The sequence below is a fragment of the Microbispora sp. NPDC046973 genome, from assembly GCF_040644495.1.
Taxonomy (GTDB): Bacteria; Actinomycetota; Actinomycetes; order Streptosporangiales; family Streptosporangiaceae; genus Microbispora.
The window spans coordinates 11217-66861 of sequence record NZ_JBEYWQ010000032.1 but is presented as its reverse complement, the minus strand read 5'-3'; the positions used below and the strand labels follow the sequence as shown (position 1 = coordinate 66861).

At 72.1% G+C, this 55645-nt stretch carries 54 protein-coding genes and 1 tRNA gene (1 of these 55 running past the window's edge); 26 read left to right on the top strand and 29 right to left on the bottom strand.

The genetic code is table 11. The annotated features are described in order from the left end of the window. The 4 genes in view from ABZ860_RS36140 to ABZ860_RS36125 are tightly spaced (at most 51 nt apart) and all read right to left on the bottom strand, a layout consistent with a single transcriptional unit that may run on beyond the window. Positions 1–1132, bottom strand: partial view of an ABC transporter permease gene (locus ABZ860_RS36140; protein WP_357229299.1) — the 5' portion only. 116 nt of this gene lie to the left of the window's left edge; the window shows 1132 of its 1248 coding nt (coding positions 1–1132); its start codon is at positions 1130–1132; its stop codon lies beyond the left edge, outside the window. Continuing rightward, on the bottom strand, positions 1129–1794 hold the full coding sequence (locus ABZ860_RS36135) for an ABC transporter ATP-binding protein (protein ID WP_357229297.1): 666 nt from the start codon (positions 1792–1794) through the stop codon (positions 1129–1131). The genes ABZ860_RS36140 and ABZ860_RS36135 overlap by 4 nt, the downstream gene beginning before the upstream one ends. Continuing rightward, complete coding sequence (locus ABZ860_RS36130) at positions 1781–2926, bottom strand: peptidoglycan-binding domain-containing protein (protein WP_357229294.1); 1146 nt, start codon at positions 2924–2926, stop codon at positions 1781–1783. Before ABZ860_RS36130 ends, ABZ860_RS36135 begins: the two co-directional genes overlap by 14 nt. 51 nt (positions 2927–2977) lie before the next feature. Continuing rightward, entirely contained in the window at positions 2978–3475 is a 498-nt protein-coding gene (locus ABZ860_RS36125; protein ID WP_357229291.1) for a hypothetical protein, read from the bottom strand. Between the two features lie 221 nt (positions 3476–3696). Between ABZ860_RS36125 and ABZ860_RS36120 the strand changes: the two genes are divergently transcribed. Next, on the top strand, positions 3697–5157 hold the full coding sequence (locus tag ABZ860_RS36120; RefSeq protein ID WP_357229288.1) for an ATP-binding protein: 1461 nt from the start codon (positions 3697–3699) through the stop codon (positions 5155–5157). Further along, positions 5154–5831, top strand: a complete 678-nt coding sequence (locus ABZ860_RS36115; RefSeq protein ID WP_357229285.1) for a response regulator transcription factor — start codon at positions 5154–5156, stop codon at positions 5829–5831. Before ABZ860_RS36120 ends, ABZ860_RS36115 begins: the two co-directional genes overlap by 4 nt. 441 nt (positions 5832–6272) lie before the next feature. Here the strand turns inward: ABZ860_RS36115 and ABZ860_RS36110 are convergent, their stop codons facing one another. Beyond that, positions 6273–6665 (bottom strand): hypothetical protein, encoded by a 393-nt coding sequence (locus tag ABZ860_RS36110; protein WP_357229282.1) that lies wholly within the window; start codon positions 6663–6665, stop codon positions 6273–6275. 516 nt (positions 6666–7181) lie between these two features. On the opposite strand from ABZ860_RS36110, the gene ABZ860_RS36105 reads away from it, so the two are divergent. Further along, a complete protein-coding gene (locus tag ABZ860_RS36105; protein WP_357229280.1) occupies positions 7182–7847 on the top strand; it encodes a bifunctional DNA primase/polymerase in 666 nt (221 codons plus the stop codon). A 104-nt stretch (positions 7848–7951) separates the two neighbouring features. On the opposite strand, the gene ABZ860_RS36100 is transcribed toward ABZ860_RS36105, so the two are convergent. Beyond that, a tRNA-Arg gene (locus ABZ860_RS36100) sits at positions 7952–8026 on the bottom strand. 149 nt (positions 8027–8175) lie between these two features. On the opposite strand from ABZ860_RS36100, the gene ABZ860_RS36095 reads away from it, so the two are divergent. Continuing rightward, the gene (locus tag ABZ860_RS36095) at positions 8176–8544 is read left to right on the top strand and encodes a response regulator (RefSeq protein WP_357229327.1); all 369 of its coding nucleotides are present in this window, start codon (positions 8176–8178) and stop codon (positions 8542–8544) included. Positions 8545–8618: 74 nt separating this feature from the next. Then, positions 8619–9239, top strand: a complete 621-nt coding sequence (locus ABZ860_RS36090; protein WP_357229277.1) for a LysE family translocator — start codon at positions 8619–8621, stop codon at positions 9237–9239. Here the strand turns inward: ABZ860_RS36090 and ABZ860_RS36085 are convergent, their stop codons facing one another. Then, the gene (locus ABZ860_RS36085; protein WP_357229275.1) at positions 9240–9947 is read right to left on the bottom strand and encodes an alpha/beta hydrolase; all 708 of its coding nucleotides are present in this window, start codon (positions 9945–9947) and stop codon (positions 9240–9242) included. An 83-nt stretch (positions 9948–10030) separates the two neighbouring features. Here ABZ860_RS36085 and ABZ860_RS36080 point away from each other — a divergent pair, with 83 nt between their 5' ends. Together ABZ860_RS36080 and ABZ860_RS36075 are read left to right on the top strand one after the other, a co-directional pair. Next, the gene (locus ABZ860_RS36080) at positions 10031–10624 is read left to right on the top strand and encodes a TetR/AcrR family transcriptional regulator (protein ID WP_357229272.1); all 594 of its coding nucleotides are present in this window, start codon (positions 10031–10033) and stop codon (positions 10622–10624) included. A gap of 283 nt (positions 10625–10907) precedes the next feature. Beyond that, complete coding sequence (locus ABZ860_RS36075; protein WP_357229270.1) at positions 10908–11489, top strand: DUF5666 domain-containing protein; 582 nt, start codon at positions 10908–10910, stop codon at positions 11487–11489. A 56-nt stretch (positions 11490–11545) separates the two neighbouring features. Here ABZ860_RS36075 and ABZ860_RS36070 read toward each other — a convergent pair whose 3' ends face one another. From ABZ860_RS36070 to ABZ860_RS36060, 3 genes are all read right to left on the bottom strand, one after another. Then, the gene (locus tag ABZ860_RS36070) at positions 11546–12934 is read right to left on the bottom strand and encodes a glycoside hydrolase family 16 protein (protein WP_357229268.1); all 1389 of its coding nucleotides are present in this window, start codon (positions 12932–12934) and stop codon (positions 11546–11548) included. 307 nt (positions 12935–13241) lie between these two features. Continuing rightward, positions 13242–14276: an MFS transporter gene (locus tag ABZ860_RS36065; protein WP_357229265.1), complete on the bottom strand. Its 1035-nt coding sequence runs from the start codon at positions 14274–14276 to the stop codon at positions 13242–13244. A gap of 213 nt (positions 14277–14489) precedes the next feature. Next, positions 14490–14996: an anthrone oxygenase family protein gene (locus tag ABZ860_RS36060; protein ID WP_357229262.1), complete on the bottom strand. Its 507-nt coding sequence runs from the start codon at positions 14994–14996 to the stop codon at positions 14490–14492. A 140-nt stretch (positions 14997–15136) separates the two neighbouring features. On the opposite strand from ABZ860_RS36060, the gene ABZ860_RS36055 reads away from it, so the two are divergent. From ABZ860_RS36055 to ABZ860_RS36030, 6 genes are all read left to right on the top strand, one after another. After that, positions 15137–16084 carry an AraC family transcriptional regulator gene (locus ABZ860_RS36055; protein ID WP_357229259.1) on the top strand — a complete coding sequence of 316 codons (948 nt, stop codon included), beginning with the start codon at positions 15137–15139 and terminating at the stop codon, positions 16082–16084. A gap of 310 nt (positions 16085–16394) precedes the next feature. Beyond that, positions 16395–17696: an extracellular solute-binding protein gene (locus ABZ860_RS36050; protein ID WP_357229256.1), complete on the top strand. Its 1302-nt coding sequence runs from the start codon at positions 16395–16397 to the stop codon at positions 17694–17696. Between the two features lie 72 nt (positions 17697–17768). After that, positions 17769–18791 (top strand): sugar ABC transporter permease, encoded by a 1023-nt coding sequence (locus ABZ860_RS36045; protein ID WP_357229253.1) that lies wholly within the window; start codon positions 17769–17771, stop codon positions 18789–18791. Continuing rightward, positions 18784–19605 carry a carbohydrate ABC transporter permease gene (locus tag ABZ860_RS36040; RefSeq protein ID WP_357229250.1) on the top strand — a complete coding sequence of 274 codons (822 nt, stop codon included), beginning with the start codon at positions 18784–18786 and terminating at the stop codon, positions 19603–19605. Before ABZ860_RS36045 ends, ABZ860_RS36040 begins: the two co-directional genes overlap by 8 nt. Continuing rightward, positions 19602–20993 carry a GH1 family beta-glucosidase gene (locus ABZ860_RS36035; protein WP_357229247.1) on the top strand — a complete coding sequence of 464 codons (1392 nt, stop codon included), beginning with the start codon at positions 19602–19604 and terminating at the stop codon, positions 20991–20993. The genes ABZ860_RS36040 and ABZ860_RS36035 overlap by 4 nt, the downstream gene beginning before the upstream one ends. After that, positions 20994–21989 carry a LacI family DNA-binding transcriptional regulator gene (locus tag ABZ860_RS36030; protein WP_357229244.1) on the top strand — a complete coding sequence of 332 codons (996 nt, stop codon included), beginning with the start codon at positions 20994–20996 and terminating at the stop codon, positions 21987–21989. Positions 21990–22002: 13 nt separating this feature from the next. Here the strand turns inward: ABZ860_RS36030 and ABZ860_RS36025 are convergent, their stop codons facing one another. Further along, a complete protein-coding gene (locus tag ABZ860_RS36025; RefSeq protein WP_357229241.1) occupies positions 22003–22341 on the bottom strand; it encodes a rhodanese-like domain-containing protein in 339 nt (112 codons plus the stop codon). Between the two features lie 36 nt (positions 22342–22377). On the opposite strand from ABZ860_RS36025, the gene ABZ860_RS36020 reads away from it, so the two are divergent. Beyond that, entirely contained in the window at positions 22378–23016 is a 639-nt protein-coding gene (locus tag ABZ860_RS36020) for a helix-turn-helix domain-containing protein (protein ID WP_357229239.1), read from the top strand. A gap of 136 nt (positions 23017–23152) precedes the next feature. On the opposite strand, the gene ABZ860_RS36015 is transcribed toward ABZ860_RS36020, so the two are convergent. From ABZ860_RS36015 to ABZ860_RS36005, 3 genes are read right to left on the bottom strand one after another with little or no spacing between them, the layout of a single operon-like run. Further along, a complete protein-coding gene (locus ABZ860_RS36015; protein WP_357229236.1) occupies positions 23153–24349 on the bottom strand; it encodes a hypothetical protein in 1197 nt (398 codons plus the stop codon). Positions 24350–24351: 2 nt separating this feature from the next. Next, positions 24352–24738 (bottom strand): Rid family detoxifying hydrolase, encoded by a 387-nt coding sequence (locus ABZ860_RS36010; RefSeq protein WP_357229233.1) that lies wholly within the window; start codon positions 24736–24738, stop codon positions 24352–24354. A gap of 13 nt (positions 24739–24751) precedes the next feature. Beyond that, a complete protein-coding gene (locus ABZ860_RS36005) occupies positions 24752–26002 on the bottom strand; it encodes an alanine racemase (protein WP_357229230.1) in 1251 nt (416 codons plus the stop codon). A 109-nt stretch (positions 26003–26111) separates the two neighbouring features. Between ABZ860_RS36005 and ABZ860_RS36000 the strand changes: the two genes are divergently transcribed. Both ABZ860_RS36000 and ABZ860_RS35995 read left to right on the top strand, forming a co-directional pair. After that, on the top strand, positions 26112–26801 hold the full coding sequence (locus ABZ860_RS36000) for a hypothetical protein (RefSeq protein ID WP_357229228.1): 690 nt from the start codon (positions 26112–26114) through the stop codon (positions 26799–26801). Positions 26802–26962: 161 nt separating this feature from the next. Beyond that, on the top strand, positions 26963–27829 hold the full coding sequence (locus ABZ860_RS35995; protein ID WP_357229226.1) for an alpha/beta hydrolase: 867 nt from the start codon (positions 26963–26965) through the stop codon (positions 27827–27829). A 58-nt stretch (positions 27830–27887) separates the two neighbouring features. On the opposite strand, the gene ABZ860_RS35990 is transcribed toward ABZ860_RS35995, so the two are convergent. The 3 genes from ABZ860_RS35990 to ABZ860_RS35980 are packed head-to-tail and all read right to left on the bottom strand — an operon-like array spanning position 27888 to position 33710. Beyond that, the gene (locus tag ABZ860_RS35990) at positions 27888–29444 is read right to left on the bottom strand and encodes an amidohydrolase family protein (RefSeq protein WP_357229223.1); all 1557 of its coding nucleotides are present in this window, start codon (positions 29442–29444) and stop codon (positions 27888–27890) included. A 12-nt stretch (positions 29445–29456) separates the two neighbouring features. After that, positions 29457–32996, bottom strand: a complete 3540-nt coding sequence (locus tag ABZ860_RS35985) for a DUF4153 domain-containing protein (RefSeq protein WP_357229221.1) — start codon at positions 32994–32996, stop codon at positions 29457–29459. Positions 32997–33020: 24 nt separating this feature from the next. After that, positions 33021–33710 carry a response regulator transcription factor gene (locus ABZ860_RS35980; protein WP_357229219.1) on the bottom strand — a complete coding sequence of 230 codons (690 nt, stop codon included), beginning with the start codon at positions 33708–33710 and terminating at the stop codon, positions 33021–33023. Positions 33711–33908: 198 nt separating this feature from the next. Here ABZ860_RS35980 and ABZ860_RS35975 point away from each other — a divergent pair, with 198 nt between their 5' ends. Together ABZ860_RS35975 and ABZ860_RS35970 are read left to right on the top strand one after the other, a co-directional pair. After that, positions 33909–34502, top strand: coding sequence for a hemerythrin domain-containing protein (locus tag ABZ860_RS35975; protein ID WP_357229217.1), 594 nt, complete (start codon positions 33909–33911; stop codon positions 34500–34502). A 274-nt stretch (positions 34503–34776) separates the two neighbouring features. Then, entirely contained in the window at positions 34777–34971 is a 195-nt protein-coding gene (locus ABZ860_RS35970) for a hypothetical protein (protein WP_357229214.1), read from the top strand. An 83-nt stretch (positions 34972–35054) separates the two neighbouring features. Here the strand turns inward: ABZ860_RS35970 and ABZ860_RS35965 are convergent, their stop codons facing one another. Both ABZ860_RS35965 and ABZ860_RS35960 read right to left on the bottom strand, forming a co-directional pair. Continuing rightward, on the bottom strand, positions 35055–35375 hold the full coding sequence (locus tag ABZ860_RS35965) for a DUF3817 domain-containing protein (RefSeq protein WP_357229211.1): 321 nt from the start codon (positions 35373–35375) through the stop codon (positions 35055–35057). Between the two features lie 67 nt (positions 35376–35442). Further along, positions 35443–36243 carry an SURF1 family protein gene (locus ABZ860_RS35960; RefSeq protein ID WP_357229208.1) on the bottom strand — a complete coding sequence of 267 codons (801 nt, stop codon included), beginning with the start codon at positions 36241–36243 and terminating at the stop codon, positions 35443–35445. A 138-nt stretch (positions 36244–36381) separates the two neighbouring features. Here ABZ860_RS35960 and ABZ860_RS35955 point away from each other — a divergent pair, with 138 nt between their 5' ends. Next, positions 36382–36555, top strand: coding sequence for a hypothetical protein (locus ABZ860_RS35955; RefSeq protein WP_185949583.1), 174 nt, complete (start codon positions 36382–36384; stop codon positions 36553–36555). A gap of 200 nt (positions 36556–36755) precedes the next feature. Next, complete coding sequence (locus ABZ860_RS35950) at positions 36756–38219, top strand: NAD(P)/FAD-dependent oxidoreductase (protein WP_357229205.1); 1464 nt, start codon at positions 36756–36758, stop codon at positions 38217–38219. Positions 38220–38237: 18 nt separating this feature from the next. Here the strand turns inward: ABZ860_RS35950 and ggt are convergent, their stop codons facing one another. Further along, positions 38238–40019: a gamma-glutamyltransferase gene (gene ggt, locus ABZ860_RS35945; protein ID WP_357229202.1), complete on the bottom strand. Its 1782-nt coding sequence runs from the start codon at positions 40017–40019 to the stop codon at positions 38238–38240. Between the two features lie 208 nt (positions 40020–40227). On the opposite strand from ggt, the gene ABZ860_RS35940 reads away from it, so the two are divergent. Both ABZ860_RS35940 and ABZ860_RS35935 read left to right on the top strand, forming a co-directional pair. Then, entirely contained in the window at positions 40228–41385 is a 1158-nt protein-coding gene (locus tag ABZ860_RS35940) for a histidine kinase (protein ID WP_357229199.1), read from the top strand. Continuing rightward, on the top strand, positions 41382–42044 hold the full coding sequence (locus ABZ860_RS35935; RefSeq protein ID WP_357229196.1) for a response regulator transcription factor: 663 nt from the start codon (positions 41382–41384) through the stop codon (positions 42042–42044). The genes ABZ860_RS35940 and ABZ860_RS35935 overlap by 4 nt, the downstream gene beginning before the upstream one ends. 21 nt (positions 42045–42065) lie before the next feature. On the opposite strand, the gene ABZ860_RS35930 is transcribed toward ABZ860_RS35935, so the two are convergent. Continuing rightward, entirely contained in the window at positions 42066–42698 is a 633-nt protein-coding gene (locus ABZ860_RS35930) for a TetR/AcrR family transcriptional regulator (RefSeq protein ID WP_357229194.1), read from the bottom strand. An 89-nt stretch (positions 42699–42787) separates the two neighbouring features. On the opposite strand from ABZ860_RS35930, the gene ABZ860_RS35925 reads away from it, so the two are divergent. Then, complete coding sequence (locus ABZ860_RS35925; protein ID WP_357229192.1) at positions 42788–44260, top strand: MDR family MFS transporter; 1473 nt, start codon at positions 42788–42790, stop codon at positions 44258–44260. A gap of 40 nt (positions 44261–44300) precedes the next feature. Here ABZ860_RS35925 and ABZ860_RS35920 read toward each other — a convergent pair whose 3' ends face one another. From ABZ860_RS35920 to ABZ860_RS35910, 3 genes are read right to left on the bottom strand one after another with little or no spacing between them, the layout of a single operon-like run. Beyond that, complete coding sequence (locus tag ABZ860_RS35920) at positions 44301–45119, bottom strand: MerR family transcriptional regulator (RefSeq protein ID WP_357229189.1); 819 nt, start codon at positions 45117–45119, stop codon at positions 44301–44303. 20 nt (positions 45120–45139) lie between these two features. Then, complete coding sequence (locus ABZ860_RS35915) at positions 45140–46300, bottom strand: anhydro-N-acetylmuramic acid kinase (RefSeq protein WP_357229186.1); 1161 nt, start codon at positions 46298–46300, stop codon at positions 45140–45142. A 20-nt stretch (positions 46301–46320) separates the two neighbouring features. Beyond that, complete coding sequence (locus ABZ860_RS35910; protein WP_357229183.1) at positions 46321–46965, bottom strand: TetR/AcrR family transcriptional regulator; 645 nt, start codon at positions 46963–46965, stop codon at positions 46321–46323. A gap of 75 nt (positions 46966–47040) precedes the next feature. Here ABZ860_RS35910 and ABZ860_RS35905 point away from each other — a divergent pair, with 75 nt between their 5' ends. Further along, a complete protein-coding gene (locus ABZ860_RS35905) occupies positions 47041–47760 on the top strand; it encodes a carboxymuconolactone decarboxylase family protein (protein WP_357229180.1) in 720 nt (239 codons plus the stop codon). 130 nt (positions 47761–47890) lie between these two features. Then, positions 47891–48682, top strand: a complete 792-nt coding sequence (locus ABZ860_RS35900) for an isocitrate lyase/phosphoenolpyruvate mutase family protein (protein WP_357229178.1) — start codon at positions 47891–47893, stop codon at positions 48680–48682. Between the two features lie 99 nt (positions 48683–48781). On the opposite strand, the gene ABZ860_RS35895 is transcribed toward ABZ860_RS35900, so the two are convergent. Beyond that, on the bottom strand, positions 48782–50347 hold the full coding sequence (locus ABZ860_RS35895) for a family 10 glycosylhydrolase (protein WP_357229175.1): 1566 nt from the start codon (positions 50345–50347) through the stop codon (positions 48782–48784). Positions 50348–50591: 244 nt separating this feature from the next. Between ABZ860_RS35895 and ABZ860_RS35890 the strand changes: the two genes are divergently transcribed. Next, complete coding sequence (locus ABZ860_RS35890; RefSeq protein WP_357229172.1) at positions 50592–51491, top strand: MurR/RpiR family transcriptional regulator; 900 nt, start codon at positions 50592–50594, stop codon at positions 51489–51491. A gap of 10 nt (positions 51492–51501) precedes the next feature. Here the strand turns inward: ABZ860_RS35890 and murQ are convergent, their stop codons facing one another. The 4 genes from murQ to ABZ860_RS35870 all read right to left on the bottom strand — a co-directional run bounded on the left by murQ (position 51502) and on the right by ABZ860_RS35870 (position 55477). Beyond that, on the bottom strand, positions 51502–52467 hold the full coding sequence (gene murQ / locus ABZ860_RS35885; RefSeq protein WP_357229169.1) for an N-acetylmuramic acid 6-phosphate etherase: 966 nt from the start codon (positions 52465–52467) through the stop codon (positions 51502–51504). 66 nt (positions 52468–52533) lie between these two features. Next, a complete protein-coding gene (locus ABZ860_RS35880) occupies positions 52534–53538 on the bottom strand; it encodes an ABC transporter ATP-binding protein (RefSeq protein ID WP_357229166.1) in 1005 nt (334 codons plus the stop codon). Further along, positions 53535–54566 carry an ABC transporter ATP-binding protein gene (locus ABZ860_RS35875; protein ID WP_357229163.1) on the bottom strand — a complete coding sequence of 344 codons (1032 nt, stop codon included), beginning with the start codon at positions 54564–54566 and terminating at the stop codon, positions 53535–53537. Before ABZ860_RS35875 ends, ABZ860_RS35880 begins: the two co-directional genes overlap by 4 nt. A 2-nt stretch (positions 54567–54568) precedes the next feature. After that, positions 54569–55477: an ABC transporter permease gene (locus ABZ860_RS35870; RefSeq protein ID WP_357229161.1), complete on the bottom strand. Its 909-nt coding sequence runs from the start codon at positions 55475–55477 to the stop codon at positions 54569–54571. Positions 55478–55645 lie beyond the last annotated feature (168 nt).

Here is a 55645-nt window from a genome sequence, read left to right as displayed (position 1 = left end):
CGGCCGGTATGGTGACCTGCCAGCCCTGGCTGTAGGACAGGCCGGCGGTGACGGCGGAGCCGATCACCACGCCTCCAAAACCCCCGAGTGCCGACAGGATCAGTGATTCGGTGAGGAACTGCGTGGCGATGTGGAGACGGGTGGCCCCGAGCGTGCGCCGCAAGCCGATCTCCGCACGCCGCTCCAACACCGAGATCACCATCACGTTTGCGATGCCGATGGTGCCGACGAGCAGGGCGATGGCGCCGAGACCCAGGAACAGCGTTCCGGCGGCCTCTCGGACGGCGACCTGCGCGGTCAGGACGTCGGAGGGCCTGCTCGCCTTCACCGAGTAGGGGTTGGCCGGGTTGGCGGCGGAGGTGAGCAGCGCCGACACCTGCGTGACCTTGTCGGGATCGGTCCGGATGTAGATGCGGCTGGGGTCCCCCTTGTAGTCGAGCAGATGCCGGGCGACGGGGAAGGAGATGAGGGCGGACCGGTCGATCTCCGGTTCCAGCGGGAAGGGGTTGAGTATCCCCACCACGTGGAACCAGTGCCCGCCCAGCCACACGCGGGTGTCGCCCGTCAGGTGGGCGATCCCGAGCACGGTGGCGACCTCGTGCCCGAGGACGGTCACGGGGGCGTCGCCGCCGTTGAGGAACTGACCGTCCAGCACCGAGCCCTGCAAGGTGTCCAGCAGCGCCGCGTCGGCGGCCCGTACGGCGAGCCCTCCGGTGTGGCCGACGGGGATCTGGTCGTTGCGGTAGACGTTCGCCGTGCTGATCTGCGCCGTCGGCGCCACCGCGAGCACGCCGGGCAGCCGCCTGATCATGGGTGCGGCGGTCGCGGGCAGGGCCACCTCGGTGTTGGCCAGACTCGTTCCGCTTGCCACGGTCAGCAGGTTGGTGCCGAGCCGGTTGAGCTGGGCCAGCAGGGCGGACTGGCTGGACCGGGTGACACCCAGCACCGCGACCATCGAAGCGATGCCGATCGCGATGCCCAGCGCCGACAGCGCCGCCCGCATTCGCCGGGAGCGCAGCCCGAGCGTCCCGACCGGCAGCAGGTCGGCCGCCCGCAGGCGGCTGCGCCTGACCTCCTGTGGCCTGTTGCTGCGGCTGCCGGGCTCCGCCTCCGTCTCGAGGACGCCGCTCACGACACCACCGTCCCATCCCGGATCTCGATGCGGCGCCGGCAGGCCGCCGCGACTCGTTCCTCATGCGTGACGATGACCAACGTGGTCCCCGCCTGGTTCAGCTCTTTCAGGATCGCCAGCACCTCCGCGCCGTTCGCCGAGTCCAGGTTGCCCGTCGGCTCGTCGGCGAAGACGATCGCCGGTCGGCCCACGATCGCACGGGCGATCGCGACGCGCTGGCGTTCCCCGCCGGACAACTTGGTCACCCGGTGGTGGACTCGGTGGGCGAGCCCGACCCGGTTGAGCGCCTCACGGGCCGCCTCCCGGCGTTGCCGTGCCGGCACTCCCCGGTAGAGCAGGCCGGAGGCGACGTTCTCCAGCGCTGTCAGCGCTCCCAGCAGGAAGAACTGCTGGAAGACCACACCCACCCGCCACGCGCGCAACGCCGCCAGCTGCAGGTCGGTGAGCTGCTCGACCCGGTGCCCGTCGAGCCGCACCGACCCGCTGCTGGGCCGGTCGAGCGCCGCCATAAGGTGCAGCAGGGTGGACTTGCCCGAGCCGGAGGCACCGATGACCGCGATCATCTCCCCCGGTTCCACCGACAGGCTCACTCCGCGGACCGACTGCACCGGCGGGTCGCCCGGATAGGTCTTGCGCACGTCGAGCAGCTCAAGCACTCTCATCGGGCACCTCCACCAGCATGCCCTCGCGCAGGTCGCCGGTGACCTCGGCCAGGCCGGACGACTCGTCGAACAGTCCGGTCCGCACCGGGACGCTCCGCCGTACGCCGCCCTCGACGACGACGACCTCGTACTGCCCCAGCGCGTGGGCCAGCAGCGCCGAAACGGGCACCGCCAGGACGTTCTTGTGCTGCTCGGAGACGATCGCGACCTGCACCACCGCCTGGTCCAGGAATCCGCGGACCCTGCTCTTGAGCGCGATCGTCACCGGTGCCACCGAGGACGTGCCATCCGCCGCTCCGCCGCCGGACGCCGCGGTGGTGCCGCCCGTGACCGCGACCTGCGAGACCGAAGTGACCTTCGCCTTGCGGGTCTTGCCGTCAGGCAGCGTCACCACGACCGGGTCGCCCACCCGGATCCGTGGCAGCTCGGCGGGGTTCAGGCGGACCAGCACGGCCGGCTGCGTGCCGGTGCCGTGCACGACGAGCTGGCCCGCGCCCACCCGGCCTCCGATCACGACCTCGCGGGTGCCGACCCGGACGGCTTTCGGAGCGAAGGCGACCTGCCCCAGCGGGACCGACCCGGTGACCGGCAGCTTGGCCGCCTTCTGCCAGCGCCGGACGGCGTAGTAGGTCGCGAGGGAGAAGTGCCGGTCCACCGTCACGCCCTTGCCGTATCCCATCGCGGCGAGGTTGCGCTCGAGTTGCTGGATGTCGACGCCGTTCCGGACGCCGAGGCCCATGTCCCGCCATGCCGGGCGCTCGCCGTACAACAGGGGGACCCGCACCCCGTCGATCTCGAATATCCGCTCGCCGCGGCGGACCATCGCCCCGACCTTCGGCACCCAGGTCGCCACGCCGCCGCGGCCGGCCGCCACGGCGGTCGAGCCCGCGTAGCCCAGGGTGCCGTTCACCACCCTCCGGTTGGCCACGTCGGCGCGGACCACCGGCGCGGTCGACACCGGCACGGACGGCTTGGTCTCCTTGGTGGCCTCGGAGTTGCCGGACCGGGCCTGGACCACCGCCCAGCCGCCGGCCGCCAGCGCCGCGACGACGACCACTCCGGCCACGATGCGACCGCGTCCGCCGTTCCTGACCGGCGTCGTCTCCGCCGGCTGCACTTCCGCTTCTGTCATCACCTGGACGACCCTCCTGGCGCCTTTTCTCCCGGTTTCGCCATCACGTATTCATTTCGCGGGCCGCATGTTCAGCCCGCCCGGCGGCAGGTTGCTCTTGCAGGTGTTGAACTGCGCGTCGAACAACGTGTGATTCTTCGGATCGGAGAGCCGGGCCGGCAGCGAGAACACACCGTCAGCGTCCGGGTCCGGCCAGTCGGCGATTCCGTTCTGCCGCATGCACCCGGTGAATTTGCGCAATGCGGCGATGGTGCTGGCAGAGGCAGGCTTGTTCTGCGTTTCCTGCTGCACCTGGTCGATAATCGACTTACAAGCGTTCTGCACTTCCTGAGGGGGAGCCGACGCCCCTTCGGGAAGGCCCCACCGCCCATCGCCGTCCTGCACCGGGTCGGGGAAGTCCGGTACGCCGTGGTCTCGGACGCACTTCGCCAATTGCCGGTAAAGTGCCGCCTGGTCGGGACCGCTCTTGGAGTTGACTTCATAAGTGTCGCCGCACCCGGCGAGAACCAGGAGGACAGCGGCACCGGCAAGAACTCTGGAAAGAACCATGTCCTCAGTGTGGCCGTCGGCGGGGCGGCGGCGCGTCCCCCATATGTGGCCTTCTCGCCACCCATATCGGGGGTGTCCTCGCGGGAGAGCGCACCGGACGATCCGGACAGCAGGGACGATCCGCAAAATAAAGGTTCCGGTCCGGATTCCCGCCTTGCGGCGGCCGGGAAAATAGCAGAGGGTGGAAACCCGTTCCGGACAAACCCCTGACGGGAGGCAGCGTGTCGCGCCGCAGTCTGCGGTTCCGGATGGCTGTGTCGTACGTGCTCATCTCGGCCGTCGCCGTCTTGCTCGCCGAAACTCTGGCGGGAGGGTTGATCGTCACACTGGCCGCCAAGGACATCGTGCTGACGCAGCCCGGCTTCAGCAGCCTGGCCCAGAAACGGGCCGAGGCGATCGCGGAGGCGGACGCCGCCGCGATGGGCGTGGTGGCCGCCACGCAGAAGGGCGCCCTCACCGACCGCGCCCTGCTCACCGACGTGGGAGGGCAGTGGCTCCGCCAGATGTCCCAGTCGGACGGGCGGGCGGGCGCGGCCGTGCTGGCGGTGGCCGGCGCCGACGGCCGCCTGCTTCTGGCGTCGCATCCGGCGACGTACGCCGCCGGGACCGTGCCGCCGGGATTCACCCCTGGTGTCCAGACCAGCAGCGGAATGATCATCGCACCTGGCCCGAGCGTCGGATGGGCGACCCGCCCCGTGCTCCTGAACGGGCGGCCGATCGGCCTCGTCTACGTACAGGCGCGCGACGAGTCCGGCGCCGCTCCGTCCGCCTCCAGCAGCGTGGATTGGAACATCACCACCAGTGGGTGGCTGGTCTCCGGCGTGCTGACGTTCACCTTGCTGGTTCCGGTGTGCGTGATGTCGGGGCTGCTGAGCACCCGGCGCCTGGTGTCCCGGATCCAGCGGCTGGCGGTGGGGGTGGCCGCGATGGCGGAGGGCGACCTGAAGATTCGCGTCCCCGTGTCCGGCGGCGACGAGGTGGGCAGGCTGGAAGAGGGGTTCAACGCGATGGCCGAACGGGTAGAGGCCGCCAGCCGGGCCGAGCGGCTCGCGGCGGGCGCCCAGGCACAGCGCGCGGAGCGGACGAGGATCGCCCGCGAGTTGCACGACTCCGTCTCCCAGGACCTCTTCTCGCTCGGCCTCGTGGCCGCGAGCCTCCGGCGCAAGCTGCCCGAGGGATCCCGCTTCAAGGAGCAGGCCCAGATTATGGAGCAGACCATCGCCCACACCGCTCGGGAGATGCGCACGATGCTGCTGCAGCTACGGCCGGTCGCGCTCGAGGAGATGGGCCTCGTCCTGGCACTACGCGAACTGTGCCAGGCTTACCAGGCACGCCTGGGCATCGCCGTGCAGACCGACCTCGACGACGTCGCGCTGGCGCCGGACGCCGAGCACACTGTGCTGCGCGTCGTGCAGGAGGCGCTGGGAAACGCGATCAGGCACGGGGGCGCGCAGGCGATCGAGCTGTCCCTGGGCGAGGTCGACGGGCTCATCGAGGTGCTGATCCGCGACGACGGCCGGGGGTTCGACCCCGGCCACACCGAGGATCGGCACGGCATGGGCCTGACGGTGATGTCGGAACGCATCAGCGAACTGGGCGGCACTCTCAGCGTGACTAGCGCGCCGGATCGGGGGACAATGATCAGGGCGCGGATTCCGGTGGGCGCGGGGAGTGCGGAATGATCCGGGTGCTGATCGTCGACGACCACCAGGTCGTGCGCCAGGGCCTGCGGTACGTCCTGGAGGACGAACCCGGCATCGAGGTCACCGGAGAGTGCGGCGACGGGCACGCCGCGCTGGAGGCGATCGCCCGGCTCGAACCCGACGTGGTGCTGCTGGACATGCTGATGCCCGGGCTCGACGGCATCGGCGTGCTGGAACGCCTCAAGGAGAGCCCGGTCAGGCCCGCCGTCATCGTGCTCACGTCGTACGCGGAGGACGAGCAGGCGCTGCGGGCGGTTCGCGCCGGCGCCCTGTCGTACCTACCGAAGACCACCGCCGTCGACCGGGTGGTGGAGGCGGTCCATGCCGCCGCCCAGGGCGCCAGCGTCCTCGATCCGGCCGTGGCCGCGCTCCTGGTGCGGCGGGTGTGGAGCGGCCAGAGCGACGCGGATCCGCTACGGGTGCTGTCACAGCGGGAGCGCGAGGTCCTCGCGGCGCTTTCCCGCGGCCAGTCCAACCGTGAGATCGCCCGGACCCTCTCCCTCAGCGAGGAGACCGCGAAGTCGCATGTCTCGCGCATCCTGACCAAGCTGGGGCTCAAGGACCGCACCCAGGCTGCCATCTTCGGCCTGCAGCACGGTCTGGTTCCTCTTCAGGACGCGCTGTCCGACCCCGCCGACCCGCCCAGGAGCTGAGCCGGATCTTCCGAAGAGTCAGAGCGGGATGTTGCCGTGCGCGCCGCGCCGGGGCGGCTCGGCTATGACCCCGGCTTTCCGGCCTCTCTGTGGCAGGCACGGGCCCGCGGTCGTCGAGGGAAGTCGTCGTCGCACCCTCGCAATGGACACGCCGAATTCCAATGTGCGCCTTTCGTGGCCCACAATCGCCGACAGCCTTTCGCCATGGTGCCGACGAGCGGAAGGGACGGCAAGCGCGAAAAGACAATCCGCGTCCGCCTGGTGCTGCAGCGGCTCCGGCGGCAACGGCGAACCGCTGCTCGACATGGCCGCCGTGCGGCTCGCACGGCACTGGACGGCATATCGCCGAACGTGACCAGACCCCTTGGTATCAATCATCCAGCACCGACGGGCGCGGCCACCGGATGTCCTCCGGCAGCCGCGTCTCGGTTCGTTCCCACCTCAGCGGTGTCGCGGCTCCGGGGCCGGCGGGGCATCCGGACGGATTCCGGACGAGGGCCGCTCCCGCTCACCCAGCGCGAAGACAAGATTGACCACTCCGATGCCGATCCAGATCACCAGCACCCCCAGGTCCGCCTCGGCCGCGAGTGCTCCCACCGTGCCCAGCACGCCGAGCACGACGGAGATGATCGCCAGCGCGAACCGCTGTCCCGAACCGTTGCTCGAACGCTGGACATATGCCGGTCCTTGCTTCGCGAGGCGTTCGTCTACGCGCCTGTCGATTTCCCGGTCTATCTTTTCGAGGAACGACTCGACGAGAGCATCCTCGTATTCGCGCCCGAGTTCCTTGCGCGCTTGTACAGCGGCATGCAATTCGTCGCCGGAAGCAGTCATGTATTGAGACCTACCGTGTTCCTCCCCGCCCCGCAAGGGATACGCCTACTTCGGAGGGCGGGCGGCCCGTACGCGCTCCAGGCCCCCGATTCGTGGCAGGCGGTATCAGGCGGCCGAGAGGTTCCGCCGGACGACGCCGCCCGTCCGGGCCCGCGGTGGCGTGCACTTGATCTCATCGGAGGTGTGGGCGGCCACGACGGTTGAGGGAGACCTCGGTCGAGGCCCGGGCCATCGCGTGGTGCCAGGGGAACGGCGCCCACATGCGCGTCCGCTGCTGCTGAGGGTGGAACTGTGCTGACCGGCCGGTACCAGGCTGGCGCAAATGTCACATATTCGTGTGATGCCGCGGGTCGCCGGCTCCGGGAGGGTTGACCACGGCCGCACAACCGTCGATCCGGGCGGCTCGCCGAGACCGTCACCAGAGGGAGGCAGGTGCCCCGCCCAGTGGAGCGTCCTCACGGGAATCCGACCGTCCTGCCGGGAGAACCGATGTCCTTCACGCGAAAGGAGCACTCTGTGAGCCGTGACCTGATCGCCGCGGCGCTCGGCTGCGCCGCCCGCGGCTGGCACGTCTTCCCCATCACCCCCCGCGGCAAGTACCCGCTGCGCGGCTTCACCGCCTGGGAACAGCACGCCACCACCGACCCCTATGTGATCGCCCGGTTCTGGGAGCGGCGGCCCTGCAACATCGGCGTAGCCTGCGGCCCCTCCCACCTGGTGGTGATCGACCTCGATCAGCCCAAACCCGGCGAGCACCCGCCCGCCGACCACGCCGACCGTGGCCTGACCACCGGAGAGGACGTGTTCCGCCATCTGTGCGAACGGCACGGCCAGCCCTACCCCGCCGGCACCTTCACCGTGACCACCCGCCGCGGCGGAACGCACCTGTGCTTCACCGCCCCGCCCGGCATCACTCTGGGCAACACCAGCGGAGACAAGGGCAACGGCCTCAGCCGGCTGATCGACACCCGCGGGTGCGGCGGATACGTCGTCGGCCCCGGCAGCTTCGTCGCCCTGCCGGACGGCCCGGGCACCTACACCATCACCAACCCGATCCCGCCCGCGCCGCTGCCCGCTTGGCTCGCCGAACGACTCGCCACGCCACCGACCGCGGCCCCTTCGAGCACGCGCCCGCGCTTGGCCTACCCGTCCGCGTGGTCAACGCCACCACCGGAGAGCTGATCCGCGAGCTGATCATCGATCCCACCCGCGACTACCAACCCCAGTACACAAAGAAACCCCCGAACCCGTAGGTTCGGGGGTTTCCGATGTCTTGCGACATCACATGGTGCCCCCTGCAGGATTCGAACCTGCGCACCCGGCTCCGGAGGCCGGTGCTCTATCCCCTGAGCTAAGGGGGCTCAACCGCTGATAAGGCTACCAGCACTTGAAGGCCGCTCGTGACATCAATAAGGCCGCCGGGAGGCACGGGAATGTGGATCAGTGAAAACCGCGCGCCCGCCCCGTCTCATTGGCTAGCTTTGCCGCCGTGGGCGAGCTTCTGGGACGCGTGCTGGTGGTGGATGACGACGAGGTCATCCGGCAGCTCATAGCGGTCAACCTGACCCTGGAGGGGTTCGAGGTCGAGACCGCGTACGACGGGCAGGACTGCTTGGACCGCGTCCATGACGTGGATCCCGATGTGATCACGCTCGACGTGATGATGCCGCGTCTCGACGGCTGGGAGACGGCCACGCGGCTGCGGGAGGACCCGAGCACCCGGCACATCAAGGTCATGCTCATCACCGCCCGGGCCCAGGAGGACGACCGCAGGCGGGGAGACGACATCGGCGTCGACGCCTATCTCACCAAGCCGTTCGACCCGGCCGAGCTGATCCAGATCGTACGGGACCTCGCCAAGGGCCCCGAGGCGCTCTGAGCCGCATTGGTCCACGGACGCGGACGCCGATTGGCCCGGGTGTGCGGGCCGTTCCGCTTCTAGCCTCGGCAAGCGTGATCGATGCCTCGACGTTGCTGGTGTACGCGGCCGCCTCGGCGGCGGTGGTGGCCGTGCCGGGCCCCAACCATCTCTATATCGCCGCCCGCGGTGTGGCCCAGGGCCGTCGCGCCGGGGTCGCCTCGGCCCTCGGTGTGGAGACGGGCACACTGCTCCACATCGCCGCGGCGGCGGCCGGCCTCTCCTATCTGCTCGCGAGGTCCGCGGAACTGTTCGCGGCGGTGAAATGGGCCGGCGTCGCCTATCTCGTCTATCTCGGCGTCCGCGCCCTGACTCGCCGGGGCTCCGACGGCGACGCGCCGAGGCCGCAGCCGCTGCGCCGGGTCTTCCTCGAAGGCGTCGTGGTCAACGTGCTGAACCCCAAGACCGTGCTGTTCTTCCTGGCGTTCCTGCCGCAGTTCGTGGACCCCTCCGGCGACGTACCCGCGCAGGTCCTCCTTCTCGGACTGGTCGTCGCCGTGATCGGGCTGACCTCGGACCTCGCGTACGCGCTCACCGCGGGGTCGCTCGGCCGCCGCCTGCGCGCGAGCACGCTCAGGTACGCCTCGGGGCTGGTCTACCTGGCACTGGCCCTCGTCGCCGCGCTGAGCGGGGCCGGTCGTGCGGCGCGGGGCTGATCAAACCGGGCAGGCGGATACGGCCTCGGCCGCCTCGTCGATGAAGCGGGCCAGCCGGGCGGGATCGGCGAGCACGGTCAGATGGCCGCGGCCCGGCACGTGCGTGAGGCTGCCGTCGGCGCAGGCCCGCAGGAACGCCCGCTCGTCGGCCCGGAAGGGATCGCGGGTGCCGTTCAGCAGCCAGACCCGGCCGGGGTAGGCCGCGAGGGAGGCGAGAGGGTCCTCCGCCGTGACCGCCGCGACGACGGACGCCACGACCTCGCTGCTCAGCCCGCCCTCGATCATGGCTTCTCCGGCGGCCCCGGGCAGCATCCGGCGCAGCGCGAAGCGGCTCACCCGGTCGGCCAGCGCGGGGTTGCGGGCGGCCAGGCGCCCGGCGAGCCGGTAGGCGTGCGCCCTGGGCCGGTCCGGCCGCACCGTGCAGCCCATCGCGACCAGGCCGGCGACGAGGCCGGGATGCCGCGCGGCGGCGGCGATGCCCACGTAGCCGCCGAGGGACAGCCCCACGACGAGGGCCCGTCCGCCCAGGTCCGCGATCGACTCCGCGACGACGTCGCAGGCCGCCTCCGTGTCGTACGGCAGGCCGCGGCGGCGGCCGTGGCCGGGCAGGTCGGGCGCGGCGGACGGGGCTCGCAGCAGCGCCCGGACCGGGGACCACATCGTGCCGCTCAGCCGGGTGCCGTGGACGAGGACCACCGGCATGCTCATGGTGCACCTCTCATGAAAAGCAACGCAACGTTGCGTTGTATACGCCATTAAAGCACAACGGTGCGTTGCAGTAGGCTCCCGCCATGGCCCCACGCAAGAAGGACGACATCCTGAACGCCGCGCTGCGCCTGCTGGCGGAGAAGGGCTACGAGGGCCTGACCATCGAGGGCGTGGCCGAACGGTCCGGGGTCAACAAGACGACGATCTACCGGTGGTGGCCGTCGAAGGCCGCCCTGCTCGGCACCGCGCTGGTCGAAGCGCGGGCGCTCGACTTCGACGTGCCCGACACCGGGAGCCTTCGGGGCGACCTGCACGCGCTGCTGGACGGCCTGGCCCGGCTGCTCACCACTCCCCCGGCGGCGGACATCGCCGTCGCGGCGCTCGGGGCCGCCGCCAACAGCCCCGAGCTCGCGGAGGCGGCCAGGGGCTTGTTCGCCGACCGCTTCGCCCGCGAGCGGCCGATCTTCGAACGAGCCCGGGAGCGCGGCGAGATCGGCGATTCCGCCGACCCAATGATGATTATGGATTTGCTCGCCGGCGCGGTCTGGCTGCGGGTGGTATTCCGGCAACTGCCTCTGGACGATGGCTTTACCGAGCGGGCGGTGAACGCCGTACTCGATGGGGTAGGGCGGCCAGGGGATCCGGAGGCGGGCCGACCGGCGCGGGCCGGCGGCTGACCATCCGGATCGACCGGACGGCCCGGCCGGCAGGAAACGGCCAGAGGCGCCGCTGGCGGGCCATCCGCGACGGGCTCGCGGCGCCGCGCGCTCCATGCGCGGCCGCGTACGCCCGGCGCGTCGTTCCCGCGGACGTTCCATGACCCGCCACGGTCACGTTCGCTCACGTCGTTCGCGCACATCCCAGCCGCGCCGGCCACGTCAGGCCGCATCGTGTCATGTCGCACCTGTCATGTCGCACGTGTCGTGTCGTGCCCCCGCGCGGAGTGGAGGGAGCACACCGATGACCATGTCCAGCAAGCCGCCGAAACGTCACGGCAAGCGGCCCCGGCTTCTTCTCGGAGTCGCCGCGGCGCTCACCCTCGCCACCGGCGCCGGCCTCGCCGCCGCGGGCGCGCCGGGCCAGGACCAGCCCCGGTACGCCCAAGGGGGGCAGCTCCGGCCCGGTCCTGAGCAGTTCGGCATGAGCGAGCTCGCCCTGCTCCAGCTCGGACCGGCCTCCCGGCCGCAGGCACAGCCCAGCCCGTCCGGCAACTACCAGACCTTCACCAGCCAGACGGGCGCGGTCGACTCGGTGCGGAGCGGCGCCCTCACCGTGGGCGGCCGCACCTACACCGTCGACGAGTCGACCAGGATCGTCGCGGACTACAAGGGCCTGCAGGGGATCCAGCAGGGCGACCAGGTGTGGGTCGTGGGCACGACCGGCGGCAGCCCGAGGGCGATCATCATCGCGGACGCCAGCCGGCCGGCCCTGCCGGGGCACGGCGGAGGCGGCGCGCCCCCGGCGCAGACCCCGCAGACCCCGTCCGCGCCCGCCACACCCGGCGAATCGCCGTCGCCGGAGACCGTCTCACCCACCGGGTGACGTACGTCCGGCCGTGGGCGGGGCCCAGGGAAAGGTCCCCGCCCACGGCGTGACGGTCAAGACGTGGCGAACGTGAACCAGTTGAGGTTGACGAAGTCGGCCGGCTGACCGCTGCTGAAGGTGATGTAGACGGTGTGGGTGCCGGTCGTCGGCGCGATGTTGGCCGGGACGGTCGTCCAGCTCTGCCAGCCGCCGGTGTTGCCGACGGCGAAGTCGCCGATCGGGGTCGCCGTCGGGCTGTCGAGCCTGACCTGCACGAGGCCGCTCACGCCGGCCGCCGCGCCGGAGGCCACCCTGGCCTTGAACTGCCGCGCCGCCGTCGAACCGAAGTTGACGCCGTCGTAGCGCAGCCAGTCGCCGTTGGAGATGTAGCCGACGTTCTGACCGCCGCCGCTGTCCTGGGTCGTCTCCACCTGCGTGCCGCTCTGCGCCTGGTAGTTCTCCGCCTGGATGGTGGAGCGGGCGTCCACGCCGCCCGGCGGGGGTGAGCTCGGCGGCGGGCTGCTGGTCGCGCCGCTCTGCCAGACGGCCACGTAGTCGACCACCATCGGCCGGCCGGACACGGTGGCGGCGGTGGGGGTGGAGAACCCGGCCACACCGTTGGGGAAGCCGCCGCCGATCGCAACGTTGAGCAGGATGAAGTATCCGGCGTGGGACGTCATGTTCGACCACGTCGTGGCGTCGAATCGGCTCTGGCTGATGCTGTGGAACTGCTGGCCGTCCACGTACCACCGGAGCTGGTTGGGGGTGACGCTGCGGTCCCACTCGAACCGGTAGGTGTGGAAGGCCGACTGGCACGTCGAGCCGGGGCACGCCCGGCTGCCGCTCAGGCCGTTGGTCTCGTCGCACGGCCCGCCGGGGTTCACCCCGCAGTGCAGGGTGCCCCAGACCGTGTTGAGCCCGTTCACGTTCTCCATGAAGTCGAACTCACCGATCGAGGGCCAGTTCTGGTAGTTGCCCCGGTAGGGGGCGCCGAGCGCCCAGAAGGCCGGCCAGTAGCCGAGGGCGGCGTCGCCCGTCACGTTCGGCATCTGGATGCGGCCCTCGATGCGCAGGATGCGGCCGTCGGCCGGCTTGAAGTCGGCGCGGCGGGTCTCGATCCGCGCGGAGGTCCAGTTCTGGCCGCTGCCGATCGGGGTGATCCGCAGGTTGCCGCTGCCGTCGAGGCTCAGGTTGGAGGCGTTGGACGTGTAGTTCTGGATCTCGCCGGTGCCCCAGTTGCCCGGGCCTCCAGGATAGGAGTGACCGGTGTCGATGATCCAGTCGGTGGACGACGGGAGCGACCCGGCCGCGCCGTTGAAGTCGTCCGACCAGACGAGCGACCAGCCGGACGGCGTCGAGGGCACCGACGCGTCGGCGGGCCGTACGGTGAGGGCCATGACCGCGGCGGCCACGGCGAGCAGCGCCGGCAACGAGCGGCGCCATGGGGAGTGGAGCACACGCATGAGTACCTCTCTCCTCGGCCCGGTCGTCGCGGCGGGGGGATTGGAGGGTGCGGGTGGCCTCACGGAGCGAAGACGGGGGACGTCTGCGAGGCCGGACGGCGGTGTCCGGAGAGGGTCGTGAGGGCCCGCGCACCGCGATCGAGGACCGCTTGAGCGACACTGTCCCCTCTGGATCTCACTCGCGTCAAGAGGATCTGTGAAATCCCAGAGAGCGTTCTCACCAAAGCCACCCCGGTGAGAGCATTGATGAGAGAGCGCTCTCCAATCGACTGTCGCAGGCCCGGGTCTCGACGTCCCGTCGGTGGAGTCAGGCGGAGTCCGGTCGCACCCGGCCTTCCGCCGCCCGGGTCAGGCGGAGCATGGCCGCGCCCAGCGTTCCGAGCAGCGCCGTCGCCGCCAGGACCAGGGCGGTCTCCCGGAAGCCCGTGAGCGGCGAGCCGGTCGCCGCACCGCGGGTGGTGAAGAACGTGACGAGCAGCGCGATCCCGAACGACCCCGCGAGCCGCTGCGCCACGCTGAACAGCGTGTTGGCGTCCGGGACGCGTTCCGGCGCTAGGCCGCCCAGCAGCGAGACCACCAGCGGCTGGCTCGTGAACCCGATGGCCAGGCCGCGTCCGCACAGGACGAGCGTGGTGAGCCACACGGGCGTGTCCGGCGTGAACAGCGCCATCAGGCCGGTCATCGCCGTCAGGAGCACCATCCCGAGCACCACCGCGAACCGCGCCGACCGGCGTTCGGCCACCCTGTCGCCCAGCGGGGCGGACAGTCCCATGGTGAGGCCCTGCGGCAGGAGCGCGAGCCCGGTGACGACGCTGGAGTGGTGCTGGATCGTCTGGAGGTAGAGCGGCGCCAGGAACAGCACGGCGAACAACACGACGAGGTCCGGCCGTACGGCCCGGTCGCCCCGGACGCCCAGGCCGGCCCGATGCGCCGCGAACGCGCCGGGCAGGGCGAGCAGCCCGATCGGCAGGTTGATCAGGAAGATGGAGCGCCAGCCGTACGCGCCGATCAGCAGGCCGCCCAGGGAGACGCCGAGCGCGGGCGCCGCGAAGAACGCGAGGCCCGCGGCGAGCGGCACCCCGCGGCCCGATCCCGTCACGGCGCCGCCCTCCCCGATGAGCAGGCCGATCGCCAGCGGGACGAGCGGCGCGCCGCCCAGGCCCTGCAGGGCTCTGCAGCAGATCAGCGCGCCGGCGTCGGGGCTCAGCGCGCACGCGGCGGAGGCGAGCGCGAACAGGGCCAGGCTGCCGATGTACGTCGGGACGAGCCCGAACCTCCTGGCCAGGAAGGACGTGAGGGCCAGGCCGACCGCCAGCGCGAGCAGGTAGCCCTCACGGCCCACTGCACGACGTCCAGGGGCCGGCCGAGTTCGCGTGTCAGGTCGGGCACCGCGAGGTTGACCACCGACGAGTCGACCATCGACAGGATCGGGCCCGCGACGAGCCCGAGGGACATGAGACGGGTGGGCCTGGCGGCCTCGGCGCCCGTCATGTGGACTCTCCTGACGCGGGCCGCGGGAGCGCCGCCTCCAGTTCGTCCAGCCAGGCGAGAGAGATCAGGAGCCCCGGCCCCAGCGGTGGACGCCGTAGCCCATCAGCAGCAGGCTCACCGCGCCTGCCACGGCCCGCCAGGTGTTCCACGTGGTCCACCGGGCCGAGTAGTCCGACCAGATCCGGGCGGCGGCCTCGGCCGGGCCGCCGTGGGCCGCCACCGCGGCCAGGGCGTCGTTCATCGGCACGTTCACCGCGGCCGTGATCAGGACCACGCCGACGGCGTACACCGCGGCCGCCGCGAAGAACGGCCAGGCCGCGCCCGAGCCGGGGGTGGCCAGCAGCAGGGCGCCCGCCCCGGCGGCGGCGACCGGGGCGAGGACGAACGCCGCCAGGAACACCGGGTTCTGGATCTTGACGTTGACGGCGTTCATCGCGTCGATCGCCGAGGACGCCGACGCCGCGTTCAGGCCCGGCATGACCCCGACAGAGAACCCGAAGAACGTGCCCGCCATCCCGGCGGTCATGAGCATGGACAGGGCTGCCGCGACGGCGGCCAGGAGGTACGTCATGACGCCCTCGCCGCGGCGCGGGCGCCGATGGTGACCAGGATCTGCGCTGTCGTCGTCATGGCGATCAGTCAACCGGCGGACGGCTTCGGGCGACATCGCCGAGACGCTCGACCGCATATCCGGCCGTCTACGATCTGGGCATGGACGCGCTGGCCGATCTCCTGGACGGACCCCGGGCGCGAGGGGCCTTCCTGCTGCGGGCGACCCTGAGCCCGCCCTGGTCGGTGCGGATCCAGGACGAGGCGCCGCTGTGCCTGGTCGCGATGGTGCGTGACGAGGCGTGGGTCACCCCGGACGAGGACCGGGCCGTACGGGTGGGGCCCGGCGACGTGACGGTCGTGCGCGGTCCCGCTCACTACACGGTCGCCGACGACCCGGCGACCGCGCCGCAGGTCGTGATCCATCCCGGGCAGGTCTGCACCACGCCGGACGGCCGTGCTCTGTCGGCCGAGATGGACCTGGGCACGCGCAACTGGGGCAACGACCCGGACGGCTCGGCCGTGATGCTCATCGGCACCTACCAGATGCGCGGGGCGGTCACCCAGCGGCTGCTGGCGGCGCTGCCCACGCTGCTGGTGCTGCGCGGCGACTCCTGGGACGGCTCGCTCGTCACGCTGCTCGGCCGGGAGATCGTCAAGGACGAACCGGGCCAGGAGGTGGTGCTCGACCGCCTGCTGGACCTGCTGCTGATCGCCGTGCTGCGGACGTGGTTCTCCCGTCCGGACGCGCACGCCCCGGGCTGGTATCGGGCGCACGGCGACCCGGTGGTCGGGCCGGCGCTGCGGATGCTGCACGCCGATCCGGCCCACCCGTGGACGGTCGCCGAGCTGGCGGGCCGGGCCGGGGTCTCCCGCGCCGCCCTGGCACAGCGCTTCGCGAAACTGGTCGGCGAGCCGCCGATGGCCTACCTGACCGGGCTGCGGCTGGCGCAGGCGGCCGACCTGCTGCGCGAGACGGACGCGACGCTGGAGGCCGTGGCCCGGCGGGTCGGCTACGGCACCGCGTTCGCGCTGAGCTCGGCCTTCAAGCGGGAACGCGGCATGAGTCCGCAGCGGTACCGGGAGGGCCTGAGCCGCCCCGCCGGCTGAGGTCCGCCCGAGCGCACGTGTCCCCGGGCCGCCGGACGGTGTACCTGTCGCCGGTGAGGCGCACCCGCGTACGGAAGATCGAGAGAACGCTCTCTCTCGACCACGAGCCGACACCTCCGCCCGCCGGACGGGCGACGCCCCTCACCCTGCGCTTATGACCGTGGGAGCGCTCTCACCAGCGGTTACGTCGCGTCGAGATAACGAGAATCGTTACCGATCCGGCCCTTGACGGCCTCACGACCGCCTCCCACTCTTGTGCGAGAGCGCTCTCTTCATGATCAATTTCAGCTGCGGAACCCAAGGAGGGTTCATGGGCACTCCCCACGTGGGCCGCCGGATCGTCCGGTTCGCCGCCCCCATGCTCGCCGCCTGCCTGCTCACGCTCACGGCGTGCGGCGGGGGCGGGTCCGGCACCGAGGCCGGCGGCGGCCGGTCCACCGAGAAGATCAAGCTCAGCGTCGGGCTCTTCGGCGACTTCGGCTTCAAGCCGCTCTACGAGGAGTTCAAGAAGACGCACCCGAACATCGAGATCGAGGAGCGTCAGGCGGCGTACGCCGACCACCACACCAACCTCGCCGCGCACCTCGCCACGGGGGCGGGCGCCGCGGACGTCGAGGCGATCGAGGTGGGCTACATCAGCCAGTTCACCTCGCAGCCCGGCAAGTTCCACGACCTGAAGCAGTACGGCCTCGACAAGCGCCAGGGTGAGTACCTCGACTGGAAGTGGCAGCAGGGCCTCGCCCCCGACGGCGCCCTCATCGGCCTCGGCACCGACGTCGGCGGCCTGGCCATGTGCTACCGCACCGACCTGTTCGAGAAGGCCGGCCTGCCAAGCGGGCGCGACGAGGTGTCGGCCCTGTGGCCCACCTGGGAGCGGTACATCGAGACCGGCAGGAAGTTCGCCGCCAAGGCGCCCAAGGACGCGAAGTTCTTCGACAGCCCCGGCGAGATCTTCCGGGCCATCATCGCCCAGGCCCCGGTCGGCGTGTACGACGCGCAGGACAGCATCGTCGTCGCCACCAACCCCGACGTGAAGAAGGCGTGGGACCTGTCGGTCCAGATGATCGACGCCGGCCTGTCGGCCAAGATCGGCGCGTTCACACCGGAATGGAACACCGGCTTCGCCAAGGGTTCGTTCGCGACCGTGATCTGCCCCGCGTGGATGACCGCCTACATCCAGGACCAGGCCAAGAACGCGGCCGGCAAGTGGGACATCGCCACCGTCCCCGGCGGCGCGGGCAACTCCGGCGGCTCCCACCTCACGGTGCCCAAGCAGAGCAAGCACCCCAAGGAGGCCGCCGAGCTGATCGACTTCCTGACCTCGGCGCAGAACCAGGCCGCGGTGTTCAAGGCGATCGGCAACTTCCCGTCGATCCCGTCGCTGTACGACCAGCCGGACATCCAGAACTTCACGAAGGACTTCTTCAACGACGCCCCCGTCGGCAAGATCTACTCCGACGCCGCGAAGAACCTCAAGCCGCAGCACCTCGGCCCCCGCGAGGGCGACGTGCGCACAGCCGTCGGCAACGGCATCGGCCGGGTCGAGCAGGGCAAGCAGTCGCCCGACGAGGCGTGGGCCCAGGTCCTCAAGGACGTGGAAGGCATCAAGTAGTCCGTCGCAGGCAGGGCCACCCGGACGATCCGGGCGATCCGTTCGGGGGCCCCGCCCAGAGGAGGATCTCCCATGGCATCACCCCCGGGCGGGTCCCTGCGGACCACGGCGCCCTCCCCCGGCGGCCCTCCGGCCGCCTTCCGCCCGCCGGCACGCGCGCAGACGGCGTCGGGCCGGCGCTCCCGCCTGCACCGGCTGGACCTGCAGGCCTCGCCGTACGCGTACGTCGCGCCGTTCTTCCTGCTCTTCGCGGCCTTCGGCGTCTTCCCGCTCGTCTACACGGCCTGGGTGTCGCTGCACGACTGGAACCTGCTGAGCAGCGACAACCCGTTCATCGGCCTGGACAACTACAAGGCGCTGTTCGCCGACGGCTACTTCTGGAACGCCGCGTTCAACACCCTGTCGATCGGCGTCCTTTCCGCGGTGCCGCAACTGCTGCTCGCACTCGTGCTCGCCCACCTGCTGAACCGGCCGTTGCGGGCGCAGACGCTGTTTCGCATCACGCTCCTGCTGCCCAACGTGACCAGCGTCGTGGCCGTGGTGGTCATCTTCAGCCAGCTCTTCGGGCGCGACTTCGGGCTGATCAACATGGTGCTCGACTGGCTCGGGTTCGGCCGGGTCAACTGGCAGGCGGGCGTGGCCACCTCGCACGTCGCCATCGCCGTGATGATCATGTGGCGGTGGACCGGCTACAACGCGCTCATCTACCTCGCCGCCATGCAGGCCGTGCCCAAGGAGGTCTACGAGGCGGCGACCCTCGACGGCGCGTCCAGCCTCAGGCAACTGTGGGGCATCACGCTGCCGATGATCCGCCCGACCGTCGTCTTCACGGTCATCGTCACCACGATCGGGTCGATGCAGATCATCGCCGAGCCGCTGCTGTTCGGCGCGCAGGTCAGCAACGGCGCGGCGGCCACGGGCGGCACCGACCGGCAGTTCCAGACCCTGGCCCTCTATCTGTACGAGAAGGGCTTCCGCAGCTTCGAGTTCGGCTACGCCTCGGCGGCGGCGTGGATGATGTTCCTGCTCGTGGTCGTGGTCGTGGCGTTCAACTACCTCGTCGTACGGCGCATGCGGGGAGGTCTCGATGTCTAGAGTGCGCAAGCACCCGCTCACCTACCTCACCCTCGTGGCGGTGGCGTTCTTCTCGGCGTTCCCGGTCTATTGGAGTGTGATCGTCGCCTCGCACGACAACGCGGCGCTGGCCGAGGTGCCGCCGCCGCTACTGCCCGGCGGCAACTTCCTCGCCAACGTGCAGCGGGTCTTCGACACCGCGCCGTTCGCGCTGGCGCTGCTCAACTCGTTCGTCGTCGCCGGGGCGATCACCGTGTCGGTGATGTTCTTCTCCACCCTGGCCGGCTTCGCGTTCGCCAAGCTGCGCTTCCGCGGCCGCAACGTGCTCCTGCTGATGACCGTCGTGACGATGATGGTCCCCACGCAGCTCGGCATCATCCCGCTCTACATGCTGATGATCAAGCTGGAGTGGACCGGCACGATGTACGCCGTGATCGTCCCGGCGCTGGTCAACGCGTTCGGCGTGTTCTTCATGACGCAGTACCTGAGCCGCGCGCTGCCCACCGAGCTGCTGGAGGCGGGCCGGATCGACGGGTGCAGCACGGCCCGGCTGTTCTGGCACGTCGTGATCCCGGCCGCCCGGCCGGCGGCGGCGGTGCTCGGCATGCTCACGTTCATGACGGCGTGGAACGACTACTTCTGGCCATTGGTGGTCCTCACCCCGGACAATCCCACTGTGCAGGTCGCGCTGTCGCAGCTCGCCAGCGGCTATGTGCGAGACTTCACGCTCGGCCTCACGGGCACGGCGGTGGCGACCCTTCCGCTGGTGCTCATCTTCGTCCTGCTCGGCAAACAGATCATCGGAGGAATCATGCAGGGGGCGGTCAAGGGATGACGACGACGACCATGGGATCTCGGGGGACCGGATCGTCGAAGATGGTCTTCCCTGACGGCTTCGTCTGGGGCGCCGCCACGGCGGCCTACCAGATCGAGGGCGCCGCCGCCGAGGACGGCCGGGGTCCCTCGATCTGGGACACCTTCTCCAAGGCGCCGGGCAACGTGGCCGACGGCCACACCGGCGACGTCGCCTGCGACCACTACCACCGCTATGCCGAGGACGTGCGGCTCATGGCCGGCCTCGGCCTGGCGGCCTACCGGTTCTCCGTGGCCTGGCCGCGGATCCTGCCCGCCGGGGCGGGGCAGGTCAACGCCGCGGGCCTCGACTTCTACGACCGCCTGGTCGACGAGCTGCTCGCCCACGGCATCACGCCCTACCCGACGCTGTACCACTGGGACCTGCCGCAGGCGCTCGAGGACGCCGGCGGCTGGGCCGTGCGGGACACCGCCGCGCGCTTCGCCGATTTCGCCGGCGTCGTGCACGAGCGGCTCGGCGACCGGGTCCGCACGTGGACGACGCTGAACGAGCCGTGGGTGGCCGCCTTCCTCGGCTACTGCTCCGGCGTCCACGCCCCGGGCAGGCGCGACCCCGCCGCCGCCTTCCGCGCCGCCCACCACCTGCTGCTCGGCCACGGGCTGGCGGCGCGGGCCCTGCGCGCGGCCGGGGCCGCCGAGGTCGCGCTCACCCTCAACCTCTCGCCGGTCGTCCAAAGCGACGGCGACCGCGAGGCGAGGCTCGTGGACGCGCTGATGAACCGGCAGTTCCTCGACCCGGCGCTGCGGGGCCGCTATCCCGAGGAGGTGCTGGAGATCGCCGCCCGCCATGGCGGCCTCGGCCACATCAGGGACGGCGACCTGGCGGACATCCACCAGCCGATCGACCTGCTCGGCATCAACTACTACAACCCGTCCTTCGTGTCGGCCGCGCCCGGCGAACCGGCCAACCCCGCCTTCCCCGGCACGGAGGGCGTCAGGTTCGAGCCGCCGACCGGCCCCACGACCGCGATGGACTGGCCCATCGAGCCGTCCGGCCTGGAGACCCTGCTCGTACGGCTGTCGCGCGACTACCCCGAGGTCGGGCTGCTCGTCACGGAGAACGGAGCCGCCTTCGACGACCACCTCGTCGATCACGAGGTGCACGACGGCGACCGGATCGGCTACCTCGACGGCCACCTGCGGGCGGCGCACGCCGCGATCTCCGCCGGTGCGGACCTGAGGGGTTATCTCGTATGGTCGCTCCTGGACAATTTCGAGTGGGCCTACGGCTACCACAAGAGGTTCGGCATCGTGTACGTCGACTTCGAGACCCAGCGCCGCGTTCCCAAGGACAGCGCGCTGTGGTATCGAGACGTCATCAAACGCAATGGGCTTCTACGGGGGGAATGAATGAAACGACCCACTCTGGAGGCGGTGGCGGCGCGGGCAGGGGTGTCCCGCGCCACCGTCTCCCGGGTCGTCAACGGGCAGATGACGGTGACACCGCAGATCCGGGATGCCGTGATGCGCGCCGTGGACGAGCTGGGATACGTCCCCAACTCGGCGGCGCGCAGCCTCGTCACCCAGCGGACCGACTCGATCGCGCTGGTCGTGTCGGAGCCGCCGACCAGGGTCTTCTCCGAGGACCCGATGTTCTCCACGGTCATCCGCTCGGCCAGCCTGGAACTCGAGGCCGCCGACAAGCAGGTCGTGCTCATGCTCGGCGGCTCGGCCCAGAGCCACGCGAGGATCGAGCGCTACATCGCCAGCGGGCACGTCGACGGCGTCATGCTGATCTCGATGCACGGCGCCGACCCGCTGCCCTCCGCCATCGCGCGGATGGGCGTCCCCGTCGTCTCGTACGGCAGGCCGGCCGTGCCGGTGCCCCTGCCGTACGTGGACAACGACAACGTGGGCGGCGCGGAGAAGGCGGTGCGCCACCTGCTGGACAGCGGGCGGCGGCGCATCGCCACGATCGCCGGGCCGCAGGACATGATCGGCGGCCAGGACCGGCTCAAGGGCTACCGCGACGCGCTGCGCGCGTCCGACCGGCGGTCGATCGTCGCCGTCGGGGACTTCACCCGTGAGTCCGGCGCGGTCGCCATGCGCCACCTGCTGCAGGACGACCCGGACCTGGACGCCGTCTTCGTCGCCAACGACCTCATGGCCATCGGGGCGCTGCAGACCCTGCGGCAGGCGGGCCGCCGCGTGCCGGACGACGTGGCCGTCGTCGGGTTCGACGACATCGAGGCGGCCCGCTACACCGAGCCCCCGCTTACCACGATCCGGCACCCGGTCATCGAACAGGCCGCCGCGATGGTCCGGCTGCTGCTGGGCCTGTTCAAGGACGGCCCGGCCGACCCGGTGATCCTCCCCACCGAGCTGGTCGTCCGGGACTCCGCCTGAATGGTCGGGACGATCAGGACGCGGCGGTCAGCGACTCGACCGGCAGGCCTGCCTCGACCCAGTCCTGGATGCCCTCCCGGTACTTGCGTACGTCGGTGTAGCCGAGCGCGGTCAGCCGGTTGGCCACAGCCTGGCTGTTGGCGCAGGCCGGATTCGAGCAGTAGGTGACGATCGAGGCGTTCTTGTCGGGCAGCAGTTCGGCGGCCCGATCGGCGACCTCGTCCTCCGTCAGCGGGATCGCTCCCGGAAGATGCTGCTGCGCGTAGTAGTCGCCGCCCAGCGCGTCGACGACGGTGACGGTGCCGGCCTCGATGGCGGTCTTGAGCTCGTCCCTGCCGATGAGTGCGGTCATTGCGTCCTCCAAGTAACTGGACTACAGTCCGTTTGTGTGAGCAGTTCGGAATTTAGCGGACCACAGTCCGGATCGTCAAGGGATCTCGTCTCCCTGCTGGCAGACCCGCCCCGTGAACGCGCGGACGCCGCCCGCAACCGGCGGCGCGTGCTGGAGGCGGCGGCGAAGCTGTTCCGGGAGCACGGGGTCGAAGCCGTCTCGATGGACGCGCTGGCGGCGGAGGCCGGGGTGGGCAAGGGCACGCTCTTCCGCCGCTTCGGGGACAAGTCGGGGCTGGTGGCGGCCCTGCTCGACGACAAGGAACGGCAACTGCAGGAGCGGATCCTGTCGGGGCCGCCGCCGCTGGGGCCCGGCGCCTTACCCGCCGATCGGGTGCGGGCGTTCGTCGCGGCCTACGCCGGCTACATGTTCGAACACCTCGATCTGCTGCGCGTCTCGGAGACCGCGAGCCCCGGAGCCCGGTATCGGATCGGCTCCTATCGTTTCTGGCACCGCCACCTGGCGATCCTGCTGGCCGAGGCGCGCCCCGGCGCCGACGCCGACTACCTCGCCCACGCGCTGCTCGCCTCGCTGTCCGCCGAGCACGTCACCGCCGTGCTGCGCGAGTGCGACACCGCACGGGTCGCCGCGGGTCTGGCCGTCCTCGTGGACTCCCTGGTCGCAAGCCGGCCGTGACCTCGGGCGTGGCCACAGCCCATGACCACAGGCCGTGACCACAGGCCGTGGCGGCGGCACACGACGGGCACTCCGGCCATGGTCAGGTCCGGAAGCAGGCGCCCGCGCTCAGGTGCCCGTGGTCAGATGCCCGTGCTCAGGCGAGCGCCTCGGTGATGCGGCCGAGCGCCTCGAAGGGCGCCAGGCCGTACGCGTAGAAGTCGGCGGCCCCGGCTCCCGCCGTACGGGCCGCGCGCACCTTGGCGGCCAGCCGGTCGGCGGAGTCGGTGTCCGGGACGCCCGGACGCAGCACGACCCTCAGCTCCGGGTTCTTGCCCACGGAGCGCCGGTAGGCCGCCACGTCGTCGGCCACCCGGGCGGGGTCCCTGGCATACCCGAGGACCGCGAACGACGGGACCAGGTCGCCGAGCGCCACCAGGTCGATCCCGAGCTGCCAGGAGTCGTGCGCGGCCAGACCGGCCGAGGGCAGCCCGTGGGTGTAGCCCTTGGCCGCGCCCGTCGCGTCCATGAACGTCAGCCGCGCGCCTTCGGCCCGCACCGCCGCCGCCACCTCGCCCACCAGCGACGTGACGCTCTCGGAGCGGGCGCGCGCGTACGCCACCGCTTCGGGGCCGGCGTAGGCCGTCAGCGCCGCCCGCGTGACCTCGCCCTCCGCGGGGGGATCGCCGTCGAGCACGCCCCCGACGATCCTGGCGCACTCCTGCCTGGCCACCTCGGCGTTCACCCCGAGGTCGGCGGCCCTGCGCATGCAGTGGGCGCAGAAGCACAGGCCGAACAGGAAGGCGTCCATCGGGCCGAGCGCCACCAGGCACCGCTCGTACGCGAAGGCCCCGAAGTGCAGCGACTCGGCGACGACCGTGTCCACCCCCTGCCGGGCGACGGCCCGGGCCAGCGCCACCGCGTACGCCCGCACGTCGGGATGCGAGGGGCACAGGTCGGCCGGGGAGCCGTGGTCGCCGAAGCAGTTCTCCACCGTCACGTCGGGGTGGGCCAGGCCGAGGGTGGCGTTGTGCAGGAACACGGTCCAGCCGTGCAGCCGCATCCCCCGGTCGGCGCACGCCCGGCGGAGCTCGTCGATCGGCCGGTCCTGCGCCCCCGGCTGCACGGGCGGGGTCAGGCGCAGCCCGTCGAACAGGTCGTCCGGCGGCGGGAAGTGGACGCCGTCGCGGCGCAGCGTCAGCCGCGACGCGCCGTGCGGGGTCACGTCCCTGCCCTGGTGGTAGGCCGCGGCCACCGCGACGCCTCGCACGCCGTACGCCGAGGCCCGGTCGAGCAGCCCCCGCACGCCCTCGGCGCGCAGGTCCTCGACGAAGACGTACAGGGCGCTGTCCATCGTCAGCGGCCCGCGTACGCCACGAAGTCGATCTCGACGAGGATGTCCATGAGATCGGAGCCCACGGTGGTACGCACCGGGTAGGGCCGGGTGAAGTAGGACTGGTAGACCTCGTTGAACGCGGCGAAGTCCTCCTTCAGGTTCTGCAGGTGGACCGTCGCCTTCACCACGTCGTCGAACGTCAGGCCGTGGGCCTCCAGCACCGCACCGAGGTTGCGCATGGTCCGGTGCGTCTGGGCGGCCACGTCGTCGCCCACGACCTCGCCGGTCCCGGGGTCGAGCGGCCCCATGCCGGAGGTGTAGAGGAAGTCGCCCACCACGAGCCCCTGCGAGTACGCGCCGATCGGCGGGGCCCCGGCGGTCGTACGGATCTCCTGCTTGCCAGCCATTGTCACCGCTCCATCAGAAACACGTAGTGATCACGTCAATAACGATGTCGTCGTCGTCCACCACGGGGATGACGCGCCATTTGTCGAAGGCCGTACACGGATGGGACAGCCCGAACGACACCAGGTCTCCCGGACGCAGCCCGGCATCGCCGTCGAGATAGGCGTGCTGGTCCTGCACCTTGACGACCGTCACCCCGGCCAGCGGCTCGGCCGGGCCCCGGCCGCCGCGCCGTACGGCCCTGGGGAACGGCAGGTGGATGTCGTGGGGAACGTCCCGCTTGCCCATGCCGACCAGCACGAGGCCGGGCTCCGGCACGGACAGCACCTGGGCCCAGACCTCCAGCGCCGGCCGCAGCTCGCCCTCCAGCCGGTTGTACGGCGTGTGCTCCCGGTAGTAGCCGTCGTCGTGGGCGATGTAGGCGCCGCTGCGCAGCACCACGGTGGCGCCCGGGTCGACGGTCAGCGGCGCGAGCTCCTCGGCCACCAGGTCGAACCACGAGCTGCCGCCCGCGGAGACCACCATGGGGCCGGCCACCTGCGGCGCGAGCGTCCGGGCCGCGCGGGCCAGGTCGCGCAGGAACCCGCGCACCTCGGCGGCCTCGTGGTGGGTCCCCTCGTATCCGGCGACCCCGGCCAGCTCGGTCCCCCGGGCCTCCCGCGCCGCGCGGGCCACCTCGAGCAGCTCGTCCTGGCCGCGGCAGCCGGTCCGGCCGCCCGGGTGGCCCAGCTCGACCAGCACGCGGAACGGCACGTCGCCGGCCGCCTCGTCGAGCACGCGCACGCCCTCGGCGGAGTCGGCGAAGCAGAGGAAGTCGAAGCGCCCGATCTCGCCGGCCAGCCAGCGCAGCGCGCCGCGGTCGAAGATCTCGTTGGCCAGCAGCACGCGGGGGACGCCGAAGGAGCGGTGGACGAGCACCTGGGCCGGCGTGGCGGCGGTGACCCCCCACGCCCCGGCGTCGAGCTGGGCCCGCACGAGCTGCGGCGACATCGTGGTCTTGGCATGCGGCGCGAAGGCCAGCCCGTGCCGGTCGGCGAAGGCCGCCAGCGTCGCGATGTTGTGGTCGAGGGCCGAGCGGCGTGCCGTCATCACCGGCCAGGTGAACGCGCCGTCGAACAGGGAGTGCCGGGCCTCGGCGAACTCACGTCCGCCGATCGGCTCGCCCGGCCACAGGAAACCGCGCGTACGCGCGTCCACGACGAGTTCCGGAAGCCCCCGCCGCGCGCGCTCTGTGGGCCGGCTCGAGGGGCCGTCCGCGAAACCCACGCCGCCCCCTCGTTGTCCCGGTTCAGACCACCTCGTGGATCGTACTGGACCACCATCCCGGAGGTAGACTCGCGACCCGGCACCGGGGTGATCATGGAGGGGGATCGGGATGAGCGTCGACGTACGGCTCGAACGGGCCGAGACCCTCTACGAGCAGGCGGTCTTCGGCGGCGACGCGTCGGCGCTCGCCGAGGCCGACCGGGAGCTGGACGCGGTGGAGGCCGACCTGGCCACCGTGGGAACGGGACGGGACATCGGCGCGGTCGAGGCCGGTCTCGCGCTGGCCCGCGGCCGGGTCGTCCACGCGCGGTTCCTCGAACATCACGAGGAGGACCCCCGCGAGCTCGAGTTGTTCGAGCGGGCCTGCGATCTGTTCCATCGGCTGGGCGACACACGCGGCGAGGGCGAGGCGCTCTTCTGGATCGGCTGTTTCCACCAGGTCGTACGGCACGACGACGAGGCGGCCGGGCCCGCGTTGCGGCGGTCGTACGAGCTGGCGGCGAGGGCCGGCGACAGGCTGACGATGTCCTACGCGCTCAGGCACCTGGGCATCGCCGAGCACAGGGCCGGACGGCTGGAGGCGGCGCGGGAACGGCTGGAGGAGTCGGTCCGGCTGCGCCGGGAGCTCGGTTTCGATCCGGGTGTCGCCGCCAACCTGGTCGGGCTGGCCTACATCGCCGCCGCCGAGGACCGCCGGGACGACGCCCTGCGGCTGCTCGACGAGGCGGCCGCCCTCGCGGAGGCGAGCGGGGCCCTGGGCATCGCGCGGCACGTCGACCAGGCGCGTACGGCTCTGTGACCGCGGCCGGGCGGCGGCGGGTCGCCTCGCGCGTCCACCGGTTCCGCGGGTCGGTCTGCATTCGATGACACGTTCGAGATAGGGTGTGACCGCCTTCACAGGCTCTCCCGTGGTCCCGCGTAGTGCAGACATCCGCGCAGTCCAGACAGAGGAGCGACCCCATGACCGAGCCCAGGACCCACACCCTCGAGGTGCCCGGCTGCGTTCTCCACTACGACGTACGCGAGGCCGAGGGAACCACCGAGCCGATCCTGCTGCTGATCGGATCGCCGATGGGCGCGGCCGGATTCGCCGCCCTGGCGCGGCATTTCCAGGACCGCACGGTGGTCACCTACGACCCGCGCGGAAGCGACCGGAGCACGCGGACCGACGGCGTCGCCGAGTCGACCCCCGACCTGCACGCCGACGACCTGCACCGGCTGATCGACGCGCTCGGAGGTGGGCCGGTGGACGTCTTCGCCAGCAGCGGAGGGGCGGTCAACGGCCTCGCGCTCGTCGCCCGGCATCCCGGACAGGTGCGCACGCTCGTGGCGCACGAGCCGCCCGCCGCCCAGGTTCTGCCGGACCGGGAGCAGGCGCTAGCCGCCGTGGCCGGCATCAGGCGGACCTACGAACGGGAGGGTTTCGGCCCGGCGATGGTGAAGTTCATCACGATCGTCGGCCACCAGGGCGAGATTCCGGCGGACTTCGCCGACCAGCCCATGCCGAGCCCGGCCGAGTTCGGCCTGCCGGCGGAGGACGACGGTGCGCGCGGCGACGTGATGTTCGAGCAGAACCTCATGACCTGCACACACTACGAGCCCGACTTCGACGCGCTCCGCGCGGCCCCCACCCGCATCGTCGTCGGCGTGGGCGTCGAGTCGGAGGGGCAGCTGGCCCGCCGCGCGGGCGAGGCGATCGCCGAGCGGCTCGGCACCAAGCCCGTGATCTTCCCCAGCAACCACGGCGGGTTCCTCGACGACACGTTCGGCACGCCGGGGGACCCGGACAACTTCGCCGTCACGCTGCGCCAGGTCCTGGCCGAGTAGGCCCGGGACCGCCGTCAGGCAGGGCCCGGATCGCCGTCAGGCGGGGCCCGGATCGCCGTCAGGCAGGGCGCAGCGCGCGGCCGGGGGTGGCGCCGGTGAGTTCGCCGTCGCGCAGCACCGGCACGCCGCCGACGAGCACGTCGTCCACGCCCACGGCGAGCGACCGGGGCTTCTCGTAGGTCGCCGTGTCCGCCACGGTGGCCGGGTCGACGACGACCAGGTCCGCGACCTGGCCGCGCCGTACGAGGCCGCGGTCGGGCAGCCGGAAGCGGCGCGCCGGGTGCGAGGCCAGGTGCACGGCGGCCTGTTCCCAGGTGAGGTCGCCGAGTTCGCGCACGTGCCGGCCGAGATAACGGGCGAACGCGCCGAAGCCGCGCGGATGGGGATGGCCGCCCACGTAGATGCCGTCGGAGCCGCCGGTGTGGCCGGGGTCGCGCATGACGGCGCGCACCGACTCCTCCCCCGCCGGGCCCTCGTCGGGGCGGGCCTGCACGCAGCCCGCCTGGAGCCGGGTCTTCACCAGCAGCACCCGGCAGAACTCCGCGGGGGCGGCGCCGTACTCGGCCGCGGCGGCGGGCAGGGTCATCCCCTCGGCCCACTCGAACCCGGGGGCGTGCGAGAGGGTGATCCGCGGCCACAGGTCGTCGCGTCCCGCCCACTCCGCGTCGAGACGTTCACGCTCGGGTGACATCTCGGCGGACAGCATCGCCACGGCGAGGCCGGGGTCGGCGGCGGGCACCCACGGCGGCAGCGTCACCATCGCCAGGATCGTGCTGGCCCGCAGGTAGGGGTAGGTGTCGAAGGTCAGGTCGACGTCCTGCCGCCGGGCGTCCTCGACCAGGGGCAGCAGGGTGGAGGCCGGGCCGTGGAGGTGCGAGACGTGCACGGCCGCGCCGGACCGGCGGGCGATCTCGACGACCTCCGCCATCCCCACCGGCGCGGACGCCCCGTAGGCGCGCATGTGGGTCACGTACGGCCGACCGCCCAGCGGCGCGCACAACGCCGCCAGTTCGGCGGCGTCGGCGTACCGGCCGGGGGCGTACTCGAGGCCCGACGACAGTCCGGCCGCCCCTTCGGCCAGGCCCGTCTCGACCGCGCGCAGCATGGCCCGCAGTTCGTCCCCGTCCGCGGCCCGCTCCGCGGGTCCCATCACGTCGAACCGGATCGTCGCGTGCGGCAGCAGGTAGACGGTGTTGAGCGCGGTCCTGCCGTCGTATCCGGCGAGCAGGCCGGCGACGCTCACCGGCCCGTCCACGTGCGGGTGCGGGCCGTTGACCGCCGCGAAGTAGCGGCTCGCGTACGCGAAGGCGGCCGGGGAGGTGGCCGGCGCGAACGACAGCCCGTCCTGGCCCAGCACGAACGTCGTGACCCCCTGCCGCAGCGCGGCGTGCTGCACGAAAGGGTCGAACACGGCCGCGTCGCCGTGCGCGTGGCAGTCGACCAGGCCCGGCAGCACGAACCTGCCCGCCGCGTCGATCCGCGTCGCCGCCTCGGCCGCGCCGAGGCGGCCCACTGCCTCGACCCGGCCCCCGCGGACACCGACGTCGGCGCGGAACGCGGGGGCTCCGGTGCCGTCCACGACGCGGCCACCGCTGATCAGCACATCGAAGGTCACGTCCCGATTAGATCAGTCGTACGGGCCGGGCACACGCGACGAGCCCGGACAGTCGCCGGGCCGCACGACGGGCCGCCGCTCCAGCACCTCCCGGGCGCGGGCCCGGGCGAGGTTCCAGCCGTTCCAGGGGTCCGGCGCGGACAGGTCGTTGACCGCCACCACCTCGCTCAGCACGCAGCTGCGGTCCGGCTCGGGCAGGTGGTCGAGGATCGGCACGGCCTCCGCGCCGAGGTCGCTCACATAGCCGTGGTCGAGCCGCTCCACGCCCCGGACCGTCAGCTGGGTCTCGGCCACCCGCGCGTCGGGGTCCCACACCGCGAACGCCAGCAGCGACACCCCGGAGAGCAGCACGAGCGCGCGGAAGAACCACGACGTGCCGCCACCCGACAGGCGCACCGCTCCCGTCGCCAGCACCAGCACGAACACCGCGCCGAGCCACCAGATCGTCGCCTCCACCGAGGCCCGCAGCCGCGACAGGCCGTACGCGTCGGTGTAGAGGCCGAGCCGGTGCAGCGCCGAGGCGAGGATGACCAGCGTGAACGCGCACAGCAGGCCGAGCAGCGCGGCGAGCAGCCAGCGGTCGGCCCTGCTCTCGCGGCGCAGCAGGGCGACCGCGGCCGCCACGATACCGAGCACGAAGACGCTGACCGTGACGAGTTCGAAGAAGCCCGATCTCGCGTACTGCGCGTAAGTGAGCCCCGCCGTCGTCAGCACCCTGCGGCTCCCGCCGAACAGCACCGTGATCTGCACGGTCACGAACGCCGCGAACAGCAGGTTCAGCCCAAGCAGGGGGATCACCCACACCTGCCGGCCGAGGGACATCCGCAGGTCGGGCGCGGCGGGCTCGGCCACCGGCCGCAGGCCCACCAGCACGGCCGCCGCGGCCAGCGCCGCGAACACGCAGAACACGAAGACCCGGAACGGCAGGCTCTGCGCCCATTCGGGTGTCCGCAGCAGGTCGCTGAGGAAGGCCGAGAAGACGGCGTCGGCGGAGGAGAACAGCAGGCCGAAGACGGCCAGCAGGACGACGGTCACGACGGCGCTGACCACCGTGGGCAGCATCCGGCGCCGGGTCAGGCTCCGGAGCGGCCCGGCCAGGAACCACGGCAGCGGCAGCACCGCGAACGCGACCGAGACCCCTCCCCTGATCACCGCCAGCCAGCCCCGCCCGCCGCCCGACACCGCGAGCGACCCGACTCCGAACGCGGCCAGCAGCGCCGGCGCGACCAGCCAGTCGGCGTCGCGGAAGAGCGCCACGGCGACCAGCGCGTACGCCAGGAGGCCGAAGGCCACCGTCCACGGCGTGATCCGGCCGCGCCGGAGCGGCAGCACCGCCGGGAACGCCGCCGCGCCCATGGCGATCGCCGTCAGCACGAAGCCCAGCCCGGGCGACGCGTCCGGCAGGGCGACGGCGGCGACCAGGCCGGCCGCCGCGGCGGCCGGCAGCAGCCATCGGGGCGCGTCCGGCAGTTGCGGCCGCGGGAACAGCGGCGGCGGCACGTACGCGGGCGGCGGCGGATATCGCCCCGGCCCCTGCGGGCCGGTCGCGGGCGGCTCCGGGGGGACCGGCCGCTGCTCGGCGGGGCCGGTGAGCAGCGGTGGCGGCGGGGAGGGGCTCACGCCCTGGGCGCCGGTTTCTGCGGAGCCCATGCGAGCGACCGGCACGGGCTGCGGCACGGGTGGCGGCGGTACTGAGCCGTGCCAGGACGACGGCGGCGCGAACGCCGCCGCAGCGCGCCGGGCCGACTCCGAGCCGCGCATCACTCCCGCGATCGTGCCGACGACGGTGAACAGCATCAGCGCTATGACGCCCAGACCGAGGAAGACCGAGACGATCAGGCCGGTGAGGAATCCGGCGAACATGCCGACGCCCGCCCCCAGCGCCACACGTGCCATGTGCCCGGCGCGGTCGTAGCCAGGGTGTGGCGCGGGCATGGGGGGCGCGGGCATGGGGGGCGCGGGCATGGGGGGGCCGGAGCCCGCGACCGCCGCGGCCGCGTACGGCTGGTCCGCTCGCGTGTGGACGAGGTCGGGCCGCCGGGGCTCCTTCCGGTCCGCGCCGTCGCCGGCACCACCCGGGAAGCCGCCGTGGTCCCCGGGCCTGGGGTCGCCGCCTTCCGCGGTCGCAGTCCCCGGGGACGCCGCCGGGGCGGCAAGAAAGGGCTCCGGTCTGAGGGACTCATCCCTGAGAGGCTCCGGCCCGAGGGACTCCGGCCCGAGAGGCTCCGCACTCTCCCCCTGCCGGTCCTCCGGCCGCTCGCCACCCCCGTCCGGGGTCCCGGGCGAGGACGCCCCCGCCTCCTCGCCGCGCACGCCCTCGTTCCGCGCGTCCTGCGCACCGGTGTCCCCCGGCCCCCCGGCCGCGACGAGGGCGCCTTGTGTGAGGTCAGCGCCGTCCCCCCCGGCTGAACCCTTCCCCTCGGGCTGGCCGGCGGTGCGGCCCACGCCCGCTTTCCGGACGTCCATGTCTCCCTTTCCGGCGTGGACGGGTCCGTCCGCGCTCTCCGCTGCCGCAGGCTCCCCGTGACGCGGCAGCACGACGACCATCCGGCACCCCGGGGCCGTCCCCAGGGCTCCCCCTCTGGGCCGTTTCGCGGCCGGGACCGGATCCGTCACCGCGATCGACCCGCCGTGCAACTCGACGATCTCCTTGGCGATGGCGAGCCCGAGCCCGGCCCCGCCCGCGTCGGCGGCGCGTCCGGCGTCGAGCCGCGAGAAGCGTTCGAACACCCGGGCCCGCTCCGCCGGCGGGATGCCGGGACCGTCGTCGGTCACGCTGATCTCCAGGTTCGCCCCGGCCGGCCGGGCCGCCACCAGGACCGTGCCGCCGGGCGGGCTGTGCCGTACGGCGTTGTCGAGCAGGTTGGCCAGCACCTGGGCGAGCAGGGCCGCGTCGGCGGACAGCACCGTCCCCGGCGTGACCGCGCTCACCACCGTGACGTCGTCACGCGCGAGAGCCGCCTCCGAGACGGCCTGGCGGCACAACGACGCCAGGTCCAGTTCCTCCGGCTCGATCAGCCGCGCCCCCGAGTCGAGCCGCGACAGGTCGAGGAGCTGGGCCACCAGGCGGCCGAGCCGCTGCGTCTGGGCGAGGGCCGTGCCCAGGGTGTCGAGGTCGGGCGGCGTGACGCCGTCCACGACGTTCTCCAGCACGGCCTGCAGACCGGTGATCGGCGTGCGCAGCTCGTGGCTGACGTTGGCCACCAGTTCGCGCCGTTGGCGATCGACCTCGGCGAGGTCGGCCGCCATGGCGTTGAAGGCTCGCGCCAGCTCCCCCACCTCGTCCCGGGAGGTCGCGCTCACGCGCAGGCCGTAGCGGCCCTTGGCGATCGTCTGCGCGGCGGCGGCCATCTCGCGCAACGGCCGGGTCATGCCGCGGGCGAGGAGCTGCACCATGATCATCGCGAGCACGACGGCGATCGCGATCCTGAGGTCCCGGGACAGGCCGGAGTTGATGCCGACCTCGTTGACGACGAACGCCGCGACCACGGCGAGCACGATCACGATGCCGAGCTTGACCTTGATCCGGCCGAGGAAGTCGAGCGGCCTCAACGCCTAACTCTCCCTGATGAGATGTCACTGGCGGACGAGCGCGTATCCCACGCCGTGGACGGTGCGGACGACCTCCGGGCCGAGCTTGCGGCGCAGCGCGCGGACGTGGCTGTCCACGGTCCGGGTCGCGGCGGCCTCCGAGAAGCCCCAGATGTCCGACAGCAGCCGCTCGCGCTCGAAGACCTGGCCAGGCCGCTCGGCGAGACGCCGCAGCAGGTCGAACTCGGTCCGGGTGAGCTGGGCCTCGGCCCCGCGGACGAACACGCGGCGCTCGGCCGTGTTGATCTCGACGTCGCCGACCCGGATTACGGTGTCCTCGTGGGCCAGCAGGCTGGCCCGCTCCACCCGCCGCAGCAGCGCGTGGATCCTCGCGACGAGCTCCCGCATGCTGAACGGTTTGGTGATGTAGTCGTCGGCCCCCACTCCCAGGCCGACCAGCACATCCGTCTCCTCGCCGAGCGCGGTGAGCATGAGCACCGGCACCGGCCGGGCGGCCTGCATCCTGCGGCACACCTCGAGCCCGTCCAGGCCCGGCAGCAGCCGGTCGAGGACCACGACGTCGGGCTCCGCCTTCGCGTAGGCCGCGAGCGCCCCCTCGCCGTCGCTCGCGACGCGTACGTCGAAGCCCTCCGCCGCGAGCCGGAGTCGTACGGCGTTCGCGATCGTGTCGTCGTCCTCGACCACGAGGACGCGGCGTTGCTGAGGGGTAGCCATGGACGGAAGCGTAGATGCCCTCTGTGCAGAGCCGTCGTCCGGAAATGTGCAGATCCCGTGCATCGGTGGACGCCGGCCGCCCGAGCCGGCCGTGCCGGGCCCGCTGGCCCGGGGATCGGCTTCGTGAGCGAATCCGCAGGTCAGGGGTTTCGCTCCCCGGTTGCGGGTAGCCCCGATATGACCAGGAAGGAGGCGCTAATGGACCGCCAGTCAAGGCCGGAGACCATGCGGGAGAACGACGTGATCGATCTCCTGACGCAGCAGCACGTTCTCATCCGGGAGCTGTTCGACGAGGTCGACAGAGGCCAGGGGGAGCAGCGCAAGGAGGCCTTCAGCCGCCTTGTCCGCCTGCTCGCCGTCCACGAGACGGCGGAGGAGGAGATCGTCCACCCCTACGCGCGGCGCAAGCTGGTCGGCGGCGACACGATCGTGGACAACCGCCTCCAGGAGGAGGAAGAGGCGAAGGAGATGCTCAGCCGCCTCGACGACATGGACGTGACGACGCCGGAGTTCTCCCAGGAGCTGGAGAGACTGCGGGCCGCCGTGTTCGCCCACGCCGCCGCCGAGGAGCGCTACGAGTTCTCCGAGCTCAAGGCGAGCACCTCCGAGGGCGAGCGCAGGGCGATGGCCGTGGGCGTCAAGGCAGCCGAGGCGATGGCTCCCACGCACCCGCACCCCGGGGTCGAATCGGCGACGGAGAACATCCTCATGGGGACGCCGATCGCGATCATGGACCGCGCTCGCGACCTGATCCGTAAGGCGATGGGCAAGTCGGAGTCCGGCGAAGGCTGAGTCTGCGGGCGGGCCGCCGTACGGGAACGGAGTCCGTCCCGTCGGCATCGGGAGCGCGGCCCATGCCCGAGACCGGGGAGCGAGCGCGGCGCCGCGGAGCCGGGCGAGACGATCACTCGTCTTCCGGCACCGCGGCGCCACGCCGCGCGAGGGCGCCGGCCGGGACCGTGCCGCCCGGCCGCGGGCGGTCGCGGAACTCGGACGGGACGCCGGACGTTCTCCCAGGCGACGCGGGACGACGCCCCGCGCCGGACCCGACACGAAAGGCCTGACGATGTCGCCACTGGGCAAGTACTACGTGGGCGCGGCGGTGGTGGCCGTGCTGGTCTTCATCCTTCCGGTGCCGACGCTCCTGGCCTGGCTGATCGCGATCGGCGCGCTGGGGGCGCCGGTCGTCGCCTACTTCATGCTCGACGAGTCGCAGCGGGCGCGGCTGCGGCGCATCCGCCGCCGCCAGATCGGCCGCTGAGGCCTGACGGAGACGAGCCACGAGACGACCGAAGAAGGGAAACGGCCGGGCCGCCCTCGCGGCGCCCGGCCGTTCCGCTTCGCTCAGGAAGCGGTGGCGATCCTCCTGCGGACCCGCTCGGTGACGTTCCGCTCCAGGACGAAGGACAGGAACGGGATCGTGCCCGCGATGAGCACCAGCAGCAGGTAGCCCACCGACCAGCGGGCCTTGATCAGGCCCAGGTTGATCGCGGCCACCAGATAGACCATGTACAGGAAGCCGTGGATCGGCCCGACGACCGCGACCATCGTGCCGCTGTCGAAGCCGTACTTGACGACCATGGCGGCACACAGCACGAGCAGCATCACGCCGACGATGTACGCCATGACGCGATAGAAATTGAGCGCGGATTCCACGTCGATCATTACCTCTGCTGGGAAACGGTCACCACACGATATCCGTGCCGCCCGGCGGTCCCCGCTCCAGGGCCGATCAGGCCTCCACGTGCGCGGCGGGCTCGGCCGGTTGCGGTTCCTCGCGCTCCCGCTCCCGCTGCCCGCGCAGGGCGTCGCGTACGAAGTGGAACCACATGTACACGGCGAACAGCGCGAAGATCCACCACTGGAGGGCGTAGGCCAGGTTGCGCCAGGTGAAACCGCCGCCCTCGGTCGGCGGCGACACGGCTACCGGCGTGACGCGGGACGGCGGCTCCTGCGCGGCCGCGACGACGAACCCGTCCCGCACCCGCGCGTCCGGCCACACGTTGATCAGCTCCGCCGTCGACACCGTCGCCACCTGTCCGCGTGGCAGGTTCCCGCTGCGCATCACGTCGTCGGTCTGCTCGGCCGGCCGCAGCCGCCCTGTCACGGTCACGGTGCCCCCGGGCACTGCCGTGGCGGGATCGGCCGCCGTGGGAACCCAGCCGCGTACGACGGGGACGACCGTGCCGTCCGCGAGCCGCAGCGGCGTGAGCAGCCAGAACCCGCTCCCCCGGGCCGCCCGGCCGCCGGGGGCGGCGACGTCGGCGACCCGGTCGGCCACCAGCAGCTGTTTCGCGGCGTCGTAGGTCCCCGTCGCGGTCACCCTGCGGCTGATCGCGGTGCCGCTGATGTGCTGTCCCACCCGGGCCAGCTCGGTGACGGCCACGGGCGCGGGGTCGGGGGCCCGTCGTGGGGCGCCCGACGCCTCGAAGACGCCGAGCTGCCAGCGGCCGAGGAAGGTGAAGGACACGAGCACCCCGATGACCAGCAGGTGCAGGGCCACCAGCCGGGGAGCCAGGAGGGTGCGGAGCATGGATACAACGCTATCCGCCGCCCACACCGGTCCGGCATCCGCGCCGGTGCCTGGGATGAACACCAAGGCCTCTCCAGGAGAGGGCAAAATCCGACAAATCACAGCCAGAGCGCACCATGTGTCGCTAGAGTCATGCCCATGTCCGACCCTCAGATCGACCCGGCCGGAAACACCCAGGCTTTCCGGGCGTTCGCGCAGCAGCAGGACACGGAGGCCTCCAAGGAGCAGCCGTCCCGCCTGCCGATATGGATCGCCGTCGGTGCGGCGCTCGTCGTGATCCTCGCCGTGGTGGCATACCTCCTGGTTCGCTGACATACCTGTACCAGCCGCCGACGACCGCGCCCGTCGGCGGCTTTGTCATGCCCGCCGACGGTTCGACCGCCCGCCGGCACGACATACAGTGACGGAGTGCCGGCGGCGTCCTCACGACCAGACGCACCGGACCCGACCCTGGACCGGGTACGACTCCACGAATACATTGGACGCATCTTCCAATAGGACGGGGAGGACGCATGCCCAGTCCGGGCGTCACGATCATCGGTTCCGGGTTCGCCGGGCTGTGCATGGCCATCAAGCTCAAGGAAGCCGGCTATCACGACTTCGTGATCCTGGAGAAGGCCGGCGAGCTCGGCGGCACGTGGCGGGACAACACCTATCCCGGCTGCGCCTGTGACGTCCCCTCGCCGCTGTACTCCTTCTCGTTCGAGCTCAACCCCGGCTGGTCGCGGCTGTTCTCCCCGCAGGAGGAGATCTGGGACTACATGCGGGCCTGCGCCCGCAAGTACGGCCTGGAACCCTACCTGCGGTTCGGCAAGGAGGTCTGCGGGCTGGAGTACGACGACGAGCGGGCCCTGTGGCGGGTGTCGACCGGCGACGGGGAGACGTTCGAGACCCATGCCGTCGTGTCCGGCATCGGCGCTCTGCACGTGCCGTCCTTCCCCGACATCCCGGGCCGTGAGCGTTTCACCGGCGCGGCGTTCCACTCCGCCCAGTGGGACCACTCGGTGAATTTGAACGGCAAGCGCGTCGCGGTCATCGGCACCGGCGCGTCGGCGGTGCAGTTCGTCCCGGTCGTCGCCGAGCAGGCGAGCCGGCTCACCGTCTTCCAGCGCACTCCGCCGTGGATCCAGCCCAGGCCGGACCTGCCGATCGACGGGCGGCTGAAGCGGGCCATGGAGGCGCCCGGCGGCGCCCGGCTGCTGCGCGACGCCGTCTACTGGCTGCTGGAGACCCGGGCCGTGGGCTTCACGATCAGCCCCCGGCTGATGAAGGTCCACCAGGCGATGGCCGAGCGGCACCTGGCCCGGCAGGTGCCCGACCCCGGGCTGCGCGCGAAGCTGACGCCCGGCTACACCATCGGCTGCAAGCGAATTCTGCAGTCCAACGACTACTATCCCGCGCTGACCAGGGACAACGTCGAGCTGGTCACCGACCGGATCACCGAGATCAGGGAGCGGTCGGTCGTGGACGCCGCGGGGCGCGAGCACGAGGTCGACGTGATCGTGTACGGCACCGGATTCCGGGTGGTCGACTCCCTCAACGAGCAGCGCATCGTCGGCAGGAACGGCGTCAAGATCCAGGACGCGTGGCGCGACGGGGTCGAGGCCTACTACGGGATCACGACCGCGGGCTTCCCCAACCTGTTCCTCCTGCTCGGCCCCAACACCGGTCTCGGGCACACCTCGGTCGTCTTCATGATCGAGTCGCAGGTCCGGTACGTCATGGACTGCCTGCGGCTGCTGTCGAAGACCAAGGCGAAAGCCCTGGACGTACGGCCGTCGGCGCAGCGGGCCTACAACGAGCGCCTGCAGCGGCGGCTCGACCGGCTGGTGTGGAGCGAGGGCGGCTGCACGAGCTGGTACCTCGACGAGCACGGCAGGAACCGCACGCTGTGGCCCGGCTTCACCTTCGAATACTGGGCGCGGACCCGGAAGGTGAAGCCGACGGCCTACGAGCTCATCGGCGCCCCAAGCTGAGTGAACAAGCTGAGCGGATCAGCGACGCGGGTCGACCACGAGGGCGCTGCCCCCGCCACGCCTGGCGGGCTCGGCGACCGCCTGGACGCGGCCGTTCCGCAGGAACTCCAGGCCGGTCGCCGCGCCGATCTCCCCCTTGGGCGGCCCGGGGACGTCCGTCAGCGTGTGACCGAGCGCGGTCAGCTCCGCGCCGTACCGCTCGGTGAACGCGGGCTCGGCCTGGGTGGCGGCGGTGTTGCGCTGCGAGGCGCGCGGCGCGGCCACGGCCTCCGGGAGCGACATGCCGAAGTCGAGCCGGTTCACCAGGATCTGCAGCACGGTCGTGATGATCGTCGAGCCGCCGGGTGAGCCGACGGCGAGCAGCGGCCTGCCGTCCTTGAACACGATCGTCGGAGCCATCGACGACCTCGGGCGCTTGCCGGGAGCGGGCAGGTTGGGGTCGCCCGGCGCCGGGCCGAAGGTGAAGTCGGTCAGCTCGTTGTTGAGCAGGACGCCGCGGCCCGGCACCACGATCCCGCTGCCGCCGGTCTGCTCGATCGTGATGGTGTAGGCCGCCACGTCGCCCCACCGGTCGGTCACCACGAGATGGGTGGTCTCGGGCCCGTCCTTCTTCTCCTCGGGGACCGAAACCCCCGAAGCCCCCGGCGTCGCGGAGGGGCACGGCGCGTAGGAGCCGTCGGGCGAACCCGGCGCGGCCGGGTGCGCCATCGCGCGCGGGCCGATCAGGCAGGCGCGCTCCTTGGCGAACCCGTCGGACAGCAGCTGCTCCAGCGGCACGTCCACGTACGCCGGGTCGCCGACGTAGGCGTTGCGGTCGGCGTAGGCGAGCCGGGACGCCTCCAGGTATTCGTGCAGACCGACCTTCGGCAGGGCCTCCAGGATCTTCAGCGCCTCCCCCACCGTGGATCCGCCGGACGACGGCGGCGCCATGCCGTACACGTCGAGGCCCTTGTACGCGACCTTGGTGGGCGGCCGTTCGAGCGCCCGGTAGGCCCTGAGGTCGGAAACCTCCATCAGGCCGCTCCTGACGTTCCTGGTGGCCCCCTGGCGCACCGGCGGCTTCTTCACGGTGGCGACGATCTCCCGGCCGAACGCGCCGCCGTACAACCAGGCCGGACCGCGGATGCCCAGCTCACGGTAGGTGCGCGCGAGGTCGGGGTTGCGGAAGACCGATCCGACCGGCGGCGGCTGCCCGCCGGGCAGGTAGAGCGAGGCGGTCGAGGTGAAGTCGGCGAACCGGCCGGCGTTCTGCTCCGTCTGGTCGTGGAACGTCTGGTCGACGACGAAGCCCTTCTCGGCGATCTCGATCGCGGGCCGCAGCACCTGCCGCAGCGACATCGTGCCGTAACGGCGCAGCGCCGTGTCCCACTGCGCCACGCTGCCCGGGACGCCGACCGACAGCCCGCTGGTGACGGCCTCGTCGAACGGGATGCCCTGGAACGCCGTCGAGGTCATCGCCCGCGGGGCGGTCTCCCGCCCGTCGATCGTGGTCACCTTCCGCTTGCGGGCGTCGTAGTAGACGATGAAGCCGCCCCCGGTCAGCCCGGCCGAGTAGGGCTCGGTCACGCCCAGCGCCGCCGCTCCCGCCACCGTCGCGTCCATCGCGTTGCCGCCCTGGCGCAGCACCGAGAGCGCGGCCCTGCTCGCGTCCAGGTCCACAGTGGCCACGGCCCCGCCGTACCCCTCCGCGACCGGCCGCTTGACCTCCGCCCCGGATCCCACCGCCGCGGCGTGGGCGGGCGGCGCGAGGAAGCCCGCGAACGTGACCAGTCCCAGCGACGCGACGACGACGCTCCTCATGCCCCGGCACCTCCACCACGACGTGACCGATCACTCCAGCATGACTCACGACAGTCAGAATCGCTGCGGGATTGTCCGCTTTTGGACGCCGATCCGGCCGAGCGCCCCGACATGCGAAGCGGGGAAACGCGGCTACTCCTTCCGGCGTACGGCGGGCTGCCGCACCAGGCGGATGCGGTGACCAGCGGCGATGGCCTACCGTGCGGGGGTGCGTTCCCGTTCCGCGATGTACCACCGCATCGATCCCGTTCTGCCGGTCATCATCGGGATCCTCCAGGTGTTCCTGACCTTGGGCGCCCAGTACTGGCAGTTGCGGAACTCCGACCTCGGGCGGGTGCCGCTGGACTGGTGGGGCTACGCGCTGCTGCTGGTCGGACCGCTCGCGATCGGGCTGCGCCGGCGGGCGCCGGTCGGCGTGCTGGTCGTCACGCTCACCTCGACCTCGGTCTACATGCTGCTCGGCTACGCGTACGGGCCGGTGTTCCTCAGCCCGATCATCGTGATATTCAACGCGGTGCTGTCGGGGCACCGTCGCGCGGCGTGGCTGTCGTCGGGGGCGTTCTTCCTTTTCGTGGTCGTCTACGCCACCTGGTTCATCCCCCACCGGGCGAGTCTCTTCCATCACACCGCGGTCGCGGCCTACCTGCTGCTCACGCTCACCGTGGCGGAGTTCCACCGGATGCGCCGCGAGCGCCTCGCCGAACGCGAGCGGGTCGCGCGGGAGGAGTCCCGGCGGCAGGCGAGCGAGGAACGTCTCACCATGGCCCAGGAGCTGCACGACGTGCTCGCCCACAACATCTCGCTGATCCACGTGCAGGCGTCCACCGCCCTGCACCTCCTGGACGACCACCCCGAGCAGGCCCGCACCGCGCTGACCACGATCAAGCAGGCGTCCAAGGACGTGCTGACCGAGATGCGCGGCGTGCTGAGCCTGCTCAGGGACGGCGCGCCGCGCTCCCCCATGGCCGGGATGGCCCACCTGGCCGACCTCGCCGAGCGCAGCGGCCTGCCGGTCACGCTGGAGGTCACCGGGCAGGCGCACCCGCTGCCCGCCGGGATCGACCGGGCCGGCTACCGGATCGTGCAGGAGTCGCTGACCAACGTCTCGCGGCACGCGCCCGGCTCGCGGGTGACCGTACGCGTGACGTACGCGCCGGAGGAGCTGGCCGTGGTGGTCGAGGACGACGGCGCGGGAACGGCGCGCGCCGAGGCGGGCCTCGGCAGCGGCAACGGCATCCCCGGCATGCGCGAGCGGGCCGCGGCGCTCGGCGGGTCGCTGGCCGCGGGCCCCCGCCCCGGTGGCGGCTTCCGTGTCGAGGCCCGCCTTCCCCTGCCCCCGTCCGCCACCCAGAAGGAGCCGAAGTGATACGCGTCCTGCTCGCCGACGACCAGGCACTGGTCCGGGCCGGGTTCCGGGCCCTGCTCGACGCGCAGGAGGGCATGACCGTCGTCGGCGAGGCCGGCGACGGCGAGCAGGCCGTCCTGCTCACCCGCGAGCTGCGTCCCGACGTGGTGCTGATGGACATCCGCATGCCCGGCACCGACGGCCTGACGGCCACCCGTCGCATCGGCGACGACCCCGCCCTCACCGACGTGAAGATCGTCATGCTCACCACGTTCGAGCTGGACGAGTACGTCTTCGAGGCCCTGCGTGGCGGCGCGAGCGGCTTCCTGGTCAAGGACACCGAGCCGGCCGAGCTGATCCAAGCCGTCCGGGTGGTGGCCTCCGGCGACGCCCTGCTGTCCCCCGGCGTGACGCGCAGGCTCATCGCCGAGTACGTCGCCCGCGCCAAGGAGCCCGGCATCGCGACCCGCCTCGACCCGCTCACCGAACGGGAGCGCGAGGTGCTCGCGCTCGTGGGCACCGGCATGACCAACGACGAGATCGCCGCCAGGCTCTACATGTCCCCGGCGACGGCCAAGACCCACGTGAGCCGCACGATGAGCAAGCTCCACGCCCGCGACCGGGCCCAGCTCGTCGTCATCGCGTACGAGTCGGGCCTGGTCAAACCCGGCTGGCTCTGAGACGCCGTACGGCCGCCAGGGTCACGAGGTCGCCGGGCCCGGCCCGCCGTCGTGGCCGTGGACGAGCGGGAGGAAGAGCTCGTCGACGATCGACCGGATGCGTGCGGGCTTCAGGGGTTCGAGGTCCATGAGCAGGTCGTGGCGCACCAGGTCGAACGGCATGGCGAGCACCGCGGAAGGGATCCGTTCCAGGTCGATCTCGCCGCGGTCGTGAGCGCGCCGGTAGATGGCCCGGACGCGCGAGAGCCGTTGGTCGCCGATGATCCGGTCGCGCACCTGGGAGGGGGTGAGCCCGGTGCCGGCCAGCAGCCCCGAGAAGGCGGCGGCCGCGGCGACCGCGAAGAAGGCGGCGCGGGCCTCGCCCATGCCGGTCAGTGCCGCGAGGAGGTCGCCGCGCAGGGTGCCGGTGTCGGGGAGGTCGACCGGGTGGCTGTTGCGGTGGTGCTCGAGCGCGGCGAGCACGAGCTGGTCCTTGTTCGGCCAGCGGCGGTACAGCACGGCGATGCCGGTGCCGGCGCGAGAGGCGACGGACTCCATGGTCAGTTTCGCGAAGCCGACCTCGACCAGCTCGTCCCAGGCCGCGTCCAGCAGCGCGGCCTCGAGCTCGGGCCCGCGTCGGCGTTGGCGGGAGGGCCCGGCGGCAGATGTGGTCACGGCCTCACTATAAGGAAGGATTGCATTCTCTATCAAGGCGTCTTACTCTCCTAAGAGATGGATTCCACTCTTATTTGAGGGACGAGACCATGACGGAGACCACCGAGGCGAAGCTGTCGCCGCAGGTGAAAAACGCGCTGATCGCGCTGGTCGTGGGCGGGATCGCGGCGATTCTCGACTCGACGATGGTGACGCTGGCGATCCACACGCTGGTGGTGAAACTGCACTCGACCACCGGCACGATCCAGTGGGTCACCACCGGCTTCCTGCTGGCGATGGCCGTCGCGATCCCGGTCACCGGGTGGGCGGAGCGCCGCTGGGGCGGCAAGCGGGTCTGGATGGCCGCGCTGGTGCTGTTCGTGCTCGCCTCGGTGCTGTGCGCGGTCGCGTGGAACGACGCCACTCTGATCGGCTTCCGGGCGCTGCAGGGCTTCGGGGCCGGGCTGATCTTCCCGCTGATGCAGACGCTCGCGGTGAGAGCCGCGGGCGGGCATGCCGGCAGCCGGCTGATGGCGGCCGTCAGCCTGCCGATCGCACTCGGCCCGATCCTCGGCCCGGTGATCGGCGGCGTGATCCTGAGCTGGCTGAGCTGGCGCTGGCTCTTCCTCGTCAACGTCCCCGTGATCGCCGCCGGGCTGCTGCTGGCCTGGCGGTTCCTGCCCGACGACCGCCCCGGCTCCCCGGCCGGGCGTGGGCGCCTGGACTGGATCGGCCTGGTGCTGCTCACGCCCGCGCTGACGGGGATCCTGCTCGGCCTCTCGCAGCTGTCCGAGGGGGGCGGGATCGGCCGCGCCGGGGTGCTGGTGCCGCTGCCGGCCGGGGTCGTCCTGCTGGCCGCGTTCATCGCCTGGGCGTCGCGGCCCGGCGAGCGCGAGCCGCTCGTCGACGTCCGGCTGCTGCGTGTGCGCTCGCTCGGCAGCGCCTCCGCGGTCCTGTTCACCGCCGGCGCGGCGATGTACGCGGGCATGTTCCTGCTGCCGCTGTACTACCAGCAGGTGCGGGGCGACAGCGTGCTGGACGCCGGGCTGCTGATGATCCCGCAGGGTGTGGGCGCGCTCGCCTCGCGCTTCGTGGTCGGCAGGCTGGTCGACCGGTTCGGGGCGCGCGCCGTGACGATCGGCGGCTTCCTGCTCGCCGCCGTCGCCACCGTCCCGTTCGCGGCCGCCGGGCCGGGCACGAGCCTGTGGTGGCTGGGAGCCGTGCTGCTGGTTCGCGGTCTGGGGATCGGGGCGGTGCTGATCCCGCCGATGTCTGTCGCCTACCGGGACATCCGACCGGCAGGCATCCCGCACGCGACCATGAGCACCCGCATCGTCCAGCAGGTGGGCGCCTCGTTCGGCACCGCGATCGTCGCCGTCGCCCTGCAGTCGCTCCTCGGCCGCGGCGCCACCGGCGCCTTCCACGGCGCGTTCTGGTGGGCGATCGGCATCACCGTCGCCGCGGTCGTCCCCGCCGTCGCCCTCCCCGCCGGCAAGCCCACGAGCCGGTCACGGCCCGCGAAGCCGGTGCACGACGAGGAGACGGCGAGCAGCCGAGCTGCCGCGCAGGAAGAGGCGGCGTGAAAGAGACGACGGACAGCCACCAGCCTCACAGGTGTTTCGTCTAGCCGGCGAGCGGCTCCTGGAGTTCGGTGACCCATCGGGCGGGATCCTCGCCCGCCTCCAGGTAGAGCTCCCTGGCGTACCCGGCGGAGCGGTGGCCGCCCTCGGCGATCCACCGGGCCAGCGTCTGCGCGGTCGGGAGGATGTCGTCCATCGGGCCGCGGTGCACGATCGTGGCCGCCCGCTCGATCGCGGGCAGGTCCACGACCGCGAAGTCGTGGCCGTCCCCGGGCGCGACCGCGACCGGCATCGCCGCGTGCGCGAGGATCCCGTCGCCGCCGGGGGCGTCCTCGTAGTACGCGATCCCCGGCCCCACCGGGGTCACCCCGGCCTCGTCCAGCCTGCGGCACAGCTCCTGGAACAGCGGGCCCACGACCGGGCCGATGTCCTCCGGCTCGTAGCTGCGCGCCACGCCGCCGAGTTCCGCCACCCGGACGGCGGGGATGCGCTTGACCACCACGTCGTCGGTGTTCATCTGTCCCTCACTCTCGATCGTCCGGAGCCTCGCCTCGACCTGGGCCAGCCGGGTCGCCGCGGCGGCCATCGCCGCCTCCAGCTCCGCCTGCCGCAACCGCAGCATCCCGCGCAGCTCCTCGGCGCTCACCTGCTCGTCCAGGACCTCCCGCACCTGTCTGAGGGTGAAACCCAGGTCCTTGAGCGCGGTGATCCGGTTGAGGCGGGCGAGCTGGCCCGCCTCGTAGAAGCGGTAGCCGCTCGCGGGATCGACACGGGCCGGGCGGAGCAGCCCGATCGCGTCGTAGTGGCGCAGCATGCGGACCGACACCCGGCCGTGCCTGGCGAAGTCTCCGATGGTGAACATGATGCGCCGATTCCAGCGCCTCACACGGTGTCAGGGTCAACAGCGCCCATGCGGATGCGGCGGGGCGGCACGGCGATCGGTTGCGGCAGCCGCAGCGGCCCGCGGCCCGGGGTGATCGTGCCGAGCACCCGCGGCCCGGCCGCGCCGGTGCAGGCGGGCACCGTGCCGGGCAGGCCGTGCGCGGTCAGCCAGCCGAGGTAGGAGAACGCTACGGCCTCCTTGGCGTCCGCGGGCACGCCGAGGTCGTCGCTCGGCAGCAGCCGCACGCCTTCGGCCCGCTCGCGCAGCGCGCGCATCAGGGCCGGGTTGCGCACGCCGCCGCCGGAGACGACGACCGTGCCGAGCCCGTGCCGCCGGATCTGCGCCGCGACCGTCTCGGCGGTGAGCGCCACCAGGGTCGCGACCAGGTCCGGCAGGCCCAGCGCGTACGGCCCGGCGACCCGGTCCAGATAGCCCGGGTGGAACAGTTCCTTGCCCGTCGTCTTGGGCGGCGGCCGGTGATAGTACGGCTCGGCGAGCAACTCGGCCAGCAGGCCCTCGTGGACCTTCCCCGCCGCGGCCAGCCTGCCGTCCTCGTCGTACGGCATGCCGGTGGCGGCGCGTACGGCCGCGTCCGTCAGCGCCGAGGCCGGGCCGGTGTCGTAGGCGAGCGGGGGCTCGCACACCGTGAGGTTGGCGATGCCGCCGAGGTTCAGCGCGCCGGCCCGCCCCGCCGAGGCGGGCAGCCCGGACAGCAGCGGCAGGTCGAAGGCGGACACGAGCGGCGCGCCCTGCCCGCCTGCGGCGACGTCGCGCACCCGCAGGTCCGACACGACCGGCACGCCGAGCCGTTCGGCGATCCAGGCGGGCTGCCCGAGCTGGAGGGTCCCGCGCACGCGCCCGTCCTCCACCCAGTGGTACATCGTCTGCCCGTGCGAGCAGACGAGGTCGGCGGCCGGGCAGGCCGCCGCCGCCTCGGCGAACGCCCGGCCCACGAGCGTGTCGAGACGGCAGACCTCGCCCATGTCCGTGCGGCCCGGCGGCAGCGCGGCGACGATCGCGGCCCGCAGGTCAGGCGGGTAGGGCACCGTGCCGGTGTGCTCCACGACACCGGAGAGCAGGTCGCCGTCCCGCGACCAGCGGACGAGCGCGCAGTCGATCCCGTCGTGGGAGGTCCCCGACATCAGCCCGAGTACGCGCACACCTGCCTCGCAAGGACTCTTCAGCCGGCTCTCGCCGGGAGGCCGACGAGCTTGGTGAGGAAGCGGTCGATCTGCTCCTCGGCGGGCGGCCAGGGCAGGTCGGGCTCGTTGATCCGCTGCGACAGCATGCCGTTCACCGCCGTGCGCAGGTCGATCGCGACCGTCGCCGCGTCGTCACGCGGGGCGACCCCGGCGTCCATGCAGCGCTGGACCGCCTCCGTGGTCCTGGCGACCAGCACCTCCTTGAACGGCATGCCGAGCCGGCGGTGGACCGCGCTCTCGTGCAGCACCTTGTAGAGGCCCGGATGCTCATGGGCCCAGGCGGCCTGCGCGAGGATGCGCTCCCGCAGCCGCGCCGCGGGGTCCTCGTGCGCCGCGTCCGCCTCGTCACCGGCCCGCACGAGTTCCTCGTGACAGCGCCGCAGGACCGCGAGCACGAGCGCGTCGCGGTCGGGAAAGTGCAGGTAGACCGAGGTGGCCGCGATCGACACCTCGCGCGCCACGGCCCGCAGCGACAGCGCCTCGTCGTCGGCGAGGTCGTCGAGCATGCGCATGGCCGCCGCGACGATCTCCTCGCGCAGCCGCTCGCCCTGCCCGCGCGCGTTCGGACGGCGGCGGGCGGCCGGAGTCGGGGGCCCGGTTGCCGGAGGTGGGGTGGCTTCCATGACCGGCCCATTGTACGAGGACAGCAATCACGCTACAGTCGTAGCGCTACAGTCGTTCACCAAGGAGCGATTCCTGTGACCGTCCCCACTTCGACGGACTTCGACACGATCAACGACATGGACCCGGTGTTCGCCCAGATGGCGGCCGCCAGCGTCGGGCACTGCTGGGCGGTGCCCGAGCTGACCGACCGCGAGAAGGTGTTCCTGGCCCTGGTGGCGGACGTCTGCCAGCCGGCCCTCGGGTTCCCGTTCGAGATGCACGTCCGCGCGGGCCTGCGGCGCGGCGTGTCCACCGCGGACATGCGGGCGCTGCTGCGCCTGATCTCCTACGACAGCGGGTACGTCGCGGCGCTGGCCGCACTGGAGCGGCTCGCCGAGATTGAGGCCGCGGCCGGGCTGCCCCGCCCGGACGCAGAACCGCTGCCCGGGGAACTGCTGGAGACCGGTCCCGGCGCGGCGCCGACCCCGCTGCCCGAGCCGGTGCGGGCCGAGCTGACCGCGCTCGATCCGTACTTCCTCGAGTACTTCGACCTCCAGTCGCGGATGCGGGGCGTCCAGGGCCCGGGCACGTTGAGCGTCAGGGAGCGGGCGTTCATGACGATGAGCATCGACGTGCACTACCAGACGCTGGACGAGACGTTCCGCATCCATGTGGGCCGCGCCCTCGGGGCCGGCGCGTCACACGAGGACGTGCGGGCCGTGCTGCGCTTCAACGCGCAGTTCGGGGCGACGCGGGCATGGCAGGCGTGGAAGGCGCTCAACGCCTGTCTCGCCGAGCTCTCCCCCGCCCGCTGACGCACCGACGCCGTACGCCACGGCCCGCACCGCCTGAGATCGCCTCGCCGCCGTCTGCATCCCCACCTCTGACCGTCGAGGTCCGAATCCGGCCAGCCGGGAAAGGGTGAACGCCTCTAGGATCGACTCCATGTCAAAGGCCGAAATCTTCGCATCCCTGCACAAAAAGGGTGACCCTCTTCTCTTGCCCAACGCCTGGGATGTCGCCTCGGCGGTCGTCATCGCCGACGCCGGGGCCAAGGCTGTCGCCACCACCAGCGCGGGCGTCGCCTGGTCGCTCGGCGTCCCCGACGGCGCCGATCTGGGGGTGGAGCGAGCCGCCGCGGTCATCGAGCGGATCGCGGCGGCGGTGCCCGTGCCGGTCTCCGCCGACATCGAGGCCGGCTACGGCGATGTCGAGGCCACCACCACCGCCGTCCTCCAGGCCGGCGCCGTGGGCGTGAACATCGAGGACGCGTCGGGCGGCGGCCTGTTCGACCCGGCCGAGCAGGCCGATCGCCTGGCTGCGGCGCGCGCGGCAGCCGACCGCCTCGGCATACCGGCATGGATCAACGCACGCACAGATGTCTTCCTTCTCGGCACCGACAACGGCGTCCAGGAGGCGCTGAAGCGCTCGGAGGCCTACGCCGCGGCCGGGGCGAGCAGCCTGTTCGTCCCCGGCCTGACCGATCTGGCGGCGATCGCCGAGCTGGCTGCCGGGCCGTTGCCCATCGCCGTCATGGCCTGGGCGGGCGCGCCGTCCGTCGCCGAATTCGCCGCGGCCGGCGCGGTCCGCATCAGCCTCGGATCCGCGATCGCCCAGGCCGCCTATGCCGTCGCGGCCCGCTCGACCGCCGAGCTCCTGTCATCCGGGACGTACGACAAGACCGCCGATGCCCTGCAGTACGGGGACTTGCAGAGGCTCACCCGGCCGAGGACGTGAAGCAGGGCGCCCTGCTCAATGCATCTTGCTTAATGCGCCCTGCTTAATGCGCCCTGCTTAATGCGCCCTGCTTAATGCGCCCTGCTTAATGCGCCCTGCTTAATGCGCCCTGCGTTCCCGGCTCGGCTCGCTCTGCCGGGACGCCCGGTCGACGGCCGTGACGTGGTAGCGGTGGCCGGGCGCCCCGTCGGGGTCGACCCAGCGGACGTGCCTGCCCGCGGGGACGACCGCGACCAGGTGCGTCGCGTCCGCGAAGTCCTGCCGCCGGGCGGGCCGGTCGAACCGGAAGACGGCGAACAGGAACGGGGCGCCGGGTCCGGTGGCCTCGACGTGCAGCTCCACGCCTCCGCTCACACGGCGGGCCGAGGCGAGCACCGGACGACGAGGCGGCTCGCCGCCCGCGAGCCTGGGCAGCAGCGGCGCGAGCGCCGGACGCGTGTAGTGCCCGCTCACGACCGCGCCGATCGACCCGAGCCGGTCGTCGCGGACGTCGGCCGCGTTGTACCAGATGTCCCCGCCGACCTCCGGATGGTCGCGGTTGAGCGTGAGGTGCCGGGACAGCTCGTCCGGCTGGAACCACTCGGCGGGCTGCCCGGCCGTCCCCGCCTTGTACGCCGCCTGGCCGATCCACAGCTGCACGCCGGTGCCGGCGGCCACGTCCGACCACCAGGGGACGAGCTTGGCGTAGTCGGCGTTCGACTGGCCGATGTACCAGTAGAGCTGCGGCGCGACGTAGTCGAGCCAGCCCTTCTTCACCCAGCCGCGGGTGTCGGCGTGCAGGTTGTCGTACGACTGGCCGCCGCTGGTGTCGGAGCCGAGGGGGTCGGTGGCCTTGTTGCGCCAGATGCCCGACGGGCCGATGCCCCAGATCACCTCGGGCTTGGCCTGCCGCACCCGCTGCTGCATCTCCCGCACCAGTAGGTCGACGTTGTGGCGCCGCCAGGAGGCCAGGTCGGGGAAGCCCGCGCCGTACGCCGCGTAGGCCGCGCTGTCGTCGAACGCCGTGGTGTTGACGGGGTAGAAGTAGTCGTCGAAGTGCACGCCGTCGATGTCGTAGCGGGTGACGGCGTCCATCATCGCGCCCTGCACGAACGCCCGGACCTCGGGGATGCCGGGGTTGTAGTAGAGCTTCCCGCCATACGAGACGATCCACTCGGGATGGCGGCGGCCGGGGTGGTCCGGGTGCAGCTTGGCCGGGTCCGCCTGCATGGACACGCGGTAGGGGTTGAACCAGGCGTGGAACGCCAGGCCCCGTTGGTGGGCCGCCTCGACGGCGAAGCCCAGCGGGTCGTAACCCGGGTCCTGTCCCTGGACCCCGGTCAGATACTGCGACCACGGCTCGTATGGCGACGGCCAGAAGGCGTCGGCGGTCGGCCTGATCTGCACGAACACGGAGTTGAGCCGGCGCGCCACCGCGAGGTCGAGCCAGGTCGTGAACTCGGCCTGCTGCTGCTCTGGCGTCAGTCCCGTTTTGGACGGCCAGTTGATGTTGACGACCGAGGCGATCCACATGCCGCGCATCTGGCGCAGCGGCGGGACATACCCGGCGGAAGAGGCGGAGAAGGCGGAAGCGGGAGACGCGGCGAGAGCCGGCAGCGGGACGGCCGACGCCGCGGCGGCGAGGGCCAGGCCGCGCAGCACGGCACGCCGGGAGGGGGAGCTCAATCGGACCTCCGAAGGCCGGGGGGATGCGGCGATCACGACACTGGCAGAAACTTACTTTCAGATCAATGCGGATAAAAGAAAGTGTCATCGACGTGTAATCTGCCCCAAGAGGTCCTCATGGGAGACGGCGACGGACATCCAGGTCACGCCGTACATGTCTCGACATGTGGACTTCTGGTTCCGTTGTCCCGCACCGGCGGGCGCAGGGATCTAAGCTGATCGCGCACAGGAGAGGCTGCTGGTGATGAACGAGAACGAGGGCGCCGCACCGGTCAACCCGATGGCGACGGTGCGTGCGGTGCTGCCCTCGCTCACCCCCGCCGCCCAGACCATCGCGCGTCTCATCCTCGACGACCCCGCCATGGTGGCCCGCAGCACCATCACGGAGGTCAGCGCGGTCTCGGGGATCAGCGAGGCGACGATCGTGCGGACGGCACGGGCGCTGGGCTTCGCCGGCTACTCCCAGCTGCGGTTCGCGCTCGCGGCGGCCGTGGCCAGGGACACCCCCGAGCGGCTCGTGCCCGGCGACCTCGCCCCGGACGACCCCCTGACCGACGTGATCGCCAAGGTCACCCGGGCCGAGTCGCAGGCGCTCGCCGACACGGCGGCCCAGCTCAACCCCGACGGGCTCGGCGCGGTGGTGGACGCCGTCGCCGGCGCCCGCCGCGTGGACGTGTACGGCGTGGGCGCCTCCGGCCTCGTCGCCGCCGACATGGCGCAGAAGCTGATGCGGATCGGGCTGCCCGGCCACTACTTCACCGACGCGCACCTCGCACTCACCAGCGCCGCGCTGCTGCGCGAGGCAGACGTGGCCGTCGGGGTGAGCTGCACCGGCGAGACGCCCGACGTGCTCGGCCCGGCGCGGGTCGCCCGCAAGGCCGGCGCGACGGTCGTGGCCATCACGAACAACCCCCGCTCGTCGCTGGCCGGGCTCGCCGACCACGTCCTGGTCTCCGCCGGGCGCGAGACGGCGTTCCGGCCGGGCGCGCTGGCCAGCCGGATCAGCCAGTTGCTCATCGTCGACTGCGTCTTCGTCGGCGTCGCGCAGCGCACGTTCGACACCTCCGACGCCGCCTTACGCGCGACCCGCGACGCGCTCGCCGACTACCTCGGCGACGCCCACCGCCGCGCCCGCTCGGCCTGAGCCCCCTTCCTCACGCCGCCCCTCCCGCGTGGCGGGCGGCCTCCAGCCGGTCGCCGTTGGCCTTCAGCAGCGCCCGGGCGCCGTCCGGGCCGAGGTCGCGCTCGATCATCAGCACAGCCACCTTGACGTTCCAGTCCGCCGCCTCCAGCGCGGCCCGCGCGGCGGCGGACCCGGCGCCGGTGATGTCGCCGACGATGCGGGTCGCCCTGCGCGCGAGCTTCTCGTTCACCGCCGAGACCTCGATCATGGCGTTCCCGTACGTCCTGCCGAGCCGGATCATCGCGATCGTGGAGATCATGTTGAGCACGAGCTTCTGGGCGGTCCCCGCCTTGAGCCGGGTCGAGCCGGCCACCACCTCGGGGCCGACGACCACCTCGATCGGATGCTCGGCCCGCTCCGACAGCGGCGACCCCGGGTTGCAGGACACGCTCACGGTCAGCGCCCCGCGGCGGGCGGCCTCGCCCAGCGCGCCGAGCACGAACGGCGCGCGACCGCTGGCGGAGATCCCCACGAGCGAGTCGAGCGGGCTCAGCCCGCGCTCGGCGACGGCCGCCGCCCCGCCGTCGTGGTCGTCCTCTGCGCCCTCGACCGACCGGGTCAGCGCGGCCTCGCCGCCCGCGATGACGCCCTGCACGAGTTCGGGGTCGGTGCCGAAGGTCGGCGGGCACTCCGAGGCGTCGAGGACGCCCAGCCGGCCGGACGTCCCCGCCCCCACGTAGAACAGGCGTCCGCCCCGCGCCATGCGGGCGGCGATCGCGTCGATGGCGGCCGAGACGGCCGGGATGGCCCTGCCCACCGCGGCGGGCACCGTGGCGTCGGCCGCGTTCATCAGGCGGGCGATCTCCTCGGTCGGCAGCCGGTCGATCTCGCGGTAACGCGGATCGCTCTGCTCGGTATAGAGCTCGCTCTGCTCTGTATGGAGCTCTGTGTCGAGTTCGCTCTGCTTTGTGGACAGGCCCGTCAGTGGGTCAGTCATCTTGTCCCTGTCGTCGGTTTCCATCTCCGGCCTCCCCCGATCGCCGTACGCGTCCGAAACGACTCCTCACCTGCGGCTCACCGGCACGGCGACCACACTGCGGCGCTCGGGATGGAAGCAGGCGCGCTCCTGCGGCACGTCGCCGTCGCGGGCGAGCGAGGGCCGCTCGCGTTCGCACCTCTCGGTCCTGAAGGGGCAGCGCGGCGCGAACAGGCACCCGTCCGGGTGCTCCCCCGACGCCTCCACCGGCACGACCCGCTGCTCGCCCGGCGACTCCAGGCCGTGCAGCACCGGGATGGCCGACAGCAGCGCCTGCGTGTAGGGGTGCACCGGAGCCGAGATGACGCTCTCGACCGGGCCGCGCTCGACCACCTGGCCGCGGTAGATGACGTACAGCTCGCCGTCGGTGCCGATGTAGCGGGCCGTCGCCACGTCGTGGGTGATGAACAGCACGCTCACCCCGAGCCGCTCGCGCAGGTCCTTCAGCAGCGCGAGGATGCCCAGGCGCAGCGACACGTCGATCATCGAGACCGCCTCGTCGGCGACCAGGACCTCGGGATCGACGGTGAGCGCGCGGGCGATCACCACACGCTGGCGCATGCCGCCGGACAGCTGGTGGGGATAACGCGGCAGCACGTAGCCCGGGTCGAGCCCGACCAGGCCGAGCAGTTCCCGGGCCCGCTCGTCGATCCACGAGCGCGGCCGGCCGGTCTGCCTCGCCCGCAGCGCGAGCGGGGCGGCCAGCGCCTGGTGGATCGTGCGCGTCGGGTTCAGCGCGGAGTACGGATCCTGGTGGATGAGCTGGACCCGGCGGAAGTACGGCTGCCGCCTGCGGTGGCTCAGCGACGACATCGCCACGCCGTCGACGACGATCTCTCCGGAGTCGCAGGTCTCCAGCCCGGCGATGATCCGGCCGAGGGTGGTCTTGCCGCAGCCCGACTCGCCGATGAACGAGACCGCGCCGCCCTTCGGGATCGCGAAGTCCACGCCGCGCAGCGCGGGCACCTCCCGGGCGCCGAGCACGCCGCCGCGCTGCCGGAACGTCTTCGTGATGCCGGTCCCGCTGATCATGCCTGGTCCTCCCCCGTCGCGGCGGCCACGGCCGGTCTGTCCCCGTCGTCGGCGCGTACGGCGTGGCAGGCCGCCGACCGGGAGCCGGAGACGACCACCGGCGGCCGGCCGGTCTCGCACACGTCCATCCGCAGCGGGCAGCGTTCGCGGAACACGCACCCGTCGGCCGGGATGTCGGCCAGCGTCGGCGGCCGGCCCGGCAGGGCGTGCGCCTCGCCGATGTCGCCGACGAGGCGCGGGATGGCCCCGAGCAGCCCCCGCGTGTACGGGTGGCGCGGCCCGGCCAGCACCTCCCGGGTCGGGCCCTGCTCGACGACCCGCCCGCCGTACATGACCGCGAGCCGGTCGGCGACCTCGGCGACCACCCCGAGGTCGTGGGTGATGACGAGCGTGGTGAGCCCCCGCTCGGCGTGCACCTCCCTGACGATGCGCAGGATCGTCGCCTGCGTGATCATGTCGAGGGCGGTCGTGGGCTCGTCCAGCACGACGAGGCGCGCGTTCAGCACCAGGGCCAGCATGATGCCGACCCGCTGCCGCATGCCGCCGGACAGCTCGTGCTGGTAGGAGTCGAGCACCCGGGCTCCGTCCAGGCCCATCCGGCCGAGCAGGTCGCGCGCGTCCGCCAGCAGGCCGCGCGGATCCTCGGCGCCGTGGGAGCGGCCCAGGTCGAGCACCTGCTTGCCGACCGTCTTGAGCGGGTTGAGGGAGTTCTGCGCCGCCTGGAAGACGTACCCGACGTGCCGCCCCCGGGCCCGCCGCAGCCCCTCGCCGCCGAGCGCCACGACGTCGCCGAGCCCGTCGATCTCGACCCCGCCCGCCGCGATCCTGCCGGGCGGCTGGACGGCGTTGAGCAGCGACAGCGCGAGCGTGGACTTGCCGGAGCCCGACTCGCCGACGACACCGGTGATCGTGCCGGGCGCGAGGTCGAGGTCGACGCCGGACACCGCCGGCAGCTCGCCGGTCGGGGTGCGGTAGACGACGGTAAGCCCGCGGATCCGCACGCCGGGAGGACTCTGCTCGGGAGCCATGCTCACTCCTCCCGCAGCCGGGGGTTGAAGATCTCGTCCATGGCGTCCACGACCAGCACGATGCCGAGCGTGAGCAGCAGGATCGCCAGCAGCGGCGCCAGAAGATAGGGCAGCGCGGCCGTCGTGGTCAGCGCGCCGCCGCCGAAAACGGCGAGGTTGAGCATGACGCCCCAGTTGTTCGCCTCGAACGGCAGCACTCCCAGGAAGAACAGGCCCACCTGCGCGTAGACCGCGCCGGTCACCGCGATCAGCGCGTTCATCGCGATGTACGGAGCCATGCCGGGCAGCAGCTCCCTGCCGACGATGTGCGTCGTGGACAGGCCGAGCCCCCGGGCGGCCTCGACGAAGCCGCGCTCACGCAGCGACAGCGTCTGCGCCCGCACGGCCCGGGCCACGCCGCCCCAGCCGAGCAGCCCGAGCACCAGGCCCATCTCGACGGCGCCGGTGAACTTCCACACCGTCGACAGCACCAGCAGCAGCGGCAGCCCGGGGATCGTGAGCTTCATGTCGGTGAACCGCATGAGCACGGTGTCCCAGCGGCCGCGCCGGAACCCCGCGAACAGCCCGACGCCCGCCCCGACGACGACCGTGATGACGGCCGTCACGACGGCGGTCAGCAGGACGTAGCGGGAGCCGGTGACGACGAGGGCCAGCACGTCCGTGCCCTCGAAGTCGGTGCCGAACGGATGCCGCAGGCTCGGCGGGGCGTAGAGCGCGCTCGTGTCGCGGGGCAGGGGGTCGGGGTAGAGCATCGGCCCGACGATCCCCATGAAGGCGAACACCGCGAGGATGGCCGCCCCGGCCATCCGGCTCGGCTTGCGCCGCATGACCCGCCAGACGCCCCGCCAGAAGTTGCGGCGGACCGCGGCCGCGGCCCCCGCCTCCACCTCCGGCACGATCGTCGCGCTCATGCCACCCCCTCGCCTGGCGGCTCGGGGTCGCATGAGCGCAGCGCCCTGTGCCTACTGATTCGCTCGCTCCGCTCGCTCATGCCACCCCCTCGCCTGGCGGCTCGGGGTCGCATGAGCGCAGCGCCCTGTGCCTACTGATTCGCTCGCTCCGCTCGCTCATGCCACCCC

Excerpts from the sequence above, each read along its gene's own strand:
- ABZ860_RS36125 (WP_357229291.1), bottom strand. The coding sequence starts at position 3,475 with ATGGTTCTTTCCAGAGTTCTTGCCGGTGCCGCTGTCCTCCTGGTTCTC.
- ABZ860_RS35995 (WP_357229226.1), top strand. The coding sequence starts at position 26,963 with ATGACCGAGCCCAGGACCCACACCCTCGAGGTGCCCGGCTGCGTTCTC.
- ABZ860_RS35970 (WP_357229214.1), top strand. The coding sequence starts at position 34,777 with ATGTCGCCACTGGGCAAGTACTACGTGGGCGCGGCGGTGGTGGCCGTG.
- ABZ860_RS35960 (WP_357229208.1), bottom strand. The coding sequence starts at position 36,243 with ATGCTCCGCACCCTCCTGGCTCCCCGGCTGGTGGCCCTGCACCTGCTG.
- ABZ860_RS35880 (WP_357229166.1), bottom strand. The coding sequence starts at position 53,538 with ATGATCAGCGGGACCGGCATCACGAAGACGTTCCGGCAGCGCGGCGGC.
- ABZ860_RS35875 (WP_357229163.1), bottom strand. The coding sequence starts at position 54,566 with ATGGCTCCCGAGCAGAGTCCTCCCGGCGTGCGGATCCGCGGGCTTACC.
- ABZ860_RS36075 (WP_357229270.1), top strand. The coding sequence starts at position 10,908 with ATGACCATGTCCAGCAAGCCGCCGAAACGTCACGGCAAGCGGCCCCGG.
- ABZ860_RS36110 (WP_357229282.1), bottom strand. The coding sequence starts at position 6,665 with ATGACTGCTTCCGGCGACGAATTGCATGCCGCTGTACAAGCGCGCAAG.
- ABZ860_RS36025 (WP_357229241.1), bottom strand. The coding sequence starts at position 22,341 with ATGACCGCACTCATCGGCAGGGACGAGCTCAAGACCGCCATCGAGGCC.
- ABZ860_RS36070 (WP_357229268.1), bottom strand. The coding sequence starts at position 12,934 with ATGCGTGTGCTCCACTCCCCATGGCGCCGCTCGTTGCCGGCGCTGCTC.
- ABZ860_RS35950 (WP_357229205.1), top strand. The coding sequence starts at position 36,756 with ATGCCCAGTCCGGGCGTCACGATCATCGGTTCCGGGTTCGCCGGGCTG.
- ABZ860_RS35870 (WP_357229161.1), bottom strand. The coding sequence starts at position 55,477 with ATGAGCGCGACGATCGTGCCGGAGGTGGAGGCGGGGGCCGCGGCCGCG.
- ABZ860_RS35890 (WP_357229172.1), top strand. The coding sequence starts at position 50,592 with ATGAACGAGAACGAGGGCGCCGCACCGGTCAACCCGATGGCGACGGTG.
- ABZ860_RS35980 (WP_357229219.1), bottom strand. The coding sequence starts at position 33,710 with ATGGCTACCCCTCAGCAACGCCGCGTCCTCGTGGTCGAGGACGACGAC.
- ABZ860_RS36055 (WP_357229259.1), top strand. The coding sequence starts at position 15,137 with ATGGACGCGCTGGCCGATCTCCTGGACGGACCCCGGGCGCGAGGGGCC.
- murQ (WP_357229169.1), bottom strand. The coding sequence starts at position 52,467 with ATGACTGACCCACTGACGGGCCTGTCCACAAAGCAGAGCGAACTCGAC.
- ABZ860_RS36085 (WP_357229275.1), bottom strand. The coding sequence starts at position 9,947 with ATGAGCATGCCGGTGGTCCTCGTCCACGGCACCCGGCTGAGCGGCACG.
- ABZ860_RS36060 (WP_357229262.1), bottom strand. The coding sequence starts at position 14,996 with ATGACGTACCTCCTGGCCGCCGTCGCGGCAGCCCTGTCCATGCTCATG.
- ABZ860_RS35965 (WP_357229211.1), bottom strand. The coding sequence starts at position 35,375 with ATGATCGACGTGGAATCCGCGCTCAATTTCTATCGCGTCATGGCGTAC.
- ABZ860_RS35900 (WP_357229178.1), top strand. The coding sequence starts at position 47,891 with ATGTCAAAGGCCGAAATCTTCGCATCCCTGCACAAAAAGGGTGACCCT.
- ABZ860_RS36130 (WP_357229294.1), bottom strand. The coding sequence starts at position 2,926 with ATGACAGAAGCGGAAGTGCAGCCGGCGGAGACGACGCCGGTCAGGAAC.
- ABZ860_RS36045 (WP_357229253.1), top strand. The coding sequence starts at position 17,769 with ATGGCATCACCCCCGGGCGGGTCCCTGCGGACCACGGCGCCCTCCCCC.
- ABZ860_RS35975 (WP_357229217.1), top strand. The coding sequence starts at position 33,909 with ATGGACCGCCAGTCAAGGCCGGAGACCATGCGGGAGAACGACGTGATC.
- ABZ860_RS35955 (WP_185949583.1), top strand. The coding sequence starts at position 36,382 with ATGTCCGACCCTCAGATCGACCCGGCCGGAAACACCCAGGCTTTCCGG.
- ggt (WP_357229202.1), bottom strand. The coding sequence starts at position 40,019 with ATGAGGAGCGTCGTCGTCGCGTCGCTGGGACTGGTCACGTTCGCGGGC.
- ABZ860_RS36035 (WP_357229247.1), top strand. The coding sequence starts at position 19,602 with ATGACGACGACGACCATGGGATCTCGGGGGACCGGATCGTCGAAGATG.
- ABZ860_RS35920 (WP_357229189.1), bottom strand. The coding sequence starts at position 45,119 with ATGTTCACCATCGGAGACTTCGCCAGGCACGGCCGGGTGTCGGTCCGC.
- ABZ860_RS36050 (WP_357229256.1), top strand. The coding sequence starts at position 16,395 with ATGGGCACTCCCCACGTGGGCCGCCGGATCGTCCGGTTCGCCGCCCCC.
- ABZ860_RS35910 (WP_357229183.1), bottom strand. The coding sequence starts at position 46,965 with ATGGAAGCCACCCCACCTCCGGCAACCGGGCCCCCGACTCCGGCCGCC.
- ABZ860_RS36135 (WP_357229297.1), bottom strand. The coding sequence starts at position 1,794 with ATGAGAGTGCTTGAGCTGCTCGACGTGCGCAAGACCTATCCGGGCGAC.
- ABZ860_RS35925 (WP_357229192.1), top strand. The coding sequence starts at position 42,788 with ATGACGGAGACCACCGAGGCGAAGCTGTCGCCGCAGGTGAAAAACGCG.
- ABZ860_RS36040 (WP_357229250.1), top strand. The coding sequence starts at position 18,784 with ATGTCTAGAGTGCGCAAGCACCCGCTCACCTACCTCACCCTCGTGGCG.
- ABZ860_RS36030 (WP_357229244.1), top strand. The coding sequence starts at position 20,994 with ATGAAACGACCCACTCTGGAGGCGGTGGCGGCGCGGGCAGGGGTGTCC.
- ABZ860_RS36000 (WP_357229228.1), top strand. The coding sequence starts at position 26,112 with ATGAGCGTCGACGTACGGCTCGAACGGGCCGAGACCCTCTACGAGCAG.
- ABZ860_RS36080 (WP_357229272.1), top strand. The coding sequence starts at position 10,031 with ATGGCCCCACGCAAGAAGGACGACATCCTGAACGCCGCGCTGCGCCTG.
- ABZ860_RS36010 (WP_357229233.1), bottom strand. The coding sequence starts at position 24,738 with ATGGCTGGCAAGCAGGAGATCCGTACGACCGCCGGGGCCCCGCCGATC.
- ABZ860_RS36115 (WP_357229285.1), top strand. The coding sequence starts at position 5,154 with ATGATCCGGGTGCTGATCGTCGACGACCACCAGGTCGTGCGCCAGGGC.
- ABZ860_RS36015 (WP_357229236.1), bottom strand. The coding sequence starts at position 24,349 with ATGGACAGCGCCCTGTACGTCTTCGTCGAGGACCTGCGCGCCGAGGGC.